At 66.4% G+C, this 56,023-nt stretch carries 55 protein-coding genes and 1 tRNA gene (2 of these 56 cut by a window edge); 16 read left to right on the top strand and 40 right to left on the bottom strand.

Going from position 1 to position 56,023, the window contains the following annotated elements; translation table 11 throughout:
• The 5 genes from ABIB42_RS04535 to ABIB42_RS04515 all read right to left on the bottom strand — a co-directional run.
• Positions 1-833 carry the 5' portion of an efflux RND transporter periplasmic adaptor subunit gene (locus ABIB42_RS04535; protein WP_429247953.1) on the bottom strand. Its footprint begins 505 nt before the window's first position, so the window shows 833 of its 1,338 coding nt (coding positions 1-833); the start codon lies at positions 831-833; the stop codon falls past the left edge of the window.
• A gap of 250 nt (positions 834-1,083) precedes the next feature.
• Complete coding sequence (gene sppA / locus ABIB42_RS04530) at positions 1,084-2,940, bottom strand: signal peptide peptidase SppA (RefSeq protein WP_429247952.1); 1,857 nt, start codon at positions 2,938-2,940, stop codon at positions 1,084-1,086.
• Between the two features lie 17 nt (positions 2,941-2,957).
• Complete coding sequence (locus ABIB42_RS04525) at positions 2,958-4,442, bottom strand: sodium:solute symporter (RefSeq protein ID WP_005666505.1); 1,485 nt, start codon at positions 4,440-4,442, stop codon at positions 2,958-2,960.
• Positions 4,443-4,534: 92 nt separating this feature from the next.
• On the bottom strand, positions 4,535-4,966 hold the full coding sequence (locus tag ABIB42_RS04520; protein ID WP_005666503.1) for a hypothetical protein: 432 nt from the start codon (positions 4,964-4,966) through the stop codon (positions 4,535-4,537).
• A gap of 110 nt (positions 4,967-5,076) precedes the next feature.
• Positions 5,077-6,555 carry an NYN domain-containing protein gene (locus tag ABIB42_RS04515; RefSeq protein ID WP_071362043.1) on the bottom strand — a complete coding sequence of 493 codons (1,479 nt, stop codon included), beginning with the start codon at positions 6,553-6,555 and terminating at the stop codon, positions 5,077-5,079.
• A gap of 272 nt (positions 6,556-6,827) precedes the next feature.
• On the opposite strand from ABIB42_RS04515, the gene ABIB42_RS04510 reads away from it, so the two are divergent.
• Positions 6,828-8,759, top strand: a complete 1,932-nt coding sequence (locus ABIB42_RS04510; RefSeq protein WP_429247951.1) for a hybrid sensor histidine kinase/response regulator — start codon at positions 6,828-6,830, stop codon at positions 8,757-8,759.
• A gap of 81 nt (positions 8,760-8,840) precedes the next feature.
• Positions 8,841-9,266: a DUF7684 family protein gene (locus ABIB42_RS04505; RefSeq protein ID WP_005666497.1), complete on the top strand. Its 426-nt coding sequence runs from the start codon at positions 8,841-8,843 to the stop codon at positions 9,264-9,266.
• A 16-nt stretch (positions 9,267-9,282) separates the two neighbouring features.
• Here ABIB42_RS04505 and ABIB42_RS04500 read toward each other — a convergent pair whose 3' ends face one another.
• Positions 9,283-9,699 (bottom strand): DUF1810 domain-containing protein, encoded by a 417-nt coding sequence (locus tag ABIB42_RS04500; RefSeq protein ID WP_005666494.1) that lies wholly within the window; start codon positions 9,697-9,699, stop codon positions 9,283-9,285.
• Between the two features lie 65 nt (positions 9,700-9,764).
• Here ABIB42_RS04500 and ABIB42_RS04495 point away from each other — a divergent pair, with 65 nt between their 5' ends.
• The 3 genes from ABIB42_RS04495 (at position 9,765) to ABIB42_RS04485 (ending at position 11,825) form a co-directional block, all read left to right on the top strand.
• Positions 9,765-9,986: a DUF3820 family protein gene (locus ABIB42_RS04495; RefSeq protein WP_071362040.1), complete on the top strand. Its 222-nt coding sequence runs from the start codon at positions 9,765-9,767 to the stop codon at positions 9,984-9,986.
• Between the two features lie 73 nt (positions 9,987-10,059).
• Positions 10,060-10,458 carry a response regulator transcription factor gene (locus ABIB42_RS04490; protein WP_005666489.1) on the top strand — a complete coding sequence of 133 codons (399 nt, stop codon included), beginning with the start codon at positions 10,060-10,062 and terminating at the stop codon, positions 10,456-10,458.
• A 50-nt stretch (positions 10,459-10,508) separates the two neighbouring features.
• Positions 10,509-11,825: a hypothetical protein gene (locus tag ABIB42_RS04485; protein WP_429247950.1), complete on the top strand. Its 1,317-nt coding sequence runs from the start codon at positions 10,509-10,511 to the stop codon at positions 11,823-11,825.
• A 16-nt stretch (positions 11,826-11,841) separates the two neighbouring features.
• Here ABIB42_RS04485 and ABIB42_RS04480 read toward each other — a convergent pair whose 3' ends face one another.
• Positions 11,842-14,124, bottom strand: coding sequence for an ATP-binding protein (locus ABIB42_RS04480; protein WP_429247949.1), 2,283 nt, complete (start codon positions 14,122-14,124; stop codon positions 11,842-11,844).
• A 222-nt stretch (positions 14,125-14,346) separates the two neighbouring features.
• Here ABIB42_RS04480 and ribA point away from each other — a divergent pair, with 222 nt between their 5' ends.
• The 3 genes from ribA to ABIB42_RS04465 all read left to right on the top strand — a co-directional run bounded on the left by ribA (position 14,347) and on the right by ABIB42_RS04465 (position 17,643).
• A complete protein-coding gene (ribA, locus tag ABIB42_RS04475; RefSeq protein ID WP_429247948.1) occupies positions 14,347-15,057 on the top strand; it encodes a GTP cyclohydrolase II in 711 nt (236 codons plus the stop codon).
• 73 nt (positions 15,058-15,130) lie between these two features.
• A complete protein-coding gene (locus tag ABIB42_RS04470; RefSeq protein ID WP_005666483.1) occupies positions 15,131-16,600 on the top strand; it encodes a S1 family peptidase in 1,470 nt (489 codons plus the stop codon).
• Positions 16,597-17,643, top strand: a complete 1,047-nt coding sequence (locus ABIB42_RS04465) for an FHA domain-containing protein (RefSeq protein ID WP_429247947.1) — start codon at positions 16,597-16,599, stop codon at positions 17,641-17,643. Before ABIB42_RS04470 ends, ABIB42_RS04465 begins: the two co-directional genes overlap by 4 nt.
• 38 nt (positions 17,644-17,681) lie before the next feature.
• Here ABIB42_RS04465 and ABIB42_RS04460 read toward each other — a convergent pair whose 3' ends face one another.
• A complete protein-coding gene (locus tag ABIB42_RS04460) occupies positions 17,682-20,132 on the bottom strand; it encodes an ATP-binding protein (RefSeq protein ID WP_429247946.1) in 2,451 nt (816 codons plus the stop codon).
• 130 nt (positions 20,133-20,262) lie between these two features.
• On the opposite strand from ABIB42_RS04460, the gene ABIB42_RS04455 reads away from it, so the two are divergent.
• The 3 genes from ABIB42_RS04455 (at position 20,263) to ABIB42_RS04445 (ending at position 23,346) form a co-directional block, all read left to right on the top strand.
• Entirely contained in the window at positions 20,263-21,333 is a 1,071-nt protein-coding gene (locus ABIB42_RS04455) for a sensor histidine kinase (protein ID WP_229520491.1), read from the top strand.
• Entirely contained in the window at positions 21,321-22,046 is a 726-nt protein-coding gene (locus tag ABIB42_RS04450; protein WP_312160277.1) for a LytR/AlgR family response regulator transcription factor, read from the top strand. Before ABIB42_RS04455 ends, ABIB42_RS04450 begins: the two co-directional genes overlap by 13 nt.
• 79 nt (positions 22,047-22,125) lie before the next feature.
• The gene (locus tag ABIB42_RS04445; RefSeq protein WP_429247945.1) at positions 22,126-23,346 is read left to right on the top strand and encodes an acyltransferase family protein; all 1,221 of its coding nucleotides are present in this window, start codon (positions 22,126-22,128) and stop codon (positions 23,344-23,346) included.
• Here the strand turns inward: ABIB42_RS04445 and ABIB42_RS04440 are convergent, their stop codons facing one another.
• Positions 23,347-23,946, bottom strand: coding sequence for a phasin family protein (locus ABIB42_RS04440; protein ID WP_273027648.1), 600 nt, complete (start codon positions 23,944-23,946; stop codon positions 23,347-23,349).
• A 197-nt stretch (positions 23,947-24,143) separates the two neighbouring features.
• On the opposite strand from ABIB42_RS04440, the gene ABIB42_RS04435 reads away from it, so the two are divergent.
• Entirely contained in the window at positions 24,144-24,956 is an 813-nt protein-coding gene (locus tag ABIB42_RS04435; protein ID WP_273027649.1) for a hypothetical protein, read from the top strand.
• A gap of 48 nt (positions 24,957-25,004) precedes the next feature.
• Here the strand turns inward: ABIB42_RS04435 and ABIB42_RS04430 are convergent, their stop codons facing one another.
• Together ABIB42_RS04430 and ABIB42_RS04425 are read right to left on the bottom strand one after the other, a co-directional pair.
• Entirely contained in the window at positions 25,005-25,916 is a 912-nt protein-coding gene (locus ABIB42_RS04430) for an ion transporter (RefSeq protein ID WP_071362029.1), read from the bottom strand.
• A gap of 33 nt (positions 25,917-25,949) precedes the next feature.
• On the bottom strand, positions 25,950-26,504 hold the full coding sequence (locus ABIB42_RS04425; RefSeq protein WP_273027650.1) for an NADPH-dependent FMN reductase: 555 nt from the start codon (positions 26,502-26,504) through the stop codon (positions 25,950-25,952).
• A gap of 292 nt (positions 26,505-26,796) precedes the next feature.
• Here ABIB42_RS04425 and ABIB42_RS04420 point away from each other — a divergent pair, with 292 nt between their 5' ends.
• Together ABIB42_RS04420 and ABIB42_RS04415 are read left to right on the top strand one after the other, a co-directional pair.
• Positions 26,797-27,156, top strand: a complete 360-nt coding sequence (locus tag ABIB42_RS04420) for an NADH-quinone oxidoreductase subunit A (protein ID WP_005666469.1) — start codon at positions 26,797-26,799, stop codon at positions 27,154-27,156.
• A 6-nt stretch (positions 27,157-27,162) separates the two neighbouring features.
• On the top strand, positions 27,163-27,348 hold the full coding sequence (locus ABIB42_RS04415) for a hypothetical protein (RefSeq protein ID WP_005666467.1): 186 nt from the start codon (positions 27,163-27,165) through the stop codon (positions 27,346-27,348).
• 36 nt (positions 27,349-27,384) lie between these two features.
• Here the strand turns inward: ABIB42_RS04415 and ABIB42_RS04410 are convergent, their stop codons facing one another.
• From ABIB42_RS04410 to ABIB42_RS04280, 27 genes are all read right to left on the bottom strand, one after another.
• On the bottom strand, positions 27,385-27,693 hold the full coding sequence (locus ABIB42_RS04410; RefSeq protein ID WP_273027651.1) for a hypothetical protein: 309 nt from the start codon (positions 27,691-27,693) through the stop codon (positions 27,385-27,387).
• 2 nt (positions 27,694-27,695) lie between these two features.
• Positions 27,696-28,976 (bottom strand): MFS transporter, encoded by a 1,281-nt coding sequence (locus ABIB42_RS04405; RefSeq protein WP_273027652.1) that lies wholly within the window; start codon positions 28,974-28,976, stop codon positions 27,696-27,698.
• A 53-nt stretch (positions 28,977-29,029) separates the two neighbouring features.
• A complete protein-coding gene (ispF, locus tag ABIB42_RS04400) occupies positions 29,030-29,551 on the bottom strand; it encodes a 2-C-methyl-D-erythritol 2,4-cyclodiphosphate synthase (RefSeq protein WP_005666461.1) in 522 nt (173 codons plus the stop codon).
• A gap of 19 nt (positions 29,552-29,570) precedes the next feature.
• Complete coding sequence (ispD, locus tag ABIB42_RS04395; RefSeq protein WP_005666459.1) at positions 29,571-30,308, bottom strand: 2-C-methyl-D-erythritol 4-phosphate cytidylyltransferase; 738 nt, start codon at positions 30,306-30,308, stop codon at positions 29,571-29,573.
• Entirely contained in the window at positions 30,305-31,018 is a 714-nt protein-coding gene (locus ABIB42_RS04390) for a membrane protein (protein ID WP_040776130.1), read from the bottom strand. Before ABIB42_RS04390 ends, ispD begins: the two co-directional genes overlap by 4 nt.
• A 5-nt stretch (positions 31,019-31,023) precedes the next feature.
• Positions 31,024-31,581, bottom strand: coding sequence for an NUDIX domain-containing protein (locus ABIB42_RS04385; RefSeq protein WP_040776449.1), 558 nt, complete (start codon positions 31,579-31,581; stop codon positions 31,024-31,026).
• 222 nt (positions 31,582-31,803) lie between these two features.
• A complete protein-coding gene (locus ABIB42_RS04380; RefSeq protein WP_429247944.1) occupies positions 31,804-32,127 on the bottom strand; it encodes a DUF2818 family protein in 324 nt (107 codons plus the stop codon).
• 3 nt (positions 32,128-32,130) lie between these two features.
• Positions 32,131-33,645 (bottom strand): NADH-quinone oxidoreductase subunit NuoN, encoded by a 1,515-nt coding sequence (gene nuoN / locus ABIB42_RS04375; protein ID WP_429247943.1) that lies wholly within the window; start codon positions 33,643-33,645, stop codon positions 32,131-32,133.
• Between the two features lie 6 nt (positions 33,646-33,651).
• Positions 33,652-35,154: an NADH-quinone oxidoreductase subunit M gene (locus tag ABIB42_RS04370; protein WP_005666449.1), complete on the bottom strand. Its 1,503-nt coding sequence runs from the start codon at positions 35,152-35,154 to the stop codon at positions 33,652-33,654.
• Between the two features lie 22 nt (positions 35,155-35,176).
• On the bottom strand, positions 35,177-37,291 hold the full coding sequence (nuoL, locus tag ABIB42_RS04365; protein ID WP_429247942.1) for an NADH-quinone oxidoreductase subunit L: 2,115 nt from the start codon (positions 37,289-37,291) through the stop codon (positions 35,177-35,179).
• A 39-nt stretch (positions 37,292-37,330) separates the two neighbouring features.
• Positions 37,331-37,639 (bottom strand): NADH-quinone oxidoreductase subunit NuoK, encoded by a 309-nt coding sequence (gene nuoK / locus ABIB42_RS04360; protein ID WP_005666445.1) that lies wholly within the window; start codon positions 37,637-37,639, stop codon positions 37,331-37,333.
• Complete coding sequence (locus tag ABIB42_RS04355) at positions 37,636-38,316, bottom strand: NADH-quinone oxidoreductase subunit J (RefSeq protein WP_005666444.1); 681 nt, start codon at positions 38,314-38,316, stop codon at positions 37,636-37,638. Before ABIB42_RS04355 ends, nuoK begins: the two co-directional genes overlap by 4 nt.
• A 23-nt stretch (positions 38,317-38,339) precedes the next feature.
• Positions 38,340-38,828: an NADH-quinone oxidoreductase subunit NuoI gene (gene nuoI, locus ABIB42_RS04350; RefSeq protein ID WP_005666441.1), complete on the bottom strand. Its 489-nt coding sequence runs from the start codon at positions 38,826-38,828 to the stop codon at positions 38,340-38,342.
• A gap of 10 nt (positions 38,829-38,838) precedes the next feature.
• A complete protein-coding gene (gene nuoH / locus ABIB42_RS04345; RefSeq protein ID WP_005666438.1) occupies positions 38,839-39,930 on the bottom strand; it encodes an NADH-quinone oxidoreductase subunit NuoH in 1,092 nt (363 codons plus the stop codon).
• Complete coding sequence (gene nuoG / locus ABIB42_RS04340) at positions 39,930-42,272, bottom strand: NADH-quinone oxidoreductase subunit NuoG (protein WP_005666436.1); 2,343 nt, start codon at positions 42,270-42,272, stop codon at positions 39,930-39,932. Before nuoG ends, nuoH begins: the two co-directional genes overlap by 1 nt.
• A 21-nt stretch (positions 42,273-42,293) precedes the next feature.
• Positions 42,294-43,589 (bottom strand): NADH-quinone oxidoreductase subunit NuoF, encoded by a 1,296-nt coding sequence (gene nuoF, locus ABIB42_RS04335; RefSeq protein WP_005666435.1) that lies wholly within the window; start codon positions 43,587-43,589, stop codon positions 42,294-42,296.
• A complete protein-coding gene (gene nuoE / locus ABIB42_RS04330) occupies positions 43,586-44,062 on the bottom strand; it encodes an NADH-quinone oxidoreductase subunit NuoE (RefSeq protein WP_005666433.1) in 477 nt (158 codons plus the stop codon). The genes nuoF and nuoE overlap by 4 nt, the downstream gene beginning before the upstream one ends.
• 21 nt (positions 44,063-44,083) lie before the next feature.
• Positions 44,084-45,337 (bottom strand): NADH-quinone oxidoreductase subunit D, encoded by a 1,254-nt coding sequence (locus ABIB42_RS04325; protein WP_005666431.1) that lies wholly within the window; start codon positions 45,335-45,337, stop codon positions 44,084-44,086.
• Entirely contained in the window at positions 45,337-45,930 is a 594-nt protein-coding gene (locus ABIB42_RS04320; RefSeq protein WP_005666430.1) for an NADH-quinone oxidoreductase subunit C, read from the bottom strand. The genes ABIB42_RS04325 and ABIB42_RS04320 overlap by 1 nt, the downstream gene beginning before the upstream one ends.
• A gap of 18 nt (positions 45,931-45,948) precedes the next feature.
• Positions 45,949-46,425: a NuoB/complex I 20 kDa subunit family protein gene (locus ABIB42_RS04315; protein WP_005666428.1), complete on the bottom strand. Its 477-nt coding sequence runs from the start codon at positions 46,423-46,425 to the stop codon at positions 45,949-45,951.
• 3 nt (positions 46,426-46,428) lie between these two features.
• A complete protein-coding gene (locus ABIB42_RS04310) occupies positions 46,429-46,788 on the bottom strand; it encodes an NADH-quinone oxidoreductase subunit A (RefSeq protein ID WP_005666426.1) in 360 nt (119 codons plus the stop codon).
• A gap of 173 nt (positions 46,789-46,961) precedes the next feature.
• Positions 46,962-47,046: transfer RNA gene (locus ABIB42_RS04305), tRNA-Leu, on the bottom strand.
• 302 nt (positions 47,047-47,348) lie between these two features.
• Positions 47,349-47,813 carry a preprotein translocase subunit SecG gene (secG, locus tag ABIB42_RS04300; RefSeq protein WP_005666424.1) on the bottom strand — a complete coding sequence of 155 codons (465 nt, stop codon included), beginning with the start codon at positions 47,811-47,813 and terminating at the stop codon, positions 47,349-47,351.
• A gap of 101 nt (positions 47,814-47,914) precedes the next feature.
• Complete coding sequence (gene tpiA / locus ABIB42_RS04295; protein WP_184239392.1) at positions 47,915-48,673, bottom strand: triose-phosphate isomerase; 759 nt, start codon at positions 48,671-48,673, stop codon at positions 47,915-47,917.
• A 160-nt stretch (positions 48,674-48,833) separates the two neighbouring features.
• A complete protein-coding gene (locus ABIB42_RS04290) occupies positions 48,834-49,820 on the bottom strand; it encodes an NAD(P)H-quinone oxidoreductase (RefSeq protein WP_429247941.1) in 987 nt (328 codons plus the stop codon).
• Positions 49,821-49,892: 72 nt separating this feature from the next.
• A complete protein-coding gene (locus ABIB42_RS04285) occupies positions 49,893-50,843 on the bottom strand; it encodes an MYG1 family protein (protein WP_429247940.1) in 951 nt (316 codons plus the stop codon).
• 72 nt (positions 50,844-50,915) lie between these two features.
• Positions 50,916-51,434, bottom strand: coding sequence for a hypothetical protein (locus ABIB42_RS04280; protein ID WP_429247939.1), 519 nt, complete (start codon positions 51,432-51,434; stop codon positions 50,916-50,918).
• Between the two features lie 241 nt (positions 51,435-51,675).
• Between ABIB42_RS04280 and ABIB42_RS04275 the strand changes: the two genes are divergently transcribed.
• Positions 51,676-52,980 carry an SGNH/GDSL hydrolase family protein gene (locus ABIB42_RS04275; RefSeq protein ID WP_429247938.1) on the top strand — a complete coding sequence of 435 codons (1,305 nt, stop codon included), beginning with the start codon at positions 51,676-51,678 and terminating at the stop codon, positions 52,978-52,980.
• Positions 52,981-52,984: 4 nt separating this feature from the next.
• On the opposite strand, the gene ABIB42_RS04270 is transcribed toward ABIB42_RS04275, so the two are convergent.
• Both ABIB42_RS04270 and ABIB42_RS04265 read right to left on the bottom strand, forming a co-directional pair.
• Entirely contained in the window at positions 52,985-53,608 is a 624-nt protein-coding gene (locus ABIB42_RS04270; RefSeq protein ID WP_429247937.1) for a tetratricopeptide repeat protein, read from the bottom strand.
• A 24-nt stretch (positions 53,609-53,632) separates the two neighbouring features.
• Entirely contained in the window at positions 53,633-54,421 is a 789-nt protein-coding gene (locus ABIB42_RS04265; RefSeq protein WP_273162234.1) for a GIN domain-containing protein, read from the bottom strand.
• A 276-nt stretch (positions 54,422-54,697) separates the two neighbouring features.
• Between ABIB42_RS04265 and ABIB42_RS04260 the strand changes: the two genes are divergently transcribed.
• A protein-coding gene (locus ABIB42_RS04260; protein ID WP_229409780.1) for a M16 family metallopeptidase crosses the window boundary here: on the top strand, positions 54,698-56,023 show its 5' portion. It continues 60 nt past the right edge of the window; 1,326 of the gene's 1,386 nt are visible here — the first part of the coding sequence; its start codon is at positions 54,698-54,700; the stop codon falls past the right edge of the window.

The raw sequence follows: 56,023 nt of genomic DNA, 5'->3' as shown, positions 1-56,023 counted from the left end.
AGCTTCGCGTCTTGCGCGATGCGTCCCTGCAGCGTCGGCAGGTGGTCTTGCGGGACGGCGAATTCGACGTCGATCGGCGACAGCTGGGTGATGACGGCGATGCCGGTCGCATCGCCGCTGCCGACCAGGTTGCCCACGTCGACCGTGCGCAGGCCGACGCGGCCGCTGATCGGGGCGCGCACGGTCGCATAATCCAGGTTCAGCTGGGCCGTGCCTTCGGACGCCTTGTCGGTCATCACCGTGCCTTCGAGCTGCTTGACCAGCGCGGCCTGGGTATCGACTTCCTGGCGCGCGATCGAATCCTGCTCGAGCAGGGTGCGGTAGCGCGACAGCATCAGGCGCGCGCTCTCCAACTGGGCTTCGTCGCGCTGGCGCTGGCCGCGCGCCTGCAGCAAGGCCATTTCGAACGGGCGCGGATCGATCGTCGCCAGCACCTGGCCCTGCTTGACCAGCTGGCCCTCGGTGAAATGGATCTTCTGGACCACGCCCGAGACCTGCGGACGCACGGTGGCGGTCGCCGCGGCGACCACGGTGCCGAGCGCGTCCAGGGTCACCGGCAGGTCGGCCTGCTGGGCGGTCGCCACGCCCACCGTGGTGGCCGGGCCGCCCCGTCCACCCGGACCGCGCCCGCCGCCCGGGCCGCCGGGGCCGCCGGCCGCCATCCCCGGCCCACCCGCGCCACCGGGGCCGCCCGCCGGCTGGTGGGTAAGCCACCAGGCGAGGCCGCCCAGCGCCACCATCGACAGCACGGCGATCACCCCGCCGATGAGGCGGGCGCGCCGGGTGCGGGCGGGACGGTCGGTGATTGGATGGGGCGGGAGATGCTGGTCCATGCTTGTCCTTGTTCTATAGATTTGATACTTGCGCAATACGGGTCACAATGACTTTAGCATGGCCGTTTCACTCACAATGTTTCGTAACGTACACTGCTCTTCCACTGAAACCGTGCGTTTCCACCCGCCTTAACGCCGATTTACACAGTTCGCCTCTATTTAGGCGACGTAAACGAAAAACGGGCGCGAGATTCCGCTCGCGCCCGCCAAAACACTGTATTAATCAGTTACAAACTGCTTACAAGATTGCTCACCAATTGCCGCAGAAGCAATGGGCCACCGCCGCGAACGGCTTGCGCTCCTGAGTCAGTTCAGACAGGAAGGCCATGTCTTGCGCCACCTGGCCGACCGGGCCCGCCGGAATCGCCTGTTCGACCAGGCCCAGCTTGACCTGGATCGTCATCGCCTGCGCCGCCGAGGCGCCGGCCATCTGCAGGAAGCGCTCCACGCGCGTGACCGGACGCTCGACGTAGACCACGCGGTAATCCTTGGCCAGCTTGGCGCGGCCGGCGGCCGAGGCCAGGGCGTCGTTGTAGCTGCCCAGGCGGTCGACCAGGCCGCGCTCCTTGGCCTGGGCGCCGGTCCAGACGCGGCCCTGCCCCACTTCGTCGATTTTCGCCTGCGTGGTCTTGCGCGCCGCCGCCGCCTTGCTGGTGAAGTCGGCATACACGTTGTTGATGCTCTGCTGGACCAGCTTCTCGAAACGCGGATCGAGCGGACGCAGCGGATTGTAGGCGTCGGCCAGCCAGGTGGTGGTCACGCCCTCGGTGCGCACGCCCAGCTTGTCGGCCACCTTGTCGGCGGTCGGCAGCAGCGCGAACACGCCGATCGAGCCGGTGATGGTGGCCGGGTCGGCGATGACTTCGTCGGACGCCATCGAGATCCAGTAGCCGCCCGACGCCGCCACGCTGCCCATCGACACCACCACCGGCTTGCCGGCGGCGCGCGTCAGTTCCAGCTCGCGCCGGATCAACTCGGAACCATAGGCGCTGCCGCCGGGCGAATCGACGCGCAGCACCAGGGCCTTGATCGAATCGTCTTCGCGCGCCTGGCGGATCAGGTTGGCCGTGGCGCGACCGCCGATCACGCCGGGACCGCCGGCGCCGTCGGTGATGGTGCCGGAGGCAACGATCACGCCGACCGCGTCGCCGAAGGCTTTCTGCGGATGGCGCGCCAGGTATTCATGGAAGCTGATCTGGCGGAACGACTTGATGTCTTCTTCGTAGACGCCGCGCTTGACCATCAGCGCGCGCAACTCGTCGCGGGTCTTGAGGCCGTCGACCAGCTTGGCCTGCAGGGCGACCCTGGCGGCGCTGCCGCCGGCCGCTTCCATGCGCTCGGGCAGCGTGTCGATCATGCTGGCCAGCGCTCCGTCGGGCAGCTTTCGGTTCTTTTCGACCAGGCCGGTGTAGCCGGCCCACATCGCGTTGTACAGGTAGGCGTCGGCCTCGCGCGCGGCGTCCGACGGGCCGTTGGCGATATACGGCTCGGCCGCGCTCTTGTAGGTGCCGACCTTGACCAGGTTGACCGTCACGCCGACCTTGTCGAGCGCGTCGCGGTAGTAGTTGCGGCGCCCGCCGAAGCCCTCGATCAGCACCATGCCCATCGGGTGGACGTAGACTTCGTTGGCGTGCGAGGCGACCAGGTAGCGCTTCTGGTCGTACTGGCCGCTCCAGGCCACGACCGTCTTGCCGGCCTTCTTGACGCGCTCCACCGCGGCGCCGAACTCGCGCAGCATGGCCATGCCGCCGCCGTTCATCTCGTCCAGCAGCAGCACCACGCTGGTGATGTTGGGGTCGCGCGCGGCGTTGTCGAGCACCTGGGTCACGTCGCGCAGGCGCACGGTGCGCTTGCTGTCGCCGCCCACGTTGTCGAGCACCGTGTCGCGCAAGGTGGTCTCGTACTGCTCGACCAGGTCGCCCTTCACCTCGACCACCAGCGCGGTCTTTTCCGACAGCGGCTTGACGCCGCCGCCGAAGAACATCGCGACGATCAGGACGAGGATCAGCAGGAACAGCAGGTTGAAGAAGGTGCGGCGGGTCACGTCGAGCGCGGTCCACAGGAACACGAACCCGCGCCGCAACGCGCTCAGGGGCTTGAAGGCCATCGAAACTCCAGTCTAGGTCAAGGAAGCGGTCGGGCGACCTGCCCGTCCCCGGCGACGCCAGGGACGCGATGCGAGATCGCATACAAGCCGGCAAACACCAGTATGCCGTTAATCAACAGTAATTCCAGCCCGAGGCGGTAAGCGCCGAGCAGATAAGCCTGATTGTACTCAAGGATCGCGCACAGGACGGGTGCGCCGATCGTCACCAGCGGGACCAAACGGTCGTTCGGCATGCGCGCGGTCAGCATGCCGAAGGCGAACAGGCCGAGCAAGGGGCCGTAGGTATAGGCCGCCAGCTTGAGGATCACGCCGATCATGCTCGGATTGTCGGCCGCCTTGAAGCCCAGCACCAGCAGCAGGAACAGGAAGGCGAAGCCCAGGTGCACGCGGCGGCGCAGGCTTTCGGCCTGGGCCTGGGTCAGGTCGGTGCGGCGCTTGATGCCGAGCAGGTCGATGCAGGTCGACGAGGTCAGCGCCGTGATGGCGCCGTCGGCGCTGGGGAACAGGGCCGAGATCAGGGCGATCAGGAAGATGATCTGCAAGGCCGCCGGCAGGTGGCCCATCACCACCGCCGGGAAGATCTTGTCGCCCGTGGCGGTCACGCCGACCATCGGCGCATACAGGTACAGCAGGCCGCCCAGGAACACGAAGGACAGCAGCACCACGACCAGCACCGCGGTCAGGGTCAGCATGTTCTTCTGCGAATCCTTCAGGGTCTTGACCGAGATGGTCTTCTGCATCATTTCCTGGTCCATGCCGGTCATGGTGATCGTGATCAGGGCGCCGGCGATGATCTGCTTGAGCCAGAAATTGGGGCTGTCGACGTCATGCGTGAAGACGTTGGCCAGGCCCTGCGACTGCATCTGGTTCAGGCTTTCCGGGATCGACATGTTCAGTTCGCCCAGCAGGATCCAGACGCACGCGAACAGGCCGAACAGCATGCAGCTGGTCTGCAGGGTGTCGGTCCAGACGATGGTCTTCACCCCGCCCTGGTAGGTATACAGCAGGATCATGCCCAGCACGACCAGGGTGCTGAGCCAGAACGGCACGCCCAGGCTGTCGAGGATGATCGCCTGCAGGATGTTCACCACCAGGTACAGGCGCGCGGTGGCGCCCAGCAGGCGCGAGACGATGAAGAAGCCGGCGCCGCTCTGGTAGGCGCGTCGCCCCAGGCGCACGTCGAGGTAGTGATAGATCGAAGTCAGCTGCAGGCGGTAGTACAGCGGCAGCAGCACGTAGGCCACGGCGATGTAGCCGATCACGTAGCCGATCACGATCTGGGCATAGCCGAAGCCGTCGACGCCGACCGCGCCCGGCACGCTCACGAACGTGACGCCGGACAGGGTGGTGCCGACCATGCCGAAGGCGACCAGCATCCAGTTGCTGCTCTTGTTACCGATGAAGAAGCTGTCGTTGTTGGCGCCTTTCGAGGTGGCCCAGGCGACGCCGAGCAGCAATGCGAAATAAGCGATGAGGATGCAGAAGAGGAGTAGCGGGGACATGGGATGCCGAGGTTGACGTTTCGCTCAGCAATATACACCCTGCGCCGCGCTGGCCCAAGGGCCGGCGCTCAGGCACGCCATCGATCCGCCGCTCAGATTTCTTCGCCGCGCACCCGCGTGAAGGGGCCGATGCAGGCCTCGATCGAGGCTTCGGCGCACAGCAGGAACAGCGTGCCGGACGGATGGAAGCGCACGAAATGGGTGGCGTTGGCGCCCGGCTTCATGACGTTGCCGGAGCAATCGGGCTTGCCGTTGTCCTTGGTGACGCGGTCGGTCAGGCGATAGAAGCCGTCGGGATCGGGCTCGTTGGGGATCGTGTAGACGCTCTCGGAAATCTCGGCGGCGCTGGTGACCAGCGTGGTGCCGTCGGCGCGGAAGCGGTAGGTTTCGAGGCAGTGGGTAGCGGGCACCGCGAGGCGCCAGATGCCGAGGATCGGATGGTCGGCGGCCGGGCCCTTCTGCGCCAGCGCCGGCGGGCAGGCGCCCAGCAGGGACAACAGCAACAGGCTGGCAACTGTGCGCATGGCGGGCTCCTTCGCGGCCGGATGGCGCCTGCCCGGGGCCGGACAGGCGATGCCATTATTGCATCGGCGCGGCGGGGATGGCGCACGCGCCATCCCTCCCCTTCGACGGATCAGCCGTTCTCGGCGCCGGTCTTCGGCTTGGCCGGGCGGCGCGCGCGCGGCGCTGCCTTGCGCGCCGGCGCCTTGTGGGCCGGACGGGCCGTTTTCTTGCGCGCCGGCTTGGCGTCGTCCTGGGTTTCGTCGCGGGTCTCTTCCGACACCGGCTCGGCTTCCGGCTGTGCGGCATCGGCCTTGGCCTCGGCTTCGGCCGCTGCCGGCACGGCGGCGGCCTCCTCGGCCACGACCGCCAGCGCGGCCTGTTCCGCCAGCTTCTTGGCGGACGGCTTGCGCGGCGTGCGGCGGCGTTCCTTGACCGGGGCCGCTTCGGCCGGCGCAGCTTCGGCCGGCGCTGCGTCCTGGGCGGCGGGCGCTTCCGGCTCGCTCACGAACAGCGTCGGCTGCGAGGCGGGCTGCGCGAGGGCCTCGGCGTCGCTCACGACCGGTTCCAGCAGGGCCGGGATCGGCGCCGAGGCCGGCGCCGCTTCGGCGCGACCGCCCTTGCGGCCACCGCGGCCACGGCCCCGGCGGGTGTCGGGCTTGGCTTCTTCGGCCACGCCTTCGACCGGGGCGATGGCATCGACCAGGTCCTGGACCACGGCGTCCGGCGCCTGGGCGACATCCTGCGCGGCAGTGTCGACGGTCGGGACCAGGGCCGGCGCGTTGGCGCTGCGGTAGACGTAGGTGCCCGACTTCTCGTCGCGGCCGAACTCGAACAGGCCGCGGGTCTGCGCTTCTTCGAGCAGGTTGCCGAAGGTGCGGAAGCCGTAATAGGTCTCGGAAAAGTCCGGACGGCGGCGCTTGAGGGTGTCTTTCAGCAGCGAAGCCCAGATCTTGCCGGTGTCGCCGCGCTCGGATACCAGGGCGTCGAAGGTCTCGACCACCATGTCCAGCGCCTGCACCTTGCGCGCCTCGAGTTCTTCCTTGCGCTTGTCGTCGCTCGCATTGGGGCGCCGCGTCGACTGGCCCTTGCGCGCCTCCTGCTCTTCCTTGCGCTTGGCGGTGGCGCGGTTCTTTTCGCGCACCAGGTCGTCGTAGAAGATGAATTCGTCGCAGTTGGCCACCAGGAGGTCGGAGGTCGACTGCTTGACGCCGACGCCGATCACCTGCTTGGCGTTCTCGCGCAGCTTGGAGACCAGCGGCGAAAAGTCGGAGTCGCCGCTGATGATGACGAAGGTATTGACGTGCGACTTGGTGTAGCACAGGTCGAGGGCGTCGACCACCAGGCGGATGTCGGCCGAATTCTTGCCCGACTGGCGCACGTGCGGGATCTCGATCAGCTCGAAGTTCGCCTCGTGCATGGCCGCCTTGAAGCCCTTGTAGCGGTCCCAGTCGCAGTAGGACTTCTTGACCACGATGCTGCCCTTGAGCAGCAGGCGCTCCAGCACCGGCTTGATGTCGAATTTCTCGTAGTTGGCGTCGCGCACGCCCAGTGCGACGTTTTCGAAGTCGCAGAACACCGCCATGCTGATGTTGTCGGAAGATGAGGCCATGAGTTGTTGTTTTCTGGTAATAAGTGGACAAGCTAACGGCGATTATACGCAACCGCCGGGGCTTTTCACCGTCCCGCTTGCTCACATGCCCGCGCGCATCGGCGCGCCACCGTTTCCATGCCGGCATCCGGCGACGTTCCGACTTGTTTCATTCGACGAAGCAAGGCATTTACCAATCGTGCATACAAGAAGCGTGACCGCTTCAATTGTACGTTTAACACGCCCGCTTCTGCCCTATAATTCCGGCTCCTTCAACCGGTTTTCGGGCGACGATGCTCTCTGCCACCCTGTTCGAGTCAGCCTTCAACAGCTCGCCCTTCGGGCACTACCTGCTGTCGCCCACGGCTGACGCGATCATCCTCGCCGTCAACGATGCCTTCCTCAAGGCCTCGTCGCGCACCCGCGAGGAACTGCTCGGGGTCAGCCTGTTCACGGCCTTTCCCGGCAACCCCGACGATCCGGAAGATACCGGCGAAGCCGACCTGCGCGCCTCGCTCGCCAAGGTGCGCGCGACCGGCCTGCCCGACACCCTGCCGGCGGTGCGCTATCCGATTCCCGTGGTGCTGCCCGATGGCCGGACGGTGTTCGAGGAACGCTTCTGGACCTCGACCAGCACGCCGATCTTCGGCCCCGGCGGCGAACTGACCTGCATTTCGCACAGCAATAACGACGTCACCGCCCAGGTGCGCTCGGAGGCGGCCGTGCGCGAAAGCGAGAAGCGCTTCCGCGCGCTGACCAATGCGACGGCCGAAGTCATCTATCGCATGAATCCCGACTGGACCCAGCTGCGCCATCTCGAAGGCCGCGGCTTCCTGAAGGACACGGACGACGCCAACGGCCTCTGGCTCGAAGAATATGTCCCGCCCGAGGACCAGGGCCGGCTGCACCAGGAGATCGCGCGCGCCATCCGCGACCGCTCGGTGTTCGAGCTCGAGCACCGGGTGCGGCGCGCCGACGGCAGCAGCGGCTGGACCCTGTCGCGCGCGGTGCCGATGTTCGACACCGCCGGCGAGGTCTACGAATGGATCGGGGCCGCCAGCGACATCACCGAGCGCAAGGCGGCCGAAGAAAAGCTGCGCGAGGCCGACCGCCGCAAGGACGAATTCCTGGCCATGCTGGCGCACGAGCTGAGAAATCCCCTGGCGCCGATCGGCGCCGCGGCCGAGCTGCTGCAGCGCATCAAGCTGGACGAAACGATGATCAAGCGCACCAGCCAGATCATCGGGCGCCAGGTGGGCCACATGACGGCGCTGATCGAAGACTTGCTGGACGTCTCGCGCGTCACGCGCGGCCTGGTGCAACTCGACAGCGAGCCGCTCGACGTCGGCGCCGTGCTGCACGAGGCGGTGGAACAGGTCATGCCGCTGATCCAGGCGCGCCGCCACGACCTGGCGTTGCGCCTGCCGCCGCCGGGCACGCTGGTCGCGGGCGACCGCAAGCGCCTGGTGCAGGTGGTCGCCAATCTTCTCAACAACGCCGCCAAATACACGCCTGAAGACGGACGCCTCGAGGTCGCATCGTTCATCGACGCCGAACGGCGCCTGTGCATCGACGTCGTCGACAACGGCATCGGCATGGCGCCCGAGCTGGCGGCGCGCGCCTTCGAACTGTTCGCCCAGGCCGAGCGCTCGTCCGACCGCTCCTCGGGCGGCCTGGGGCTGGGCCTGGCGCTGGTGAAAAGCCTGGTCGATCTGCATGGCGGCGCGGTCGCCTGCGACAGCGCCGGCCCGGGCCGCGGCAGCCGGTTCTCGGTCTGCCTGCCGCTGCTCGAACGCCAAAGCGACGCCGCCGCCCCGCCCTGCGACGAACCGCGCAGCGCCGCGCCACCGGGCTCGCTGCGCGTGATGGTCGTGGACGACAACGTCGATGCGGCCGTCACCCTGTCGATGCTGCTGGAGTCGGGTGGGCACCAGGTCGCGGTGGAGCACGATGCGCTGCGAGCGCTGCAATGCGCGCAGCAGTTCAGTCCCCAGGTCTGCCTGCTCGACATCGGCCTGCCCGGCATCGACGGGCTCGAACTCGCGCGGCGCCTGCGCGCGCTGCCGCAAGCGGCCAACGCGCTGCTGGTCGCGGTCACCGGCTACGGCCAGGCGCGCGACCGCGACCAGATCCTCGGCGCCGGCTTCGACCACCACCTGGTCAAGCCGATCGACACCGGGCGCCTGTACGCGCTGCTGGAAGGCGTGGCCGCGCCGGCCGCTTGAGCGCCGCGCGGCCTTCCCCGATCGGCGCCGTGCGGCGATAATGCCGCGCATTTCAATCGGCAATCATTCGACCATCTCATCATGCAAGCACACAAAGCCCATTACCTGCAGCTGCGTCCCCACGACGCCCTGCCCGACCTCAAGCATCTGGCGCCGTTCATGGCCGTGGTCGTGATCGACGACGACAGCGACGAGATGTGGCGCTGGGACGTCGCACGCTGGCTGGTCGATTCCGGCTGCCGCTACATGCTGGCCTGGGGCAAGGAATGCGCGAGCTGGAACGAGGCGGTCGAGGATGCCGCCCTGGAAGCGTTCGACTACGAAGACGTCGCGCCGGAACAATCCGTGCTGACGACGGCGCACGAGGATGAGGACCTGGACGAAGTGTTCTGGTTCGCGCGCCACCGCGCCAGCCACCCGGCGCTGCGCTTTTCCACCGCGGTGATCCTGCACGTGGCCATGCGCGGCCGGCCCGACGAACTGCTGGCGCAGTTCGCCGACGCCTGAGCCGCCGGTCCGATCCCTACACCCGCGCCAGCGTTTCCGGGTCGGCCTCGCCGTCGAAATACTTGTCGATGCAGGCCTGGAACACGGCTTCGTCGGGCGCCACGTCGGCGAACAGGGTCATCGACGAGCGGAATTTCAGCTCGTCCGGATGGCCGAAAATCTCGTGCGCAGTCGGCCCGTCGAGCGCGGCGACGATGCCGGCGCATTCGCGCAGGCGCCGGCCCAGCACCGGATGGGCCAGGTAAGCCGCCGCCTCGTCCTCGGAGCCGATGGCATAGCGCTGCGCCATCTCGCTGCTGCCCAGCCCCTTGAACTGCGGAAAAACGAACCACATCCAGTGGCTGCGCTTGTGCCCTGCCCGCAATTCGGCCAGCACATTGGCGTAGACCGGCTCCTGCGCCTCGACGAAGCGCGTCAGGTTGAAGTCATCCATGATGTTTCCCTCCCCTTGTCACCGAAATGCTACAACGCCGTCGTTGTTTGCTAAAGTGCCGCACGATGAACGCCGAACACCTCTCCCTCCTCCTCGTGCGCGAAATGCCCTACGGGAAATATAAAGGCCGCAAACTGGCCGACCTGCCGGGCCATTACCTGGGCTGGTTCGCGCGCGAAGGTTTTCCACGCGGCGAGCTCGGCCAATTACTGGCCCTGATGGTCGAACTCGACCACAATGATTTGCGCGGCCTGCTCGATCCGCTGCGTGGACCGTCGACTAGGTGATACCCTCTAGCAATACACACGCCAATATCCTCCTGGGCATCGGTATAATCGAACATTCAACGAAGAATCCGCCATGCTCAACGAACACGCTCCCGCGCCCCTGGTGCTGGTGGTCGAGGACGACGACCACATTGCCCAGGTATTGCGCTTCATGCTCGAACGCCAGGGTTACCGCGTCCTGCACCTGGCCGACGGCCGCGCCGCGAGCGAGTACGTGGCCGCCAGTCCGGAAATTCCCGACCTGGTGCTGATGGACGTGATGCTGCCCCATCTCGACGGCTTCGAGATCGTCGCCCTGGCCCGTGCGCGCGCCGAGTGGGCGGCGGTGCCCATCCTCATGCTGACCGCCAAGAACACCGAGCGCGACACCGTGCGCGCGCTCGACGCCGGCGCCAACGACTTCGTTAGCAAGCCGTTCCAGCCCAACGAATTGCTGGCGCGCGTGCGGCGCCTGCTGCTGCCGGCCGCCTGAGTATCCCTAAGCGGGCGCTGCGAATCGTCCGGCTCGCTTACACTCGGGGCATGTCGCGCTCCATTTTCCTGCTTCCGCTTCTGCTGTCATCGCTGTCCTTGCCGGCCCAGGCCGCCACCTTGCTGCTGTGCCCCGGCGCTCCGCTCGCCTCGCCCGGCGCCGTGACCGAGGACTACACCACCGCCATGGGCGCCCGCATGCGCGCCATCGTCACCGAAGCGCCGGGCAAGCCCGATCCCGGCTGCCGCGCCGTGCCGCTCAAGGTGGCCGCCAGCGGCGTCCAGGCGCTGCACTTCCTGCCATTGGACGCGGCGCCGGGCGAGACGATCCTGCTGCGCGGCGAACAAAGCGGCAAGGAGTTCACCGTCACCGGCCACACGCTGGGCGCGCCGCCGCCCCTGCCCGCCTCGCAGCCGGGCCTGGCCACGCAAGCCCCGCTCGACGCCGCCGACGTGCGCCGCCGCGCGCCGCGCGCCACCTGGGCCTGGAGCCCGAACGCCTGGCGCGAACGCGCCGACGCCATGCTCGACTGGGCCGCGGAGCAAGGCATGGGCGAATTGTTCATCAACGTGCCGGTGCGCGCCGGCACGGTCGCCGAGCCGCAGGCATTGGCGGCCTTCGTGCGCCAGGCGGACAGCCGCGGCATCGCGGTGACCGCCTTCGAGGACGGGCCCGACCTGATCCTGCCGACCGCGCGCGCCGACGCCGTCGACCGCATGCGCGCCTATGCCGCCTATAACGCGCAGGCCGGCGCGCGCGCGCGCCTGAAGGGCGTCCAGTTCGACGTCCAGCCCCAACTGCTCGATCCCGACAAGCTGCCGAAGGCGGCGCGCGACAACCATTACCTCGACCTGCTGGCCGCGCTGCGCGGGGCCGCCGGCACGATGCGGCTCGAGGCCGTGGCGCCGGCCGCCTGGAGCGGCGAGGACGCGCTGCTGCGCGGCCTGGCGCGCCATGTGGATGCGCTGACGGTGCGCACCTACCGCACCGACCCCGATGAGATACGGCGCCATGCGGCGCCCTTCCTGGACTGGGGTGTCCAGCACGGCAAGCGGGTGCGCATCGCGCTCGAGGCCGGACCGGCCGGCGCCGGCGTGGAACGCCAATACCGGCGCCTGGGGCCGGGCGCCAAAGGCGACCTCTTGATGTTCGACCTCGACGGCCAGAAGGTGCTGATGCTGCTGCAGGTGCCCGCGGCCCAGGACGAGGCGCAGGCCTACGCGCTGGCCGACCGGCGCGAGATCGCCGGCTCGGCCACCACCTTCCACTTCGACAAGCCCGCGCTGATGCGCCTGCTGCCGCGGCTTGAACAGTCCTTTGGCGCGTGGAAGAGCTTCGGCGGGATGGCGGTGCACGCGCTGCGCTAGCGCGCTCGCGCGCCAGTCACCCCAGCGGCAACTCCACCGTAAACCGCGTCCCCAGCCTGGCCCGGGTCTCGAAGCCGATCGTGCCGCCGTGCTCCTCGACGATCGCCTTGCTGATGCTCAGCCCCAGCCCGGTGCCGCCGCGCTGGCGCGTGTCGTGGGCGTCGGCCTGGGCGAAGCGTTCGAACACGCGCGCCTGGAACGCGGGTGGGATGCCCGGCCCCTCGTCGGTCACGCTCAGGCGCGCCCAGCCCGGCCGCTGCGCCAGGCCCACCGTCACCGTCTGGCCGGACGGCGTGAACTTGATCGCGTTCGACAGCAGGTTGCTCAGCACCTGCACCAGGCGGTCATGGTCGATCGCGGCCTGTACCCCTTCGGCGCCCGGCGGCAGGTCGAGCCGCAGCGCGACGCCGGCCTGGCGCGCCTGGCCCTCCATCGCCTCGGTCGCGTGCCGCAGCACCGGCGCCAGCGGCTGCACGCTGCGCCGGTATTCCATCTGGCCCGCCTCGATCTTCTGGATATCGAGCAGGTCGTTCACCATCCGCATCAGGCGGTCGCAGCTCTGGCTGGCGATGTGCAGCAGCTTGGCCACGTCCGGCGGCAATTCGCCGGCCATGCCGGTGTCGAGCAGCGACAGCGAGGCGTGGATCGAGGTCAGCGGCGTGCGCAGCTCGTGCGAGACGGTGGACACGAATTCGCTTTTCATGCGCTCGACCTTCTTGCGCTCGGAGATGTCGTGCAGGAAGATGCTGAAGAAGGCATCCGCGCCCTCGCCCGCCAGCGCCACCGTGGTCTCGACCGTGAATTCCGCGCCCTGGCGGTTGACCACGATCCGCTCCAGGCGCCGGTCATACGAAAACTCCGCGCCCTGGTGGAAGCCGCGCAGCGCCTTGGCGATGCTGGCGCGGTAGCGCTCCGGCAGGATCATCTCGGCCAGCGGCCAGCCGACCGCCTCGTGGCGGCTCCAGCCGAACATGCGCTCGGCGGCCGGATTCCAGTCGAGGATCATGCCGCGCTGGTCGGCCGCGATGAAGGCGTCCTGCGCCGCCCCGACGATGGTGGCCATGCGCTGCTCGCTGGCGCGCACCGAGGCCAACGCGCGTTCCAGTTCCAGGGTGCGCTGCTCGACCCGCTGTTCGAGGGTGTCGTTCAGCGTCTGCAGCTCGGCGCGCCGCTGCACCAGCGCCGTCACCAGCGCATTGAGCGCGCCGGAGAGCTGGCGCACCTCGGTATACCCGCGCCCCGCCGGCACCAGTACCTGGCTGTCGCCGCGGCGCAGGCGGTCGGCCGACGCGGCCAGGGCCTGCAAGGGACGCGTGATGCGGCGCGCCAGCAGCAGGCCGGCCAGCGAGAACAGGAGCGCCAGCGCGGCGCCGCTCCACAAGGCGCGTTCACGCAGCTCGCGCACCGGCCGGTAGGCGTCCTCGAGGTCCTGGCGCACCAGCACGTGCCAGCCCAGGCCCGGATAGTCGCCCACCGCGCGCGTGGCGGCGTAGCCGACCAGGTAGTCGCGCCCGTCGTCCCAGCGCTCGATCGCGTAGCCGGTGCGCCCCTGGCGCGCTTCGCCCAGGCTGGCCAGGTCGACCCTGGTGTCCTGCAGGCCTTCGGGCCCCAGCAGCACCACGCCTTCGGCGCTGACGATCAATGCCTGCACCCGGTTGCGCGCCTGGACCGGCGCGATGATCGAGCGCTCGACGTCGCGCGCCCACTCCCACGACAGGTGGGTGCCCAGCACGCCGGCCGGCTTGCCGTTCGCGTCCAGCCAGGGAAAGGCGACGTCCACGAAGCGGCGCGGCTCGCCTTCCTGCACCGGCAGCAGCTTGGCCAGCAGCACCGCCTCGTGCACGTCGCCGACGTAGGTGCCCTTGAGGGCATTGATGAACCACGGCCGCTTGGCCACGTTCTTCCCTTCCAGCAGGCCGCGCGCCTCGGCCAGCACCGTGCCGTCCAGCGCGGCCATGCCGATCCATTCGTAGTAGCCGTAGCTCGACTGCATGTCGCCCAGGATGCGGCGCCGCTCCGCATGCGAGGTGCCGGCGGCCATCAGGTCGCTGCGGCGCGCCATCAGGCGCACCTCGCGATAGCGCTCATACATGCCGCGATCGAGCTTGTCGGCGGTCTGCATCGCCATCTCGCCCAGCCCGCTGCCGATGCTGCTCTTGACCTGGTCGGTGGCGGCGCGCTCGACCACCTCGACCAGCAGCAGGGTCAGGACCACGGTCAGCGCCGAGAACGCGAGCGCGAGCCAGGCGCCGAGGCCGCGCGGGCTCAAGCGATGCAGGAAAGGTCGGGAATGCGGCATGGAAGCACCTGGGACGATCGTTAATACCGAGCGTACCACGGTGACAATAGTGCTTGGCAATACGAAACTTGGTCATCCGCGCAGCTCGACCGTTCGCCAAGCGCTGTCCGCCTCCTGGCGCAGACGCCGCCCGGGGCCGGCGAAAAGCGGGTGATTCCGCACGGCCATGCCCGATTTCCGGTAAACTTGACGGCTATAAGTACATCGATTGGAAACACCGTCATGCAAGCCACCGCCGCCGCCCCCGCTCTTTCCTCGCCGCCGCCTTCCCTGCTGGACTATGCCACCTCGTGCGCGCTGCCGACGCCGTGGGCCCAGTTCACGCTGCACGCCTGGGTCGAGCCGGCCACCGGCAAGGAACACCTGGCGATGGCTCTGGGCGACCTGTCGACCGGCGAGCCGGTGCTGGCGCGGGTGCACTCCGAATGCCTGACCGGCGACGTGATGTTCTCGCAGCGCTGCGACTGCGGCGCCCAGCTCGAAGGCGCGCTGCAGCGCATCGCCGAGGAAGGCCGCGGCATCCTGCTCTACCTGCGCCAGGAAGGCCGCGGCATCGGCCTGGTCAACAAGATCCGCGCCTACCGCCTGCAGGAAGCCGGCGCCGACACGGTCGAGGCCAACCTGCAGCTGGGCTTCCATGCCGACGCCCGCAACTACGAGCTGTGCCGGCCGATGCTGGAACAGTTCGGCATCAAGTCGGTGCGCCTGATGACCAACAACCCGCGCAAGATCGACGCCCTGAACCGCATCGGCGTCACGGTCGCCGAGCGCGTGCCGCTGCTGGTCAACCGCAATGCCTACAACAACAGCTACCTGAACACCAAGCAGGCCAAGCTGGGCCACATGATGGCGCCGCTGACCGCCGTCGAACAGGGCGAAAAGGCACTGGTCGAACCGGCCAATACCCCTGAATCGACGCCGACATTGCCGTAAACGTGCGCTAACGCGCGCAACGCTCGTTGATCCAGTGGCAAGATAGTATTTCATACTGCCATCAAACTATTGCATGAAACGAGCTGTCCTGGCACTCCTGCTGACCTGCATCGCCGTCGGCGCCGCCCTCGAGGCGACGTCGCCGCCGGCCGCTGCCCAGCCCCAGCCGCAGAATCTGGCGCAAACGGCGCCGCGCGCGAGCCAGAACACGGCCGGCGTCGGCACCGGCGCCGCCATCGGCGCGCCCCAGATGCCGGTCGATACCGCGCCCGCGGCCACGCCGAACGCGCCGCTGCCGGGCGAGACCGAGGCCCAGGACGCCCTGCCCGAGCCTTCGCTGGCGGCCCAGGACCTGTACGATTCCGCACGCGGCGACCTGCTGCAGATCCGCATGCTGCTCAAGAACGGCCGCACCCAGTCGACGGTCGGCTCGGGCTTCCTGGTCGGCACCAGCAACCTGGCGCTGACCAATTACCACGTGGTGTCGCAGATGGCGCTCGACCCCGCGATCTATACGGCCGAATACATCGACACCGACGGCAATACCGGCCCGGTCGAGCTGATGGCGGTCGACGTGCTGCACGACCTGGCCGTGGTGCGCATCAACCGCAACGGCAGCGGCTTCTTCAAGGTGCCCGAGCAGCCGGTGCGGCTGCGCCAGGGGCAGCGCCTGTACTCGCTCGGCAATCCGCTCGACCTGGGCTTCGCGATCTCGGAAGGGGCGTATAACGGCGTGCTCACGCGCAGCTTCTACGATCGCCTGATCTTTTCCGGCCCGATCAACTCGGGCATGAGCGGCGGGCCGAGCGTGACCGCCAGCGGCACCGTGGCCGGCATCAACGTCTCGCGCCGGCGCGACGGCGAATCGGTCAGCTTCCTGGTGCCGGTCAAGCATGCGCAGGAGTTGCTGCGCAAGGTGGCCGAGCAGGCCGCGCCGCCGGCCGACTTCAATCCGCTGATCGGCAAGCAGCTGCTGGCGCACCAGGGCAATATGGTCGACAAGCTGCTCGAGGAACCCCTCACGCTCAAGGGCATGGGCCAGTACCTGGTGCCGGTGCGCGAATCGGGCGAGGTGCGCTGCTGGGGGCGCTCGAATGCCCGCGGCGCGGTCTACAGCACCGATTCGATGAGCTGCGTGATGCAGTCGGCGGTGTTCGTGTCGGACGTGCAGCAGACCGGCAACGTGGCCATGACCCACCAGTACATCCGCAGCGGCACCATGGACCCGATGCGCTTCGCGACGCTCGCCAGCGACACCTTCCAGGTGAACAACCTGGGCAGCACCGGCGACCCGCGCCTGACCAAGCCGTTCTGCACCGAGCGCTTCGTGCATACCCGGACCCTGCCGCTGCGCGCCGTCACCTGCGTGCGCGCCTACCGCAAGTTCGAGGGCCTGTACAACTTCACCCTGCTCACGGCCAGCACCGACGCCTCGCAATCGAGCCTGCAGAGCCGCCTGGACGTGTCCGGCGTCTCCTACGAAAACGGCCTGCGCGTCACGCGCGCCTACCTGGGCGCCTTCGGGCGGAGTGGACGGCGATGAGCGAGCACACCAGCCAGCCATTGGACAGGCCGACGGGCGCCCCGACCAGCGCGCCGACCAGCGCGCCGACCGGCGGGCCAATGAGCGCCGAGTCGCTGCGCGGCCCGTGGACCATCGAGACCCTGGCCCGCAACGGCGAGGTGCTGCACCGCCACCGCGTGGCGGCGCTGCCGATCCGCATGGGCCGCGCCTACGACAACGACTTCATCGTCGACGACGATTACGCGGCCGCCCACCACGCCGTGGTCGAAGCCGGGCCGGATGGCCGCCTGCGGCTGCGCGACCTCGGCAGCCGCAACGGCATCGTGCACAAGAGCCGGCGCATCAAGGACGAACTGGCGCTCGACGGCGACACCGTGGTGCGCATGGGCCACACCTCGCTGCGCATCCGCGGCGCCGCGCAGCGGGTCGCGCCGGAGATGGTCGATCGCACCATGCACGGCTGGGAAGGCATGCTGCCGGGCGGCGCCGGCATCGTATTGGCCGTGTTGGCGGCGCTGCTGGTGGCCTGGCTGACCGACGCCAGCAACGACCTGGAGCGCTATGCCCTGTTCCCGGCCGCGGCCAGCGGCATCGGCCTGGCCTGGGCCGGCCTGTGGGCCTTCGGCAACCGCCTGTTCGGGCGCCGCGCGCGCCTCGGGCGCCACCTGTTCATCTATGGCTGCGCGCTGGCGGCGCTGGTGGGCCTGCGCCTGCTGGCCAGCGTGGTGGCCTATGCCTGGTCGCTCGAATGGCTGACCGCGTATGCCTCGCACGCGGCGGTGGCGACGGTGGCGGTGGCGGTCTACTTCCACCTCGCCACCGTCACGCCGCAGTACCGGCGTCGCCTGCGCCTGGCCTGCGGCGCGCTGGCGCTCCTGGTGTCGAGCCTGATCCTGGCCGGGAACATGCAGCGCCACGGCCGCACCGCCGACGAGCTGTACATGCCGGTGCTGCTGCCGCCCGAGCTGCGCGCCAGCCCGGACGTGCCGGTGGCCGATTACATCGACCAGGTGGGGGCGATGAAGAAGGAGATCGACGCCGAGCGTAGCGGTGGCAACTGAATGGCAGCTGAGCGGCAACTGAACGGTAAGCGGGCGCGCTAGCCGAGCTGGCCCAGCAGCCGGCTCAGCGTCCCGGCCGCGATCGGCTTGGTGAAGTGGTGGTCGAAACCGGCTTCGCGCGCGCGCAACTGGTCTTCGTCGGAACCCCAGCCGGTCACGGCGACGATGACCGTGCGCGCCAGCGCCGGCAGCGCGCGCAGCCGCGCCGCGAGCTCGTAGCCGTTCATGCCCGGCATGCCGATGTCGAGGAAAGCGATGTCGGGCGTGAAGTCGCGCACCAGCGCCAGCGCGTCGCGGCCATTGGTCGCGCTGCGGATCTCGTGGGCGTTCATCTGCAGCAGCAGCGACAGGCTCTCGGCGGCATCGGTGTTGTCGTCCACCACCAGGATGCGAAAACTGCGGCGCGGGACCGCGCGCTGCTCTTGCCGCGCCTCGCGCAAGACCTCGTCCGGCCCGGCGCCTGGTCGCGCGCCGAGCGGCAGGCGCACGGTGAAGGTGCTGCCCTGGCCGGCGCCGGCGCTGTCCACCTCGATGCGGCCGCCGTGCAGGGCCACCAGCTGGCGCACCAGCGACAGCCCGATGCCCAGCCCGCCCTGGGCCAGGCCGCCATGGTCGCCGACCTGGCTGAACATCTCGAAGATCGCCTCACGGTGCTCGGGCAGGATGCCGACGCCGCTGTCGCTCACCGCGACGATCGCCATGCCCGTGGCCTCGCCCGCCGCCCCGCTCGCGCCCTTGCTCACGTCGAGGCGGATGTCGCCGCCGGGCGGGGTGTACTTGGCGGCATTGGTCAAGAGGTTGCTCACCACCTGGGCGACGCGGATCGGGTCGATGTCCAGCAACAGCGGCTCGTGCCAGAGCCGCACGTCGAGCCGGTGGCGCGCGCCCTGGATGACCGCAGTGCTGGTCTCCACCGCGCTCGTCACCACCCGGTTGAGGTCGACCAGCTGCTTGCGGATCTCGATCTTGCCGCTGCTGACGCGGGCGACGTCGAGCAGGTCGTCGACCAGGTGCGACAGCTGGTGGGTCTGGCGCTCGAGCATCTCGCGCACGCGCGCCAGGGTGTCCGGATTGTCGGCGCGCAGGCGCATGATCTCGAGGCCGGTGCGGATGGTCGCCATCGGGTTACGCAGCTCGTGCGCCAGCACCGCCAGGAACTCGCTCTTGCGCCGGCTCGCCTCCGAAGCCTCGCGCGCCAGGCGCCGCATGTCTTCCTCGATGCGCTTGCGTTCGCTGGTGTCGCGAAACACCAGCGCCACGTGGCGCGCCTCGGGCGCGCCGATGCGCGAGGCGTTGACCTCGAACCAGCGTTCGAGCTTGGGCGAATATTCCTCGAACAGGATCGATTCGCCGGTGCGCGCCACCGCGCCGTAGCGTTCCAGCCAGACCGATTCGAGGCCGGGCGCCAGCTCGTGCACCGAGCGTCCCTTGGCGTCAAGAATGCCGCTCTGGATCGCGAACATCGGGTTCACTTCGATGAACACCAGGTCGCAGGGGGCGCCGCCGGCGTCGAATTTCACTTCCAGGATGCAGAAGGCTTCATCGACCTCCTCGAACAGCTTGCGGTATTTTTCCTCGGACTCGCGCAAGGCCGCCTCGGCGCGCTTGACGCGGTCGATGTCGGTGACCACCGAGACCTGGCCGTTGACCTGTCCATCGGCATCGCGGATCGGCACCGAACTGATATGGGTCCAGACCTCGCGACCGTCGTCCTCGCGGTACAAGGCCTCCATGCCCGGCACGACGCGCTCGCCGCGCAGGGCGCGGGCGCCGGGAAAATCCTCGCGCGCCACCGGCGCGCCATCCTCGTCGAATATCGTCCAGCGCGCGAAGCCGCGCTCATCGCGCGACGGCATGCGGCGCGTCGGCAGGTAACGCTCCATCGCGTCGTTCGCCAGCACGATCGCGCCGCTGGCGTCGCTGACGCCGACCCCGACCGGCAGGCTGTCGAACAGGGCCGACAAGCGCGCATCGCTCGCCCGCCGCGCCTGATCGGCGCGGCGCGCCTCGAGCACCCGGCCGGTGGTCTCGAAAGCGGTATGAACGAAACCGCCCGCCACGCCGTCGAGGCCGCGCAAGGGCACGTAGGATGCGGCGAACCAGCGCTGGCATTCCTGGTCTCCCGGCGGCAGCGTCACGCACAAGTCCTCGACATGGCCGGGCCGTCCCGCCATGGCGGCGTCGGCCAGCGGCTTGACCTCGGGCCACATGGTCGGCATGACCTCGCTCAGCGGCCTGCCGAGCGCGCCCGGATGGGCATGGCCGAGCAGCGCCGCATAGGCGTCGTTGTACAGCATCAGGTAACGCTCGCTCCAGCACACCAGGGTCGGATGGGGCGCATCGAGCATCAGGTCGAGCGCCACCCGCAGCTCGACCGGCCAGCCGCCCGGCGCGCCCATGGGACTCGACGACCAGTCATGGGCCGCAAGCAGGGCCCGCATCTGGCGCCGGTTATCGGCATCGTCGCTGTGGTGACCAGGAATGTTCATGGCCCATTGTCGCACGATGGGCTTGCAGGCACGGCAATGGTCACCAATTGTCACATTTACCACGGCGCGCCGTTTTGACAAGCGTGGGCCGATGCACGATGATCGGGTCTTTCTCAGATGGAACCCATCCGTGCCCTCTTTTTCACACCGCGCAAACCGCAGCCTCATCGTCGCCGGCATTGCCTGGATGCTGTTCTGGAGCCTGATGGTGCTGGTCGCGCTGGAAGACTATCGGCGCGACGGCGGCACGGCCCTATGGCAACCGGTGTTGTGGGAGACCTCGTCCGCGGTGGTGGCGACGCTCCTGTTCCTGGTCCAGCGCCGGTCAAGCAGCGGCGACGATGCGCTGGTCGCCACGCCCCGGCGCTGGTTCGGCCGGCAACTTCGCTGGCTGCCGCTGTACTGGTTCGGCTTCACGCCCATCGTGTTCGCGATCCGGCACGGCATCTATGCGCTGGCCGGCGTCCGCTACGAACACCAACCCTGGTCCGACGTCTTCGTCTACGAGGCGCTCAAGATCTCGGTGTTCTTCGGGCTGTTCACGACGATCGGCTTCGGCCTCCTGTCCTACCGCGAAATGATGAAGGAGCGCGTGCGCGCCGAGCAGGCCGGCGCGCTGCTGCGCGAAGCCCAGCTCGAACGCCTGACGCGCCAGATGCAGCCGCACTTCCTGTTCAACGCGCTGAACACGATCTCTTCCCTGATGCATACCGACGTGGCGCGCGCCGACGCCACGCTGGTGCGCCTGGCGGACGTGCTGCGCGCCACCCTGGCGCTGGGCGAGCGGCCGCAGGCGCGCCTGCGCGACGAGCTGCGCCTGGCCCAGGGCTATGCGGCGGTGATGGCCGAGCGCTTCGAGGGACGGGTGACGCTGGCGTGGGACGTCGACCCGGCCGTGCTTGACGTGATGCTGCCCGCCATCAGCCTGCAACCGCTGCTCGAGAACGTGTTCAAGCACACCGTTGGACGGCGCCGCGAGGCGACCGCGATCCGGGTCGCGGCCGCCGTCGACGGCGGCGCCATGGTGCTGCGGGTCGAGGACGACGGCGGCATGCTGGAAGAATCGAGCGCGCCCGGCATCACGGTGGCCAACCTGCGCACGCGGCTGGCCGCCCTGCACGGAGAACACGCGAGCCTGGCCTTGGTCGCATTGGCGCCGGCTGGCGTGCGCGCGGAAATGAGGCTGCCATGCACGTGCTGATCGTCGACGACGAACGCCCGGCGCGCGACCGGCTGCGCCGCATGCTGGCTTTGGCGCCAGGCATCGCGTCGGTGCGCGAAGCGGTCGATGGCGTCGAGGCCCTGCGCATGGTCGAGAGCGAACGGCCGGATGCGCTGCTGCTCGATATCGAGATGCCGGAGCTCTCGGGCATCGACCTGGCCGCCTCGCTGCCGGCGCCGGCGCCGCTGGTGGTGTTCGTCACCGCCCATGAGGATTATGCGCTGCGCGCCTTCGACAGCGAAGCGGTGGACTATCTGCTCAAGCCCTTCGACCAGGAACGCCTGCACCGGGCGCTCGAACGGCTGCGCGCGCGCCTGGCGGCGCCAGTGCAGGCGGCATCGCCGCCGCCCAGTCCCCCGCGCCAGTTGCTGGTGAGCGAACGCGGCGCGACGCGCGTGGTGCAGGTGGCCGATATCGAGTGGCTCGAGACGGCCGACAACTATGTGGCGCTGCACACGTGCGCCGGCGCCCCGCTGCTGCGCCAGACCCTCGGCGCCCTGCTCGGCCAGCTGGGAAGCGCCTTCATGCGCTGCCACCGGCGCGCGGCGGTGCGCCTCTCGGCCATCGACCGCATCGAGCCGCTCGACAAGGGCGATTGCGAACTGGTGCTGCGCAGCGGCGCGCGGGTGCCATGCAGCCGCCAGCACCGCCCCGCCCTGCTCGCACGCCTGGACCCGGCTCGCCCCACGTAAGGCCCGGTTCGCCCCCTGGCGCTGGCAGCGATCCCGCCTGCGCGCGATGCTGGCGTCTCCATCATCACCAGAGCGCGCCATGCAGCCAACCACTTCCGCCGGCAATCACCGCCTGTATTTCCTCGACTGGGTCCGCATCCTGGCCTTCTTCGTTCTGATCGCCTACCACGTGGGCATGTACTACGTGAGCTGGGGCTGGCACGTGAAGAGTCCGCATGCCGGCGCCGGTCCGGAACCGTTCATGCTGCTGTCCTCGCCGTGGCGCCTGAGCCTGCTGTTCTTCGTGGCCGGCGCGGCCTCGCATTTCTTGCTGCGCAAGATGGCGCCGGGGACCTTCGTGCGCCGGCGCAGCCTGCGCCTGCTGCTGCCGCTGCTGTTCGGCATGCTGGTCATCGTGCCGCCGCAGCCCTGGCTGGAGGTGGTCGAAAAGCTTGGCTACGCCGACGGTTTCATGGCGTTCATGCGCCTGTACCTCGTCGGCTACGGCGGCTTCTGCCAGGACGGCTGCCTGGTCTTGCCGACCTGGAACCACCTGTGGTTCGTCGCCTACCTGTGGGTGTACACGCTGGTGCTGGCCGCCTGCGCGGCATTGCTGGGCAACGCCCGCATCGAGGCGCTGGCCGCGCGCAGCGCCGGCATGGTGAGCGGCTGGAAGCTGATCGCGCTGCCGGCGCTGTTCCTGGCGATCGTGCGCATCCTGCTGGCCGACCGCTTCCCGGGCACCCACGCCCTGGTCGACGACTGGTTCAATCACGCCACCTACCTGCCGATGTTCCTGCTCGGCGCCCTGGTGGCGCGCAGCCGTCCGGTGTGGGAACACATGGAGAGCGTGCGCTGGAGCGCCCTCGGCATTGCGCTGGCCGGATGGGCCGCACTCGTGGCCTGGCACGCCGCCCCGCACCATGAACACAGCGCGCAGATGATGGCGTTCTGGGTCCCCGTGATGCGTTGCGTGTATGCGCTGTGCGCCTGGAGCGCCATCGTCGCCGCCTGCGGTTTCGCGCGCCGCCACCTGGACCGCGACGGGCCGGCGCGCCGCTACCTGACCGATGCGGTGTTCCCGGTCTATATCGCGCACCAGACCCTGATCGTCGTGATGGCACATGCTTTCAAGCCGCTGGGCCTGGCGCCCGGCGTCGAGGCCCTGCTGCTGATGGTCCTGACCGCGACCGGCAGCTTCGCGCTGTACGAAGCCGTGCGCCGTATGCGCTGGGCGCGCCCGCTGTTCGGCCTGGCGCCAGAGGCGAGAACGGGAGGCATGCCGCCCCTGGCGCACGGCCAGGCGACGGCGCCGCGCTGATCAGTGTGTCGCCAGCGCCTGGCGTCCCTGCTGGCCGGCCTGGAGCGCCTGCGTGGCCTGCTGGGCCGCCTGCTGGGCCGCCTGCTGGCTGGTCTGCTGGGCCGACTGCGCCGCGCCGTCGGCGCGCGCGTTGCCTGCACCATCGGCGCGCGTGAACGGGTCGGTCATGGTGCGCAGCGCCTCCTGCTGGCTACGGATGCCGCGCTCGGTTTCCTCGGCCGAGGTGCGCGCCACCTCGTCGACCACGGCGCGCGCGGTGCGGGTGGTGGCCTGCACGTGCTGCTCGGCCACGCGCGCCAGCTCGACCTGGGCGTCGGTGGTCAGGCGCGAAACGTGCTGCTGGTAGGCGCGCAGCTTTTCGGTGGCCGGCTGGGCCCGCGCCGAGGCCGCGCCCAGCAGTTCGGACTGGCGGTCGACATTCAGCACGTGCTGGCTGGCCAGCGTGGTCTCCTCGAGCATGGTCTGGGCCAGCTGGATGTTGAGTTCACACATCTGCTGGAAGGAACGGAACAGGGATTTGGACATGTCGTTGACGAAGGCGGTCTGGGCGTCCAGGTGGGTGCGCACGGCCGGCGTCACGGATTGCGGAAACGGATACATGCAGAGCCTCTCTTTGAGTGAGATTGAACGTGAAATGAATGAGTTGCGTGCCTGGGCACGAACAACGAACATTAAAGCGCTACCGTCCCTGCACAGTTGAGGTGCACCAAACGTGCAGGCTCCCTGATATTCGGGCTGGCCCGATCCTTGCATGTCAGAAAGCACCCTGGATTCCAAGGGCTTTGTGGGAGGTAAAGATGATTGGACAGAACGATGTAGTCGAATTCGCGGGCACGCCCGGGCGCACGGTCCGCGTGCTGTGGATCGACCAGCCGCGGGCGCTGGCCTGGACCTATCAACTGGGCAGCCATGCGGCCATGCCCGAGCCGACGCCGCTGGCGGTGCTCGAAGAAGCACAGGCGTCCGGCCAGGCGCGGCGCCTGCTGGTCGACCCGTTCGCGGCGGCGCCGCCGCGCGAACCGGTGCCGCAGGGCTACCTGAACCTGCAGGCCAAGGCCTGGTCGGCCGTGCGCGCCCTGCACGCCGACCGCCACGCACTGTACGATCCGCGCCAGCGCGCCACGCTGATGGCCGCCTACGCCGCCGCCCACGGCATGTCGAAATCGAGCATCCTGCGCTACCTGCGCCGCTACTGGGAGCGCGGCCAGACGCCCGACGCCCTGCTGCCGGACTACGGCAATTCGGGCGCGCCGGGCCGCACCCGCGCGGTCACGGCCGGCATCAAGCGCGGACGCCCGCGCAAGGGCGTCGGCACCGGCACCAATGCCGACGAGCGGATGCGCGCGATCTTCCGCGCCGCCGCCGCGCGCTATGCGGCCAGCCATGACGGCTTCTCGCGCCGCGCCGCCTATCGCCAGATGCTGGAGGACTTCTTCCAGGACGTCGACGCCGGCGCGCTGCCCAGCTTCGGCCAGTTCAATTACTGGCTCGAGCGCGACGCCGCCGTCCCGCCGCCGGTCACGCTGGCGCGCCCGGCGCCGCCGCGCCCACCGGTGCATGCACCGATGCATGCACCGTCGCGGTTCACGCAGCACGCCGCCATGGCCTGAGCGATCGCGGTGCACCGCACGCCGTCATGGTGCGCGGTGCGCGTAGCGCTACCCTTGCGCCGGCGCCAGCGGCGCGCCGCAATCCTTGCAGAAGTGGGCGCGCGGGTCATGCTCGCCGCTGCCGCAGGCGCCGCATTGGCGCGGCGTGCCGCGCGGGGCGTGGCGCGACATCTTCTGCGACGTCATCTCGGCCGAGACGATCCCCGTGGGCACCGCCAGGATGCCCCAGCCCAGCAGCACCATGAACGAGGCGATCGCCTTGCCCACCGGCGTGTGCGGCACGATGTCGCCGTAGCCGACGGTGGTGATGGTCACCGTGGCCCAGTACATCGACATCGGAATGCTGGTGAAGCCGTTCTCCGGCCCCTCGACCACGTACATCACGGTGCCGAGGATCAGGATCAGCATCAGCACCACCGACAGGAACACCATGATCTTGCGCCGGCTGGCGACCAGGGCCTCGCCCAGGCGCGTGTATTCCTCGATGTACAGGGTCAGCTTGAAGATGCGAAATACGCGCAGCAGGCGCAGGATGCGCACGTCCAGGAACACCTGGCTGCCGGGCAGCAGCAGCGACAGGTAAGTCGGCAGCACCGACACCACGTCGATGATCCCGTAGAAGCTGCGCGCATAGCGCAGCGGGCGCTGCACGCACACCAGGCGCGCGATGTATTCGATCGTAAACAGCAGCGTGAAGCCCCATTCGAGCACCGAGGTCACGCCCGAATACTGGCTGTAGATGGCCGGCACGCTGTCGAGGATCACGACCAGGATGCTGAGCAGGATCAGGATCACCAGCACGATGTCGAAACGGCGCCCGGCCGGGGTGTCGGTGCCGAAGATGACGTCGAACATGCGCGCGCGCCAGCCGTCCGGCGGTCGGCCCAGCAGCGTGGGCAGGTCGCGCGGCGGCGTCGGCACGAACTTGCTGTCGATCTTGCTGTCGGTCGCGCGGATCATCTGGGGTGAAGTCCCGCCGGCGAAGGCGAACCCTTATCTGGCATGCTGCTCCACCCAGGCGGCAAAGGCGGCCATGAATTTCTGGAAGAAGGCGCGCGACGATTCGTCGACCAGCTCATCCCCCTCGTACTTGCCGGCGACGCCGCCGACATAGGCTTCCGGCGCCGGCATGGTCGGCATGTTCAGGAACGGCAGCATCTGGCGCAGGTGGTGGTTGGCGCCGAAGCCGCCCAGCGCGCCTGGCGAGACGCTGACGATGGCGCAGGGCTTGTCGGCGAAGGCCGCCTTGCCGTAAGGGCGCGAGCCGACGTCGATCGCGTTCTTCAACGCGCCCGGCACCGAGCGGTTGTATTCAGGGGTGCAGAACAGGATGCCGTCGGCCTGGCGGATGGCGTCGCGAAAGGCCGCGAATGCGCTTGGGGGCGGATCGGTCTCGTCGTCCTCGTTATACAGCGGCAGGTCGCGCAGCTCGACGATCGCGAGCTGGAGTCCTTGCGGCGCCAGCGCGATCAGGCTGTGGGCGACGCGGCGGGTGTACGAGTCCTTGCGCAGGCTGCCGACGAGGACGGCGATTTTTTTCGAGGCCATGATATTCCTTTATTGGATGAGGTCGTTTTGCCAACCTCCGATGATAGCGGCTTTCGTTCGCGCGGTGCGTCGCACACGGAAAACACCTGTAAATACCCTCGTAAACACAGCAACTGCATGGTAACTGCACGGAAATGCCTGGTTGGCAACAGGATCATATCCAGTTAGAATCGGGCCCGACCTTGCCCGTCGGGGCCGCATGCGATGCCGGACCGACACGGCGCAGCGTTCCAGGAAGGAACACCGCACTACCGACTTTATCAACCCACGCGCCTGATCGCGCAGCAGAACCATGAACCTCGAAGAATACTTCCCCGTCCTCATGTTCATCATCATCGGCATCCTGGTCGGTGTCGCGCCCCAGGTCCTGGGCCGCGTCCTGGGGCCGCATCGCCCCGATGAACAGAAGCTGTCCGCCTACGAGTGCGGCTTCGAGGCCTTCGGCGACGCCCGCATGCAGTTCGACGTGCGCTTCTACCTGGTCGCGATCCTGTTCATCCTGTTCGACCTGGAAGTGGCCTTCCTGGTGCCGTGGGCGGTCGTCGTCACCGATATCGGCTCGACCGGTTTCTGGGCCATGATGGTGTTCCTGGGCCTGTTGACCATCGGCCTGGCCTACGAGTGGAAAAAAGGCGCGCTGGACTGGGACTGATCGGCCATGGACGCCATGCTGTTCGTGAACCTGGTGATCGGCATCGGCCTGCTCGACGCCGCCTGGCGCTCGCACAAGAACGCCAGGCCGCGCACGGCGGCGCTGCTGGCGACCATCGCCGGCGCCGGCATCGCCCTGAGCCTGTTCGTGCTGGCCACCGGGACCGGCGTCCCTCCTCCCAGCGTCGACTAGACCGCGACGGCCGCGCTCCGCGGCCTTTTTTTTCGCCTACAGCCGCAGGCGCCGGTACATCTCCAGGAAGCGCTTCACCTGCGGCTTGCTCATGACGGCCACCGGGTCGCCATGCCAGGCATACAGGAAAGGCTCGCCGCCCTGGCGGTCGGAGATGCGCACCGACAGCAGGAAGCGCGTGCCGATTGGATAGCGCGCCGTGTCGAGCAGGCTGCGCGAACACTGCACCCGCATATCGGTCGCGAAGGCTTGCCCCGACACCGGCCGGATGCGCGGCTTGCCGGTGCGCGCATCCAATGCCGATTCGACCGCCACCTCGCGGTAAGCCCAGGCGTCGCGCGCCACGCCTAGGCCCCCGCCAGCTTGGGCGGGCGCACCACCGCCGCTTCGCGGATCGGCAGGTTCACCAGGGCCGCGGCCAGCGCCAGCGCCATATCGGCATACCACATCCAGCTGTAGTCGCCCGTGTGCACGATGGCCAGGCCGCCCAGCCAGGCGCCGAAGAAGCCGCCGATCTGGTGCGACAGCAGGGTCATGCCGAACAGCGTGGCCAGGTAGCGCACGCCGAACAGCTTGCCGACCAGGCCGGCCGTCGGCGGCACGGTGGCCAGCCAGGTGGCGCCGAGCGCGGCGGCGAACAGGTAGAAGGTCCATGCGGTCTTCGGCGCCAGCAGGTACAAGGCGACCAGCATGGCGCGGCTGGCATAGATCCAGAACAGCAGCGACTTCATGCGGTAGCGCGAGGCCAGCATCCCGGCGCCCAGGCTGCCGGCGATGTTGAACAGGCCGATCAGGGCCAGGGCCGTGGCCGAGACGCTGGCCGGCAGGCCGCACAGCGCGACTTCGCCCGGCAGGTGGGTGACCAGGAAGGCGATGTGGAAGCCGCAGGTGAAGAAGCCCAGGTGCAGGCAGATATAGCTGCGGTCGCGCATGGCCTGGCGCAGCTGCTGGCCGAGCGAGATCGAAGGCGGAGCCGGCTGGGACGCGGCAGGCGCGGCGCCGGCAGCACTAACGGGAGAAGCGGCGGCGGCTTTCCTGCCGCGCAGCGGCCAGGCCAGCGGAATGGTCAGCAAGGTGGCGACGGCCATGGTGAGCATGGCCCAGATCCAGCCGGCGCCGGCGATGATCGCGCCCATCAGCGGCGCGAACACGAACTGGCCGAAAGAGCCGCCGGCGTTGATGAAACCCGAGGCGAACGCGCGCCGCTCGGCCGGCAGGCGCTGCGCGGTTGCGCCGATCAGGATCGAGAAGCTGCCGGCGCCGGCCCCGGCCGCCGAGAGAAAACCCATGGTCAGCAGCAGCGCCCACTGCGAATCGACGAAGGGCGTGGCGGCGGTGCCCACCGCCAGCATCAGGCCGCCGAGGGCGATCACCCTGCCCGGCCCGTATTTGTCGGCGACCGCGCCGAAGACCGGCTGGGCCGCTCCCCACATCAGCTGGGCCACCGCCATCACGAAACTGATGCTGGCCACGCCGAGCCCGGTCGCGGTGTTCAGCGGCGACAGGAACAGGCCGCTGGTCAGCCGCGCGCCCATCGTGATCATCATGATGGCGCTGGCGACCAGGATCAGGGTCCAGGCCGCGCGCGGAGAGGGATCGAACGGCGGTGTCGGGTTGGCGTTGGTCATCAGGCAATTATAGATTGCCTTTTCGACCTTTGCCGAAGCCCGTCAATACCGCTTCAAGACGCCTCGTTGGCGGCCCGGATCAGCAGCGCGGTCGAGTGCGCCGCCATGCCTTCTTCGCGGCCCAGGTAACCCAGCTTTTCGTTGGTCTTGGCCTTGATGTTCACCTGCTGCGGCGACACGCCCAGGTCTTCGGCGATGCGCGAGACCATCAGCGGGATGTGCGGCGCCATCTTCGGCTGCTGGGCGATGATGGTGGCGTCGATATTGCCGATGGTGTAGCCCGAGTTCAACACCCGGTGCGCGACTTCGCGCAGCAGGGTGCGCGAATCGGCGCCGGCGAACATCGGGTCGGTGTCCGGGAAGTGCTTGCCGATGTCCCCCAGCGCAGCCGCGCCCAGCAGCGAATCGATGATCGCATGCAGCAGCACGTCGGCGTCGGAATGGCCCAGCAGGCCCAGGCGGTGCGGAATGGTGACGCCGCCGACGATCAGCTTGCGGCCTTCGACCAGCGCGTGGTTGTCGTAGCCGGTGCCGATGCGAAACGGAGGATGGGGGTTGTAGGATGCGAGTGCCATGGTGTGTGGTTCGTGTCGGTCAAATGGTGGAATCGAGCGCCAGGTACATCTCGGCGATGCGGATGTCGGATGGCAGCGTGACTTTCAGGTTGCGCGGATGGCCTTCGACCAGCCGCGGGGCCAGGCCCAGCGCCTCGACGGCGCTGGCGTCGTCGGTGATCGCGGCCGGGTCGAGCGCCGCGTCGAGCGCGCGGCACAGCAGCGCGTAGGAAAACATTTGCGGGGTCTGGGCCAGCCACAGCCCGTCGCGCGGGACGGTGGCGACGCCGTCGTCGCCCCGGCGCTTGACGGTATCGACCACCGGCAGCGCCAGCAGGCCGCCGGCCGCGTGGTCGCCGGTCTCGACGATCAGGCGTTCGATCAGCGCGGCGTTCAGCCCCGGCCGGGCGGCGTCGTGCACCAGCACGCGGTCTTGTGCGCCGAGCACGCCGGCCAGCGCATGCAGGCCGTTGCGGATCGACTCCATGCGGGTGGCGCCGCCGCAGCGCAGCACGGTGACCCGGCTGCCCGGCTCCCTTGCGTCGGGCAGCACGCCGTCGATGAAGGGGTCGTCCGCGCTCACCACCACATAGGTGTGGGCGATGAGCGGGCTGGATAGAAACGCGTCGACCGTGTGACGCAGCATGGGCTTGGCGCCGATGGCCAGGTATTGCTTGGGACTGCCGGCCGCCATGCGGGCGCCGACGCCGGCCGCCGGAATGAGGGCGACATGCTGCTGCACTGCCGTGTTCGTTTCGTTTGCTTGTTCGGTGGTCATGAACTGCTTCGTGATGCCTGTCTAAGCAAAGACTGTACCTCACCTGCGCAAACCTTGCCCAGGCGGGCGTATTCCTGCGGCGTATCAATGGCCGCCTGCAATACTTCGACTTTTTCCATCTCACGTTTAATGTAGGGCATCCAGCTGCGGTCGACTTCGCGCTGGAGCAGAGATCGTGCCTGGCCGATCGGCGCATACAACGGCTTGCCGGCGAAGCGCGCCGCCAGGCGGGCGCGCACGATGGCTTCGGCCTTCGGCAGGAAATCCTGGTAGGTCTGCAGGTGGCGCATCTCGTGGGCCAGCACTTCCCGGTACGAACACGATCCCGGCGGAAACTCGCGGCTGACATAGATCACGATCGGCGCGTAATACAGGTTGACGTCCATGCGCGGCGCCACGCATTCGTAGCCGCTGGCCCCGTCCGTCAACATGCGCCCGCCGACCTTGATGCTCACCCGGGCCTCGGTATGCGTCAGGCCCAGCACCCAGGACCCACGGCGCACGCTGCCTTTCAGGCGGGTCAGGTCGAAGTAGGAACGCGTGTTGTCGATGCGGTAGCCTTCGCTGCGGCTGGACAGGACCGAGATCGTCTCGCCGATGGTGTCCTCGCATTGCGCCTGGAACGGGGTGCGGGCCTGGGCTACTGCCGGGGCGGCGGCCAGAATCCCCAACGCGGCCGACAGCAAGGCCAGGCTCCGACACGGCCGCATGACGATCAGGCAGGCGTCCAGTCGCCGGCCAGGATCTTCTCGAGCCAGAAGGTGCCGATGATCGTTTTCACGTCGGTGATCTCGCCCTTGCGCACCATCTCGAGCAGCTCGGGCACGGTGGCGCTGAAGAGCTCCAGGAATTCGCCCGCGTCGAGCTGCTGTTCGCCCGCGCTCAGGTCTTCGGCCACGAAGATCTCGAGGTGCTCGTCCGAATAGGCGATCGCGTTATGGATGGTGCAGACGAAGCGCCAGCGTCCCGCCGTGTAGCCGGTTTCTTCCCTGAGCTCGCGCTTCGCGCATTCGAGGTGGTCTTCGCCCGGGTCGATCTTCCCGGCCGGGAATTCGATGAAGACCTGCGAGTTCGGATAGCGGAACTGGCGCTCGAGCAGCACCCGGCCGTCGGGCAGCAGCGGCAGGATCACGACCGCACCAGGGTGACGGAAGAACTCGCGCTGGCTCTCCGAGCCGTCCGGCAGGCGGATGCGGTCTTTCTCGACTTTCAGGAAATGGCCGTCGTAGACGACGCCGCCGTCGATGCGGGTTTCTTTCAGATCCGACACTATGGACTCCATACGATACGCAGATAGTGAGAATCATAAGCCAAACGCACTGACAGCGGAGCCTGCACTGCTTCCAGATTCGTTGGCCCAAAAACGTCTTTTTTGGCACTGCAAAAAAAGACTTCCCGCGGAGGCGGGAACCCAAGTGTGCTCGCGTTATCGATACGCTGACAAACTTAGGTTCCCGCCTGCGCGGGAACGACGTGCTTGCTTTACCTAACTAATCTAGCGCCGCTTGCGCATATACCGCATCACGAAGCCCGGAAACGCCAGCACCAGGAACATGCAGCCGGTGACCGCATAAAACTCCCAGGTCTGCACGAACACCGAACCGATACGCGATTCCAGCAGCCTGGCGACCAGGCCGACCACGAAGTACAGCACCACCAGCTCGAGCAGGCGCAGCGCGAAGGCCTTGTTGCGCGGCTCCCCTGCCCCCTTGCCGCCGGGGACCGGCACGAGCCCGAACAGGCGCTCGTTCACGAACGGCAGATTGGCCCCCGCCAGCGCGAGGGCAATCACCAGCAATGCGGCCAGCGAGCTATCCATGGCTTAATTCGCCAGGGTCGCCTGCATGGCGCTGTAGCAGATCGCCAGCAGGCCGCCCGGGACGATGCCCAGCACGACGATGGCGACGCCGTTAAGCGACATGATGACGCGCATGTCCGTCGGGGTCGAGATGGCGGCGGTGTCCACCGCTTCGTCGAACCAGATCGTCTTGACGATGCGCAGGTAGTAGAACGCGCCGATCAGCGAGAACATCACGGCCACGACGGCCAGCCACACCATGCCGGCGTTGGCGACGGCCTGGATCACGGCGTACTTGGCGATGAAGCCCACCATCGGCGGCACGCCGGCCAGCGAGAACATCAGGATCGTGGCGACAATCGCGAACCATGGGCTGCGCTTGCCGAGACCCTTGAAGTCGCTGATCAGTTCCGCCTCGTGGCCGGCGCGCGCGAGCATCATGATCAGGCCGAAGGTGCCCACCGTGGTCAGCACGTAGATGATGGTGTAGTACATCGCGGCGCTGTAGGCAGCGGCGGCATTGGTGGTGTCGCCGTCGACGTTGCCGACCACCAGGGCCAGCACCACGAAGCCCATCTGCGCGATGGTCGAATACGCCAGCATGCGCTTGATATTGGTCTGCGCGATCGCGGTGACGTTACCGAAGGCCAGCGACAGCACGGCGACCACCAGCAGCATCTGCTGCCAGTCGAAGGCCATCGACGGCAGCGCTTCGGCCAGCAGGCGGATCACGATGGCGAAGGTGGCGATCTTCGGCGCGCCGCCCAGCAGCAGGGTCACGGCGGTCGGCGAACCCTGCACGACGTCCGGCACCCACATGTGGAACGGCACCACGCCCAGCTTGAAAGCCAGGCCGGCCACCACGAACACCAGGCCGAACACCAGGATGGTGCGGTTCGCGCCTTCGGCTGCGGTGATCTGGGCGATCGCATTGATGTCGAGCGAACCGGTCGCGCCGTAGATCATCGAGATGCCGTACAGCAGGAAGCCCGATGCCAGGGCGCCGAGGATGAAGTACTTCATCGCGGCTTCGGTCGAGACCGCGTGGTCGCGGCGCAGCGCAACCAGCGCGTACAGCGACAGCGACATCAGTTCCAGGCCCAGGTAGATCGACAGCATGCTGTTACCCGAGATCATGATCATCTGGCCCAGCATCGAGAACAGCGCGAGCGAATAGAACTCGCCGCCCAGGTTACCCGACATCATGCCGCGGTCGCCGGCGTACTGGCGCGAGTAGACGATGGTCATGGCCGTGGCCAGGTAGGTGAACAGCTTGAGCAGGTTCGACATCGGATCCGACACGTACATATGACTGAACGTATAGACAGTCGCGCCGCCGTTGAAGTCGATAAAGGAAAAGATCGCGCAGCCGCCGATCGCCAGCAGCGACAGGCCATAGGTCAGGTTGCGCTTGCCTTCCTTCAGGAACAGGTCGATCAGCAAGATCGAGGACGTCGCGATCAGCAGGAAGATTTCGGCATAGACCGGCGCCAGATTGGTGTCGGCAGCCGATAACAGGGTCGAGTTCATTTCATTCATGGCGTTTTATTGAGGCACTTTGCTGACTGCGACGTGCTGAAGCAGGTCGGTGACCGACACTTGCAGGGTCTCGGCGATCGGCGCCGGGTACAGGCCCATCGCCAGGGTGGCGATTGCCAGCACCGACAGGATGGCGAACTCGCGACCGTTCAGGTCGGTCAGCTCGGCGACTTTCTTGTTGGCGACAGGGCCGAACACGACGCGCTTGACCATCCACAGCGAGTAAGCCGCGCCCAGGATCAGGGCGGTGCCCGATGCGACGCCGGTCCAGAAGTTGAACTCGACCGCGCCCAGGATGACCATGAACTCGCCGATGAAGCCCGAGGTCGCCGGCAGGCCGGCATTGGCCATCGAGAACAGCACGGCGAAGGCGGCGAACTTCGGCATGGTGTTGACCACGCCGCCGTAGTCGGCGATTTCACGCGAATGCACGCGGTCGTACAGCACGCCGATGCACAGGAACATCGCGCCCGACACGAAGCCGTGCGAAATCGCCTGCATCAGGCCGCCCTGCACGCCCAGGTCGTTGAACATGAAGAAGCCCAGGGTCACGAAGCCCATGTGCGCGATCGACGAATAGGCGACCAGTTTCTTCATGTCTTTCTGCACCAGGGCCACCAGGCCGATGTAGATCACGGCCACCAGCGACAGACCGATGACGACCGGCGCCAGGTATTGCGATGCGTCCGGGGTGATCGGCAGCGAGAACCGCAGGAAACCGTAGGCGCCCAGCTTCAGCATGATCGCGGCCAGCACGACCGAACCGCCGGTCGGCGCTTCGACGTGGGCATCCGGCAGCCAGGTGTGCACCGGCCACATCGGCACTTTCACGGCGAAGGCCATGAAGAAGGCGATGAAGATCAGGATCTGCTCTTTCATCGTCAGCGGCAACTGATGCCAGGCCAGGATGTCGAACGTTTGCGACTGGGTGTACAGGTAGACGATCGCGACCAGGGTCAGCAGCGAACCGAAGAAGGTGTACAGGAAGAACTTGAATGCCGCATACACCCGGTTCGGGCCGCCGAACACGCCGATGATGATGTACATCGGGATCAGGGTGGCTTCGAAGAAGAAGTAGAACAGCAGGCCGTCCAGCGCGCAGAACACGCCGATCATCAGGCCCGACAGGATCAGGAACGAGCCCATGTACTGGGCCACGCGCTCTTCGATCACCTGCCACGCCGCCAGCACCACGATGATGGTGATGAAGGCGGTCAGCGGCACGAACCACAGCGACAGGCCGTCCACGCCGAGGCGGTAGAAGACGTTGAAGCGCTCGATCCAGGCCGCCTGTTCATAGAACTGCATGCCGTGGGCGGCGTTGTCGAAATTGGCGATCAGCGGGATCGTCGGCAGCAGGCTGACGACGGCGCCGACCAGCGACATCATGCGCACCATCCCGGCGTTCTTGTCGCGGCCGATAGCCAGGACCAGCACGCCGAACAGGATCGGGAGCCAGATCGCCAGGCTCAGGTACGGTGGAAACGTAGAAATTGTTGACTGCATCATTTTTCTTTATCTCTGCCTGTGATTAACCGCGCCAGAACGGGAAGAAGTACAGCATCGCTGCCAGTACGCCGACGATCATCACGAACGCATAGTGATAGATGTAACCGGTCTGCGCGCGCTTGGTGATGGTCGAGAACCAGGCCACCAGTTTGGCGCTGCCGTTGACGACCAGGCCGTCGATCAGGCCGCGGTCGCCGACATTCCACAGGCCCTTGCCCACGCCGAGTGCGCCGCCAGCGAAGAACTTCTGGTTGAACGCATCCATGTAGTACTTGTTGTCCAGCAGGGTGTGCAGCGGCTTGAGCTTGGCGTAGAACCAGGCCGGCACGCGCGGATTGACCATATAGCAGTAGTAGGCGGCAACGACGCCTGCCAGTGCCAGCCAGAACGGTGCGGTCTGCAGGCCGTGCAGGGCCATCGCGCCGGCGCCATGGAACATCTCGCCCAGTTCCGCCATCGCAGGGTGAGCAGGATTGACGGTGATCACGCCATCGAAGAAGTTACCGTGCAACATAGGACCGATCGCCAGGTAGCCGACGATGACCGACGGGATCGCCAGCAGGATCAGCGGCAAGGTCACGACCCAAGGCGACTCGTGCGGCTTCTGGCCCGGGGCCAGACCGTGGTGGTGATGGTCGTCGTGCGCGTCTTCCTCATGGTGCGCGCCCGAATCGTGCAGTGCGTGCGGATCGGCGTGGTCGTGCGCGGCGGCTTTGGCATGCGCATGATCGTCATGATGATCGTGTGCATGTGCCTTGCCAAAACGCTCTTCGCCATGGAACACCAGGAAATACATACGGAACGAGTAGAACGCCGTGACGAACACGCCGGCCAGCACCGCGAAGTTGGCGAAGCCCGAGCCCGGCAGGTTACTTGCGTGCACCGCCTCGATGATCGAGTCCTTCGAGTAGAAGCCCGAGAACAATGGGGTACCGATCAGGGCCAGCGAACCGATCAGCGAAGTGATCCAGGTGATCGGCATGTACTTGCGCAGGCCGCCCATGTTGCGCATGTCCTGGTCGTGGTGCATGCCGATGATGACCGAGCCGGCGCCAAGGAACAGCAGCGCCTTGAAGAAGGCGTGGGTCATCAGGTGGAAGGCGGCGACCGAGTAGGCCGACACGCCCAGCGCCACGGTCATGTAACCCAGCTGCGACAAGGTCGAGTAAGCGACCACGCGCTTGATGTCGTTCTGGATGATGCCCAGGAAGCCCATGAACAGCGCGGTGATCGAACCGATGACGATGATGAAGGAGAGTGCGCCATCCGACAGCTCGAACAGCGGCGACATGCGCGACACCATGAAGATGCCGGCGGTAACCATGGTCGCGGCGTGGATCAGTGCCGAGATCGGGGTCGGGCCTTCCATCGAGTCAGGCAGCCACACGTGCAGCGGGAACTGCGCCGACTTGCCCATCGCGCCGATGAACAGGCAGATGCAGGCGGCGGTCAGCAGTGGCCAGTCGGTGCCCGGCACGGTCATGGTGACCAACTGGTCGGCTTGCGCGAACACTTCGGTGTAGTTCATCGAACCCGACGCGGCCAGCAGCAGGCCGATGCCGAGGATGAAGCCGAAGTCGCCGACACGGTTGACCAGGAAGGCCTTCATGTTGGCGAAGATCGCGGTCGGACGGGTATACCAGAAGCCGATCAGGAGGTACGAGACCAGACCCACCGCTTCCCAGCCGAAGAACAGCTGCAGGAAGTTGTTGGACATGACCAGCATCAGCATCGCGAACGTGAACAGCGAGATGTACGAGAAGAAGCGGTTGTAGCCGTCGTCTTCCGCCATATAGCCGATCGTGTAGATGTGGACCATCAGCGACACCGAGGTCACGACGCACATCATCATCGCGGTCAGGGTGTCGATCTGGAAGCCGACGGCGAGCTTCAGCGTGCCGACCGTCATCCAGGTGTAGATGTCTTCATTCAGCTTGAAGCCGTCGAGCGTGGCCATCAGGGTCTGCACCGAGATGATCAGCGCGATCAGCACGCCCAGGATGGTCGCCGTATGCGACACCTTGCGACCGACCACATTGCCCAGGAACTTGGTACCGAGCAGGCCGGCGATCGCCGAGCCTGCCAGCGGCGCCAGAGGCACCGCCAGTAAGAGTGAGGTTGAAATTTGCCCCGCCATGTTGAACCTTATTCGTTATGTGTTATCGAGACGAGCTCATCAGCCTTTAAGGCTGTCGAGGTCTTCCACGTTGATCGTGTCCAGGTTACGGAACAGGACCACCAGGATTGCCAGGCCGATTGCGGATTCGGCGGCAGCGACGGTCAGGATGAAGAACACGAAAATCTGCCCCGCCGCGTCGCCCAGGTAATGGGAAAACGCGATGAAGTTCAGGTTCACCGCCAGCAGCATCAATTCGATGGCCATCAGCAGGATGATGATGTTTTTCCGGTTCAGGAAGATGCCGACCACCGAGATCGCGAACAGGATCGCGCCCAGGATCAGGTAGTGTGCGAGCGACAAGGTCATTTTGGCTCCTTCGGTTCTGCGGCGGCAGCGGCAGCAGCAGCGGCTGCGGCGGCCTTCTCGACGTTCGCTGCGTCGATGGCGCGCTGGTTGACCGTTTCGACCTTGACGATCTTCAGGCGGTCGTTACGCTTGACGCGAACCGCTTGGCCCGGGTCGATGGCTTTGGTGTCCTTGCGCTTACGCAGGGTCAGGGCGACGGCGGCGATGATCGCCACCAGCAGCACCACGGCGGCGATCTCGAAGCCGTAGATGTACTTGGTGTAGATCTGCAGGCCCAGTTCCTTGGTGCCGCCAATGTTCAGGGCGGCCGCTTCCGGCGTCTGCTCGAAGTCGACGAAACCGCGCCACAGCACGGCGGCCATCTCCAGCACGATCAGGGCGCCGATGCCGGACGCCAGGGGCAGGTAGCCCCAGAAGCCTTCGCGCATGCGGTCGATATTAATGTCGAGCATCATGACGACGAAGAGGAACAGCACCATGACGGCGCCCACATAGACCAGCACCAGCACGATGGCGAGGAATTCGGCCTTCAGCAGCAGCCAGATGCCGGCCGCGTTGAAGAAGGCCAGCACCAGGAACAGCGCGGCGTGGACCGGATTCTTGGCGGTGATGACGCGCAGTGCGGCCAGCACCATGATGGCCGCAAACACGTAGAACAGAACAGTTGTAAATGTCATGACTTACCCAGGACCCTTATGTTTTAGCGGTACTTCGCGTCCGCCTCGCGGGCGGCGGCGATGTCGGCTTCGTAGCGGTCGCCGACGGCGAGCAGCATCTCTTTGGTGTAGTAGAGATCGCCGCGTTTCTCGCCGTGGTATTCCAGCACGTGGGTTTCCACGATCGAGTCGACCGGGCACGATTCTTCGCAGAAGCCGCAGAAGATGCACTTGGTCAGGTCGATGTCGTAGCGCGTGGTGCGGCGGGTGCCGTCATCGCGCTGCGCCGATTCGATCGTGATCGCCATGGCCGGGCACACCGCTTCGCACAGCTTGCAGGCGATGCAGCGCTCTTCCCCGTTGGGGTAGCGACGCAGCGCATGCAGGCCGCGGAAGCGGTTCGACATGGGGGTCTTTTCTTCCGGGTACTGGACCGTGATCTTGCGCGACAGCGCATATTTCCCGGTCAGGGCAAGGCCCTTGATCAACTCGGTCAGCATCAGGCTACCGAGGATTTCTTTCATTCTGGACATTGTGCGTTCCTTACTTCCAAATATTCCACGGCGTCTGCATCCAGACGGCGACGACGACCAGCCAGATCAGGGTCAGCGGGATGAACACTTTCCAGCCCAGGCGCATGATCTGGTCATAGCGGTAGCGTGGGAAGGTACCGCGCACCCAGATGAAGAAGGTCACGAACAGGAAGGCCTTCAGGAACAGCCAGAAGAAGCCGATGAAGCCGCCAATGGTGCCGCCCACTTCGAGGAAGGCGAACGGCGCCGACCAGCCGCCCATGAAGAACAGCGAAGCCAGGGTACCGATCAGGATCATGTTGCCGTATTCGGCCAGCATGAACATCGCGTACGACATGCCCGAGTACTCGACCATGTGGCCGGCCACGATTTCCGATTCGCCTTCGATCACGTCGAACGGGTGACGACCGCACTCGGCCAGGCCCGACACGAGGTAGATGATGAACAGCGGGAACAGCGGCAGCCAGTTCCACGACAGGAAATTGATGCCCATGTCGGCGAACATGCCCACTTGCTGGCCGGCGACGATGCCCGACAGGTTCAGGGTGCCCGACACCATCAGCACGACCACCAGCACGAAGCCCATCGGGATTTCGTACGAGATCATCTGGGCCGAGGCGCGCATCGCGCCCATGAACGAGTACTTCGAGTTCGAGGCCCAGCCGGCGATGATGATGCCGTAGACTTCGACCGAGGTGATCGCCAGCAGCAGCAGCACGCCGGCGTTGACGTCGGCCAGCGCGAACTGCGGGCCGAACGGCACCACCGACCAGGCGGCCAGCGCCGGCATGATGGTCATGATCGGGCCGATGACGAACAGGTTGCGGTTCGCCTTGGCCGGGATCACGATTTCCTTGATCAGCAGCTTCAGGCCGTCGGCCATCGGCTGCAGCAGGCCGCCAGGGCCGACGCGGTTCGGGCCGATACGGATCTGGATCCAGCCGATGAATTTACGTTCCCACAGGGTGGCGTAGGCGATCGCGATCATCAGCGGCGCGACGACGGCGACGATCTTGATGATGGTCCAGACCAGCGGCCAGACCGGGCCGAGCAGGTCGGCGCCGCCGGCGTTGAATGAATCGATGTAACCGGGCGTTGCCATTACTTGCCCTCCCCTGCTTTTTCAACTTGGATGGAACCGAACATGGCGCCCAGGCCGCTGACAGCCGGATGGCCGGCGGCGACACGCACCGCGTTCGACGGCAGCGTCTTGTCGATATTGGCGACCAGGACGGCCGAGCCGCTACCCTGGGTGACCTTGACCTTGTCGCCGGCGTTCACGCCGATCGATTCGGCGACGGCCTTCGACAGGGTCACCAGCGGCGCATTCGCGTCGGCGGTGCGCTGCAGCGGCTCGGAGCGGCGGGCCAGCGCATCGGTGAAGTACACCGGCACGTCGGTCAGGCGCTCGAGCTGGCCGGCCGGGGCATAGCTGCCCGCGGTTGGCGCCAGGCTCGCCTTGTTGCTCAGCTTGGCCGACAGGTCGGTATTGCCCTTGCCGAAGGCTTCGTCGCGGATCGATTCCGAGGTCTCGTAGTCGAAGCCGGTCAGGCCCAGCAGGTTGCCCAGCACGCGCAGCACTTTCCAGGCTGGACGCGCGTCGCCCAGCGGACGCACGGTGCCGTTGAAGCTCTGTGCGCGGCCTTCGCAGTTGACAAAAGTGCCCGAGGTTTCCGAGAACGGCGCGATCGGCAGCAGCACGTCGGCGTAGTCCATGCCGTGCTTGAAGGCCGACATCGCGACCACCATTTCGGCCTGCTGCAGCGCGGCGACGGCTTGCTGCGGGTTGGCCGCATCCAGTTCCGGTTCCGCGTTCAGCAGCACATAGGCTTTCTTCGGCGTCGCGAACAGCGATTCCTTCTTGCCCGAGGTGGCGCCCACCAGGTGGCCGCCGACCGAGTTGGCGGCTTCGACCAGGTAGCCGAACGAGCAACCGGTCTGCTCGGCGATCCATTGCGCCGCGGCGTGGATCTTCGAGGCTTGCGGGTGTTGTGCGGCGGCGTTGCCCAGCAGGATCGCGCCCGGCACCTCGACGTCACCGACGACGACCAGCGAGGCGGCGATGGCTTTCGCCTGCTCCGACGCTTCGATGTTCTCGAAGCCGGCCGGGACGGCGATGTTCTTGTCGGCGGCGATGGCGACCACGACTTCCGACAGGGCGACCAGCCAGTCGCTCGGTGCGGCGACCAGCTTGTGAGCGACCTTCATCAGCAGTTCTTCATCGCTGCCACCCAGCACCGACAGACGCAGGCCGGCCTTGGTGGCGGCGCGCAGGCGGGTGGTGGCCAGCGGGTGATCCTTGCGCAGGAAGGAACCGATGACCAGCGCGCGCTTCAGCGTCGACAGTTGCGCGATCGGCATGCCGAGCCATGGGGTCACCTGGCCGTCCAGTGCGAAATCGCTCTGGCGCAGGCGGAAGTCGACGTTCTCCGAACCGAAGCCACGGAAGGCCTTGTTCAGCAGGTACAGTTCTTCCACGGTCGAGTGGGCGGTGGCGACGGCCGCGAGGCTGTCGGCGCCGTGCTCGTGGCGGATATTGCGCAGGCCGTGGGCGACATATTCAAGGGCGGTCGACCACTCGGTCTCGATCCACTTGTTGTCCTGCTTGATCATCGGCTTGGTGAGACGATCGGCATTGTCCAGCGCCTCGTACGAGAAACGCTCCTTGTCCGACAGCCAGCACTCGTTGACCGCTTCGTTCTCGAGCGGCAGCACGCGCATCACCTTGCCGCCCTTGACCTGGACGATCAGGTTGGCGCCCAGCGAATCGTGCGGCGACACCGACTTGCGGCGCTGCAGTTCCCATGGACGTGCCGAGTAGCGGAACGGCTTGCTGGTCAGCGCGCCGACCGGGCACAGGTCGATCATGTTGCCAGACACTTCCGAGTCGACGGTCTTGCCGACGAAGGTGGTGATCTCGGAGTGCTCGCCGCGGCCCAGCATGCCGAATTCCATGACGCCGGCTACTTCTTGGCCGAAACGCACGCAACGGGTGCACTGGATGCAGCGCGACATCTCTTCCATCGAGATCAGCGGACCGGCCTCTTTCGGGGCCACCACGCGTTTTTCTTCTTCGTAGCGCGAGCCGCTCTTGCCGTAGCCGACGGCCAGGTCCTGCAGCTGGCATTCGCCGCCCTGGTCGCAGATCGGGCAATCCAGCGGGTGGTTAATGAGCAGGAATTCCATCACCGACTTCTGCGCCTGCACGGCCTTGTCGCTGTGGCTGCGCACGACCATGCCCGGCGAGACCGGGGTGGCGCAGGCTGGCAGCGGCTTCGGTGCCTTTTCCACTTCGACCAGGCACATGCGGCAGTTCGCGGCGATCGACAATTTCTTGTGATAGCAGAAGTGCGGGATGTAGGTGCCGAGTTTGTTTGCGGCGTCCATCACCATGGAACCTGGTGGGACTTCGACTTTCTTGCCGTCTAATTCGATTTCAACCATTTGATCGTTACCTGACCTGGTTTAAAGGTATGCGGGCACGAGGCAGTGCTTGTGCTCGATGTGATATTCAAATTCCTGGCGGAAGTGCTTGATCATCGCCTGGACCGGCATCGCTGCCGCATCGCCGAGCGCGCAGATGGTGCGGCCCTTGATGTTGTCGGCGATATTGTTCAGCAGGTCCATGTCTTCCGGACGGCCCTGGCCGTTCTCGATGCGGTGGACCATGCGGTACATCCAGCCGGTGCCTTCACGGCACGGGGTGCACTGGCCGCACGACTCTTCATAGTAGAAGTACGACAGGCGCAGCAGCGACTTGACCATGCAGCGGGTCTCGTCCATGACGATGACGGCGCCCGAACCCAGCATCGAACCGGCTTTCGCGATCGAATCGTAGTCGAGGTCGGTCTGCATCATGAGGTCGCCCGGCACCACCGGCGCTGACGAACCGCCAGGAATCACGGCCTTGATCTTCTTGCCGCCGCGCATGCCGCCAGCCAGTTCCATCAGGGTCGCGAATGGCGTGCCCAGCGGGACTTCGTAGTTGCCCGGACGCTCGACGTCGCCCGAGATTGAGAAGATCTTGGTGCCGCCGTTGTTCGGTTTGCCCAGCGCCATGTAGTTTTCGGCGCCGATGTTCAGGATGAACGGGACGGCCGCGAAGGTTTCGGTGTTGTTGATCGTGGTCGGCTTGCCATACAGGCCGAATGAAGCCGGGAATGGCGGCTTGAAGCGCGGCTGGCCCTTCTTGCCTTCGAGCGACTCGAGCAACGCGGTTTCTTCGCCGCAGATATAGGCGCCGTAGCCGTGGTGCGCATGCAGCTGGAAGCTGAACTCGCTGCCCATGATGTTATTGCCCAGGAAGCCCGCCGCGCGCGCTTCTTCCAGCGCTTCCTCGAAACGCAGGTAGTCCTGGAAGATCTCGCCGTGGATGTAGTTGTAACCCACGGTGATGCCCATCGCGTAGGCGCCGATGGCCATGCCTTCGATCAGCGCATGCGGGTTGTAGCGGATAATGTCGCGGTCCTTGAACGTGCCCGGCTCGCCTTCGTCGGTATTGCAGACGAGGTATTTCTGGCCCGGGAACTGGCGCGGCATGAAGCTCCACTTCAGGCCGGTCGGGAAGCCGGCGCCGCCGCGGCCACGCAGGCCCGAGGCTTTCATGTCGGCGATGATCTGTTCCGGCGTGATCTTTTCTTCGATGATGCGGCGCAGCGCCGAATAGCCGCCACGCTTGACGTAGTCGGCCAGGTGCCAGTTTTCGCCGTTAAGGTTGGCGAGGATCAGCGGTTTGATGTGACGGTCGTGCAGGCTGGTCATTTCTTGAGTTCCTCTACCAGGGCGTCGATCTTGGCGTCGCTCATGAACGAACACATGCGATGGTTATTCACCAGCATGACCGGCGCGTCGCCGCAGGCGCCCATGCACTCGCCTTCGAGCAGGGTGAACTGGCCGTCTTCGGTGGTGTCGCGGTAGTCGATGCCCAGCTTGTCCTTCAGGAACTGGCCGGCGCGTTCACCGCCCGACAGGGCGCATGGCAGGTTGGTGCACACGGTGATCTTGTGCTTGCCGACCGGCTTGATATTGAACATATTGTAGAAAGTCGCCACTTCCTGCACGGCGATGGCCGGCATGCCGATGTAGTCGGCGATCTCTTGCATGGTGTCAGGCGACAGCCAGCCCAGTTCGACCTGGGCGTGGGCCAGCGAAGCCATCACGGCCGACTGGCGTTGATCGGCTGGGTACTTGGCCAGCTCGCGATCGATTTTTTGATAGCACTGCGCGGATAACATAGTCTTCTCTCTGCCCTTTTCTTATCGGTCGATACTGCCGAACACGATGTCCTGGGTACCGATGATGGCCACCGCGTCAGCGATCATGTGGCCGCGTGCCATCTCGTCGAGGCTCTGCAGGTGGACGTAGTCCGGAGTGCGGATTTTCAGGCGGTATGGCTTGTTGGCGCCGTCGGAGACGATATAGATGCCGAACTCGCCCTTCGGGTGTTCGACCGCGGCATAGGCCTCGCCCTCGGGGACGTGGAAGCCTTCGGTGAACAGCTTGAAGTGGTGGATCAGCGATTCCATATTGGACTTCATGTCCATCCGGCTTGGCGGCGCGATCTTGTTGTTGTCGATCATCACCGGGCCCGGGTTGGCGCGCAGCCAGGCCAGGCACTGCTTGATGATGCGGTTCGACTGGCGCAGTTCTTCCACGCGCACCAGGTAGCGGTCGTACGAGTCGCCGTTGGTGCCGACCGGGATGTCGAACTCGACCTTGTCGTAGGCGGCGTACGGCTGGTGCTTGCGCAAGTCCCAGGCGATGCCCGAGCCGCGCAGCATGGCGCCGGTGAAGCCCATGGCTTTCGCGTCTTCCGGCGACACCACACCGATGCCGACGGTACGCTGCTTCCAAATCCTGTTATCGGTCAACAGGGTCTCGTATTCGTCGACATAGCCGTCGAAACGCTTGGTGAAGGCGTCCAGGAAGTCGATGACCGAACCCTGGCGGTGTTCGTTCAGCTCGGCGATCGCCTTGGCGCTGCGGATCGGCGACTGCTTGTGCTGCGGCATGGTGTCCGGCAGGTCGCGATACACGCCGCCCGGACGATAATAGGCCGCGTGCATGCGCGCGCCCGACACCGCTTCATACACGTCGAACAGGTCTTCGCGGTCGCGGAAGCAGTACAGGAACGGGCCCATGGCGCCGATGTCCAGCGCGTGCGCGCCCAGCCACATCAGGTGGTTCAGGATGCGGGTGATCTCGTCGAACATGGTGCGGATGTACTGGGCGCGGATCGGCGCTTCGATGCCGAGCAGCTTTTCGATCGCCAGCACGTAGCCGTGCTCGTTGCACATCATCGACACGTAGTCGAGGCGGTCCATATAAGGAACCGACTGGAGGTAGGTGCGGGTTTCGGCCAGCTTCTCGGTACCGCGGTGCAGCAGGCCGATGTGCGGGTCGGCGCGCTGGATCACCTCGCCGTCGAGTTCCAGCACCAGGCGCAGCACGCCGTGCGCTGCCGGGTGCTGCGGACCAAAGTTCAGGGTGTAGTTCTTAAGCTCAGCCATTATTTCGTCCCGTAGGTCTCTTCGCGAATCACGCGCGGGATGTTCTCGCGCGGCTCGATCGTGACGGGTTGGTAGATCACGCGTTTCTGTTCCGGGTCGTAGCGCATTTCGACATAGCCCGAGATCGGGAAGTCCTTGCGGAACGGGTGGCCGATGAAGCCATAGTCGGTCAGGATGCGGCGCAGGTCGCCGTGGCCGTCGAACAGGATGCCGTACATGTCGAACGCTTCGCGCTCGAACCAGTTGGCGGCGCGCCAGATGCCGGTGATCGATTCGACCAGCGGCATGTCGTCGTCCGGGCAGAACACGCGCACGCGGACGCGCCAGTTCTTCGCCAGGGAAAGCAGGTGAACGACGACCGCGAAGCGCGGACCTTCATAGGTGCCTTCGCCATAGGTCGAATAGTCGACGCCGCACAGGTCGATCATCTGTTCGAACGCCAATTGCGGATCGTCGCGCAGGGTGGTCATGGTCTTGATGTAATCAGTTGCCTTGACCACCACCGTCACTTCGCCCAGCGCCGCCGAAATGGCAGCGCCCTCGCCCAGTGCATTTTTCAGGGCGAGTTCAAGGGTCTCGAGTTTTGTCGTCATGGAGTACGCCGTCCGTTTTTAGCGCGCGATGGTATTGGTGCGCTTGATCTTGTTCTGGAGCTGCATGATGCCGTAGAGCAGAGCTTCGGCAGTCGGCGGGCAGCCTGGCACGTACACATCGACCGGGACGATGCGATCGCAGCCGCGCACCACCGAGTAGGAATAGTGGTAGTAGCCGCCGCCGTTGGCACAGGAACCCATCGAGATCACCCAGCGCGGCTCGGCCATCTGGTCGTAGACCTTGCGCAGCGCCGGCGCCATCTTGTTGCACAGAGTGCCGGCGACGATCATCACGTCGGACTGACGCGGCGATGGACGGAACACGATGCCGAAGCGGTCCATGTCGTAGCGGGCCGCGCCCACGTGCATCATCTCGACCGCGCAGCAGGCCAGACCGAACGTCATCGGGAACATCGACCCGGTACGCGCCCAGTTGATCAGCTTGTCGGCTGTGGTGGTGATGAAACCTTCGTTTAATACGCCTTCAATTGCCATGGCTTATTCCCAATCAAGGGCACCTTTCTTCCAGATGTACCAGAAACCGACCACGAACTCGGCGATGAACACCATCATCGTGATGAAACCGGTCCAACCCAGCTCGCGCATCGAGACGCCCCATGGGAAGAAGAATGCCGTTTCCAGATCAAACAAAATGAACAAGATCGCGATCAGGTAGTACCTGACGTCGAACTTCATGCGTGCGTCTTCGAAGGCTTCGAAGCCGCATTCATACGGGGACAGCTTGGCTTCGTCGGGCTTGTGCGGGCCCAGCAGGCGGCCAAGCACCTGCGGGGCGACACCGACGCCGATGCCAACCAGGATAAAGAGAAGAACGGGGAGATAGTTTTCGAGGTTCACAGCTGAAGCTTCCTGAACGATCGGTTAATGAAATGCTGCGTAGGGATGCAGCACCGAATCGTGCGAACCTGGCTTCAAGCCTGCCACCAGGACCGGACGACGATCCTCGTAAAAAAGCCAGCTCAGGCATGAGGAAAAACTCGTGCGCCCTTGCTGGCTTTCTTTCTAAATTTTGGTGCCGACGGCGAGACTCGAACTCGCACAGCTTGCGCCACTACCCCCTCAAGATAGCGTGTCTACCAATTTCACCACGTCGGCTGGAGACCAGTATTTTACCCTGCCTTAGCATTACTTATCAATGCTCAAATTGCGTAATCACAAGGATATTTGCGATTTTTTTGAATCACGTCGCCGATTATTCGATGAGCCGGCAATTACTTGCCCACTCCTGGCGACATTCTTCCCGCAGGTGCGCGATCAATGTCCTAGCCGCACTCACCAGCGGATTCGGCAAGTCCATTCACGCGCCGCAATATTCTACGCCTAAAAAGACAAACGCGCCGATAAAACGGCGCGTTTGCATGTTGTTATTGTGGCGCGTTAGCCGCGCCGGGCGATAATCACTTCGCCGGAGCTGCCGGCGCCGGCGCTGCCGGGACCTCGGTTGCCGGAGCGGCCGGGGCCGGGGTTGCTGGAATGGCTGCGGCCGGTGCGGCATTGTTGGCCGGCAGGGTCGGCACGTCGGCCGGTGCGGTCTGGGCCGGTGCGCCGCCAGGGATGCCAGTAGCTGGCGCCTGGCTCGACGGCACGGTCACGCGGCCCATGACGCCGCCGCCGCTCTCGCCGCTGCCGCTGTTGCCGATATAGGCCAGGGCCAGGGTCGAGCCGAAGAAGATGGCGGCCGCCACGGCGGTCGACTTCGACAGGAAGTTCGACGAACCCGAGGCGCCGAACAGGCTGCCCGATGCGCCCGAGCCGAAGGCCGCGCCCATGTCGGCGCCCTTACCGTGCTGCATCAGCACCAGGCCGATAATGGCCAGGGCCGAAACAACCTGCACGACGATAATCAAATTGAACCAGATCATTGCAATTCCATTCCAAGTTTAAAACAACGTTTTTAAATTTCTTATATTTTCAAAAGATTCGAAAATTCGTGATGCTTTGAAGCAGGTTTTATTCAGCTTGCTTAGCGCTCCGCCTGCGCGGCCCGAATAATCCCGAGAAAATCACTCGACTTTAATGCAGCCCCACCGATCAGGCCGCCATCGATATCCGGCTGCGCCATCAGATCGCCTGCATTCTCCGGCTTCATGCTGCCGCCGTAAAGGATTTGTACGTTTTCGGCCGCCTCGGCGTTGCGGCTGCGCAATTTATCACGCAAGAAGGCGTGTACTTCCTGGGCCATCGCCGGCGTCGCCGTCTTGCCGGTGCCGATCGCCCACACCGGCTCGTAGGCCAGCACCAGCTTCGGCACGGCATCCGCGCCCACCACTTCCAGCACCGCGTCGAGCTGGGCGCCGACCACGTCTTGCGTGGCGCCCGCCTCGCGCTGGTCCAGCGTTTCGCCGACGCACACGATCGGGGTCAGGCCGGCATCCAGCGCCGCCCTGGCCTTGCGCGCGACGAGGTCGTTCGATTCACCATGGTAGGCGCGGCGCTCGGAGTGGCCGACGATCACGTAACGGCAGCCGAAATCCTGCAGCATCGAGGAACAGACTTCGCCGGTGAAGGCGCCGCACGGCTCGGTCGCGACGTCTTGCGCGCCCCAGGCCATTGCACTGCCTGCGAGAAGTTGTTCACACTGGAACAGGTAGGGAGCGGGGACGCAGACGGCGCTCGCGGCGCCCGCCTCGTTCAATCCAGCGAGAATACCTTGCAGCAGCTGTGCATTGGCTGCACGGCTGCCGTTCATCTTCCAGTTACCTACGACGAGTTTGGGACGCATACTACCCCATGTCAAATAACCCGCTATTCTAGCGGTCGATCATATGGCGGTCAAACAAAGGCTGAGCTGCTCAGCTCGCTGATTTTTGCCTGGAAACCGCCGCCACTGCGTGCCCGCGAGGCCTTCCTGGCCCGGCCGGCACGCCCCTTTTTCAACCGTGTCAGCCTGGCTGCACCTGCAGCACGATCTTGCCGACGTGGGTGCTCGACTCCATCAGGGCATGCGCCTGGGCCGCCTGCGCCAAGGGGAAGACCTGATGGATCACCGGCTTGATCTTGCCCTGGGCGAACAGCGGCCAGGCGTGCTCGCGCAGCTGGCGCGCGATCGCCGCCTTGAAGTCGACCGGCCGCGGACGCAAGGTCGAGCCGGTGACCGTCAGGCGGCGCCGCAGCACCTGCCCCATGTCGAGGTCGGCGCGCGCGCCGCCCAGCAGCGCGATCACGACCAGGCGGCCATCGTCGGCCAGGCAATCGATCTCGCGCGCCACATAATCTCCCGCGACCATGTCCAGAATTACATCGACACCTTTGCCGTTCGTGAGTTCCTTGACCACGGCGACGAAATCCTCGTCGCGGTAATTGATGCCGCGTTCGGCGCCGAGCGCCTCGACGGCGCGGCATTTGTCCGCGCTGCCGGCGGTGGCGAACACACGGTGGCCCAACGCCCTGGCCAGCTGGATCGCGGTCACGCCGATGCCCGAGCTGCCACCCTGCACCAGCAGGCTCTCGCCCGCGGACAGGCGGGCGCGGTCGAACACATTGCTCCACACCGTGAAATACGTTTCCGGCAAGGTGGCCGCTTCGAGCGCGTTCAGGCCTTGCGGCACCGGCAGGCATTGCGCGAGCGGCGCGGCGCAGTATTCGGCATAGCCGCCGCCCTGCACCAGCGCGCACACCAGGTCGCCCTTCTTGAAATCGCTGCCGTCCAGGTCGCCGTCGACGATCTCGCCCGCCACTTCCAGGCCCGGCAGATCGGAGGCGCCGGGCGGCACCGGGTATTTACCCAGGCGCTGCAGCACGTCGGGCCGGTTGATGCCGGCCGCATGGACCTTGATGAGCACTTCGCCGGCTTTCAGGGCCGGCGTCGGGCGCTCGCACAGTTGCAGGACTTCCGGCTTGCCGGGCTGGGTGATCTCGATGGCGCGCATGGTTGCTCCCGTGTTAGCAAAACCGTAATTGTACGGGAGTCGGGGCCGGCTTGCGCGCCGCCGTGCGCGTTGCTAGGCGCCCTGCTCGACAGCCGCCAGCGCCTGGCGCGCCATGCTGAGGGCGCCGGCATAGGTCCGGGCGGCGGCGATGAAGCGGCCGGTGTGGCAGAACACGGCGTCCTCGACGCCGGTGACGGCCGCCAGCTCGGCTTCGCGCAGGCCGGCCCAGGCTGCCGGCAGGTCGGCCCTGGCGTCGAAGCTCTCGGTGTCGACCGAGACCGTGTGCAGCATGTAGCGCTGTTCGGTCAAGCTGTGGCTGATGACAAACAGGACCTTCGGCATTTCCTTGCGCACCACACTGCTCCAGGGCAGCGCGGCGTTCTTCAGGAACAGGAGCCTGCCGTCTTCGAGCACCTCGGCCTGGCGCACCTGGGTCACGGCCAGCATCGCGCCGACGCGGTAGCGCACGGCGTTGCCCATGATGTCGGTCAGGAACTCGACGGCGCGCATGAACTGGCCCATGCGGTAGACCTCCACCGCCTCGCCATAGCCCAGGCGCTGCTCGTCGAGCCAGCCGGGATTGAAGCCGGACACCACTGCCGACAAGCCATAGCTGCCCGGCGCATTCTTGGCCACGCCGACGTCCGACAGGTCGAGGTATTGCACGATGTCGGCGTCGATCGCGTAGGCGATCTGCTGGGCCGTGTCGTCCGCCAGCCGCTCGCCGGTATGGCGCTCGGCCAGGGCGGCGACGCAGCGCGCGCCATACTCGCGCCAGACCAGGCCGGCGCTGGCATAGGGCACGCCGGATGCGCGGGCGCCGTCGAATTCCTTCTGGTGGTGGTCGAAGCGGCCAGTGGCCGGGTCCCAGACCCCGCCAACGTCGATCGCGAAGTCGGCGGCATCGATCCTGGCCTGTTCGCGGGTGCGGACGACGTCCGCCTCGGGGAACAGCACCTTCAGGACGGCGACCGCCCACGCATCATCCGCGTGGAATTTGCCGCCGTGAGTGGCAATCAACATACATGCTCCAAATGGTCGCCGCGCCATTGCCACTGTATTGACAGGCGCGCGCGAGTGAATCGAAGCCGAAGCCTACCACGCGGACCTGTCCCGGCGCGCCCTTCCATCGCTGTTTTGGGCAATTTCCTGGCTTTGCGCGCCCAGCGCGCGCGCCAGCATCTTGTGCCGGTGCGCGAACAGCAGCTTGACCATGGCGCGCACGACCGGCGTGGCGAAACGGGGCGCGAACGACAAATGATCGGTGATCAGGGCGCCGCGGCCGTCGGCCGCCGGCGTGATCACGCGCTCGTGCCGCCAGGTGTGCATCGAGAGCAGTTGCGACTGCTCGACGAAGCGGTGGCCCGGCACGATCTCGGTAAACGTCAGCTTCGACATATCGACCGGAAACAAGCCGAACAGCAAGAACTGGCACCGGCCCAGCGACTTGCCGAGCATCGTATTGGCGCCGATATCCGTCATCCCCTTGGGAAACACGAGCTTCAGCAAAGGCCGCATCTCGGCGCGCACGCTCCGGAGCGAAGTCGACCAGGCCCAGGCTTCCTGGGTCGAGACCGGCACCTGGGTCGCCATCGTCAATTCAACATCCGCCATCGTCATCTCCTCATCGATGTATCCAGCCTCATGCTGGACCGCATCGGCAATCTGCTCAGTTCGCCAGATCGCTTACCGCCAACTTTAGATGGTCGGAATTTTCTTGCTGGAATCGCAATCAAAGTGGCCTTCGATTTCGCGCAACGAACTGGCCGCTTGCCATCTTTTCCACATCGCCCGACAAGACTAGATTGTCATTACGAGCTCATGCGTATCGCATGGGCGCCCGATGGAGCAGCACATGAACCGTTTCCTGTCCGCCCTCGCCGCGGCCGCGCGCCGGCTGTTGCCGCAGGTTTACCTCACACCCGCATTGCGCCGCCTGCTGCTGGCCAGCGCCATGCTGGCCGCCGCCATCACCCTGGCCGGCCAGCCGGCGGCAGCCCAGTCATGGGACACCAGCCACTGGACCGCGAGCTGGGGCGCGGCGCCGGCCGGACCGCCTGCGGACGCCAGCCCGCACACCTTCACTGACCAGACCCTGCGCCTGGTCGTCCAGTCCAGCGTGGGCGGCAACCGCGCGCGCATCCGCCTGTCGAACGAGCTGGGGTCGACGCCGCTGCGGATCGGCGCCGCGCGCATCGGCCTGCGCGCCCAGGGTTCGGACGTGGCGCCCGGCACCGACCGCGCCCTGACCTTCGGCGGGCGCGCCGGCGTGACGATCCCGGCCGGCGCGCCGGCGCTGTCCGACCCGGTCGAACTGCACCTGCCGCCGCTCGCGCAAGTGGCCGTCAGCCTGTACCTGCCGGGCGCCGTGCAGGCGCCCACCCTGCACGGCCAGGCGCGCCAGACCAGCTATGTGTCGTCCACCGGCGACCATACCGCCAGCGCCAGCCTGCCGGTCCAGCGCACGATCACGGCCTGGCCTTTCCTGACGGCGCTCGAAGTCGACGGCATGCGCGGCGCCATCGTCGTGCTGGGCGACGCGCTCACCGACGGCGCGCGCAGCACCAGTGACGCCAACCGGCGCTGGACCGACGTGCTGGCGCGGCGCCTGCAGGCCGAGCGCGACGCCGGCGCGCGTCCTGGCGTGATCAACCGGGGCATCGCCGGCAACCGCCTGCTCGGCGACAACCCGGCCAACCCGCTGGCCGGACGCAGCGCCCTGGCGCGCTTCGAGCGCGACGTGCTGGCCACGAGCGGCGCGCGCCAGCTGGTGCTGATGGTCGGCATCGAGGATATCGGCAACGGGTCGGCGGCCAATCCGGTCACGCTGGACGACATGGTGGCCGGCTATCGCCAGCTGATCGCGCGCGCCCGCGCCGCGCGCATCGCGGTGATCGGCGCGACGCTGGCGCCGTTCGAAGGCGCGGCGTCGCATTCGATCCAGTATTCGGTCGAAAAGGAAACCTTGCGCCAGGCGGTGAATGCCTGGATCCGCAGCAGCGGCGAGTTCGATGCGGTGTTCGACGCCGACCGCGTGCTGCGCGATCCGGCGCGTCCGAGCCGGCTGTTGCCGGCCTATGACAGCGGCGACCACCTGCACCCGAACGACCGTGGTTACCAGGCGCTGGGCGAGGCGATGCCGCTGCTCGATGCCCGCTGAATGCCTACAGGTTGGCGCCGGTCTTCGACACGACCGGCAGGGCCGTGCCCACTTTCCAGGTGCGCGACAGGGCCTGCGCTTCTTCAACCTGTTCCTGGGTCATTTTCTTGGCGATCGCGGCGCGCTGTTCGACGGCGTTGCGGTGGCCGCCGGCCGCGGCCAGGTTGTACAGCATATAGGCCAGCACCGCATCCTGCGGCACGCCGGCCACGCTGTAGCGGTACATCAGCCCGAGCGCGTGCTGGGCGTCGGGGTTGCCCTGCTCGGCCGCCTTGCGGAACCAGCCCACGGCGTGTTTCTGGTCTTGCGGCACGGCATTGCCGGTGTAATACATGGCGCCGACCACGTACTGGGCGTCGGCCTTGCCCTGCTCGGCCGCCTTCAGGTGCCAGGCGAAGGCCTGCTTGTAGTCGCGCGTGACGCCGCGGCCCATGTAATACATCAGGCCCAGCAGGTGCTGGGCGTCGGGATTGCCGGCCTTGGCCAGTGGACTGATTTCTTTCAATGCCAGCGCATAGTTGCGGGCGTTGTAGGCGCTCGCGCCCTCCGCAAAGCCGGCCCGGGCGCTCGCCTGCAGGCCGAGTTGCAGGCCGATGGCAAGCAGCGTCACAAGGAGTATTTTTTTCATGTCTCGTGCACAGAATCTGGATCGTTATTTCCAGTTGACCTTGCCCAGGCCATCGAGGGCGACCTTGCGATTGGCCGGCTTGCCGAACACCGTCACCGATCCCATGCCCGACAGCGCGAGGTTGGCGCTGCGCTGCGCGTTGACGGTGGCGTTGCCGAGACCGGACAAGTCCAGCGTGACCGCCTCGACCGTGCAGGCCTGGGCGTCCAGCCCGCCCAATCCGCCGAGTTCGGCCCTGAGGTTCTTGCTGCGCCCGCTCAGGGTCACGTAGCCGGCTCCGCCCAGGCTCAGGTCGACGTGCTCGCTATTGACGCCCTGGATCTTGAGGTTGCCGACGCCGCCCAGGCTGGCCTTGATGGTGCGGTATTCCGACGATGATACATACATCGAGCCGGCCCCATCGAGATTGATGCTCAGCGTTTCCCCGGCAAACCCGCTGACGACGGTGGAACCGACGCTTTCCGACGACACCGCCTGCAGGTTCGGCAGCACCAGTTCGGCCTGCAGGCCGGACGAACGGCCGAAGCTGAAGCCGGCATTGCGGCCCTCGGTCTCGATGTTCAGGGTATCCCCTTTCTGCGACGTCGTGGTTCGCGACAGCAGGCGCGCATCGCCGGTGAGCACCAGGGCCGGGGTCGCCCCCTGCCGGATCCTCAGGTCCCCCACCCCCTCGAGCTTGACGCGCACCACCCGCGCGTCGATCGGACGGGTCTCGCTGCTCGTCTCCGGCGCGGCCTCGGCGACGCCGATCGCCGCACAGAACAAGGCGCACGGCACGGCAATGGCGGCGCCCAGCTTGATCAGGTGGTTCATCCATTCTCTCCAGTAAATTCTTGCGCCGGCCTCGCGCCGGGACTTGTCATGTTGCAACTATAGCCTGAAAGCCAGGCGGGTCGATGGCCGATGCGACGAACTGCACGAATCGCCGCCCGAAATGCACACGCCGGCGATGGATGCCGTCTGCATGACGTCAGCATAAGATGCGATGGCACAATAAAAAGACCACTTAACAACATGCCATTGCGCTAAGATGAGCCGCCGACGGCTCGCCGCCGTCGTCCTACCATTCATCATGAGGTCTCCATGCGCATGCGCCAATTACCTGTCCTGATGGCCGGGCTCACCCTGTCGATCTCGGCCTTCGCCGCCCCGAGCGACCAGTGGACCCTGCCGGTCAATACCAAGAAGCTCGACAACGGCCTGACCGTCATCGTGTCCGAAGACCGCAGCTCGCCGACCGTCGGCGTCTCGGTCGTGTATCACGTCGGCATGCGCCTCGAGCCGAAGAACCGCACCGGCTTCGCCCACCTGTTCGAACACCTGATGTTCCAGGGCACGCCGAACGCGCCGAAGGGCGTGTTCGACACCACCATCACTGCCGGCGGCGGCTGGAACAACGGCTCGACCCGCCCCGACTTCACCAATTACATCGAGACCGCCCCGGCATCGAGCCTGGAGCCGATCCTGTGGCTGGAAGCGGACCGCATGAAGACGCTGGACTTCAACCCGACCACGCTGAAGAACCAGCAGGACGTGGTCAAGGAAGAGATCCGCGTCAACGTCAAGAACCAGCCCTACGGCGGTTTCATGTGGATCGACATCAGCCAGCACGCCTTCCAGAAATGGGAGAACAACCACGACGGCTACGGCAGCTTCGAAGACCTGGAAAACGCCAGCCTGGACGACGTGCGCGCCTTCCACCGCGACTATTACGGCCCGAACAATGCGGTGCTGGCGATCGCCGGCGACATCACGCCGCAGCAGGGCTTCGCGCTGGCCGAGAAATACTTCGGCGGCATCGCGGCGCGCCCGGTGCCGAAGGGCACCGATTTCTCGGAGCCGCTGAACACCGCCGAAAAACGGCTGGAGCAGAGCGACGCCCTGGCCCAGGTGCCGGCCATCGCGGCGGCCTGGAAGGTGCCGGAACGCGGCAGCCGCGACCAGGCGCCGATCGCGGTGCTGGCCGAGCTGCTGGGCGGCGGCGACGCCTCGCTGTTCTACCAGGGCCTGGTGAAGGGCCGCGAGATCGCCCTCAACGTCGACACCATGTTCGGCCTGACCAGCCCATGGGAATACAACGGCCCGACCCTGATGACCGTGTTCGCGCTGTACAAGCCGGACAGCAGCGCCGACGCCGTGCTCAAGGCGATGGACGAAGAGATCGCCAGGATCGCGAAGGACGGCGTCGACGATGCCACCCTGAAGCGCGTCAAGACGCGCATGCTGGCCGACTGGAACAACAAGCTGGAAAGCTTCGTCAACCGCGCCGACACCCTGGCCAAGCTGCAGACCCTGTGGGGCGACGCCAACGTGGTCAACAAGATCCCGGGCTGGATCGAGGGCGTGACCTCGAACGACATCCAGCGCGCGGTCAAGACCTACCTGGTGCCGGCCAACCGCACCGTCATCGACCGC

The organism is Massilia sp. UYP32, assembly GCF_050434365.1.
GTDB classification, from domain to species: domain Bacteria; phylum Pseudomonadota; class Gammaproteobacteria; order Burkholderiales; family Burkholderiaceae_D; genus Telluria; species Telluria timonae.
The sequence above is the reverse complement of the archived record's forward strand: the minus strand, read 5'-3'. Positions and strand labels throughout refer to the sequence as shown.

Coding starts and splice junctions, on each gene's coding strand:
- ABIB42_RS04435 (WP_273027649.1), top strand. CDS start 24,144: ATGATTGGACAGAACGATGTAGTCGAATTCGCGGGCACGCCCGGGCGC.
- ABIB42_RS04420 (WP_005666469.1), top strand. CDS start 26,797: ATGAACCTCGAAGAATACTTCCCCGTCCTCATGTTCATCATCATCGGC.
- ABIB42_RS04415 (WP_005666467.1), top strand. CDS start 27,163: ATGGACGCCATGCTGTTCGTGAACCTGGTGATCGGCATCGGCCTGCTC.
- secG (WP_005666424.1), bottom strand. CDS start 47,813: ATGATCTGGTTCAATTTGATTATCGTCGTGCAGGTTGTTTCGGCCCTG.
- ispF (WP_005666461.1), bottom strand. CDS start 29,551: ATGGCACTCGCATCCTACAACCCCCATCCTCCGTTTCGCATCGGCACC.
- nuoI (WP_005666441.1), bottom strand. CDS start 38,828: ATGTCCAGAATGAAAGAAATCCTCGGTAGCCTGATGCTGACCGAGTTG.
- sppA (WP_429247952.1), bottom strand. CDS start 2,940: ATGGCCTTCAAGCCCCTGAGCGCGTTGCGGCGCGGGTTCGTGTTCCTG.
- ABIB42_RS04450 (WP_312160277.1), top strand. CDS start 21,321: ATGCACGTGCTGATCGTCGACGACGAACGCCCGGCGCGCGACCGGCTG.
- ABIB42_RS04355 (WP_005666444.1), bottom strand. CDS start 38,316: ATGACATTTACAACTGTTCTGTTCTACGTGTTTGCGGCCATCATGGTG.
- ABIB42_RS04285 (WP_429247940.1), bottom strand. CDS start 50,843: ATGTTGATTGCCACTCACGGCGGCAAATTCCACGCGGATGATGCGTGG.
- ABIB42_RS04275 (WP_429247938.1), top strand. CDS start 51,676: ATGAACCGTTTCCTGTCCGCCCTCGCCGCGGCCGCGCGCCGGCTGTTG.
- nuoE (WP_005666433.1), bottom strand. CDS start 44,062: ATGTTATCCGCGCAGTGCTATCAAAAAATCGATCGCGAGCTGGCCAAG.
- ABIB42_RS04500 (WP_005666494.1), bottom strand. CDS start 9,699: ATGGATGACTTCAACCTGACGCGCTTCGTCGAGGCGCAGGAGCCGGTC.
- ABIB42_RS04370 (WP_005666449.1), bottom strand. CDS start 35,154: ATGATGCAGTCAACAATTTCTACGTTTCCACCGTACCTGAGCCTGGCG.
- ABIB42_RS04315 (WP_005666428.1), bottom strand. CDS start 46,425: ATGGCAATTGAAGGCGTATTAAACGAAGGTTTCATCACCACCACAGCC.
- ABIB42_RS04265 (WP_273162234.1), bottom strand. CDS start 54,421: ATGAACCACCTGATCAAGCTGGGCGCCGCCATTGCCGTGCCGTGCGCC.
- nuoN (WP_429247943.1), bottom strand. CDS start 33,645: ATGAATGAAATGAACTCGACCCTGTTATCGGCTGCCGACACCAATCTG.
- ABIB42_RS04495 (WP_071362040.1), top strand. CDS start 9,765: ATGAACGCCGAACACCTCTCCCTCCTCCTCGTGCGCGAAATGCCCTAC.
- ABIB42_RS04405 (WP_273027652.1), bottom strand. CDS start 28,976: ATGACCAACGCCAACCCGACACCGCCGTTCGATCCCTCTCCGCGCGCG.
- nuoK (WP_005666445.1), bottom strand. CDS start 37,639: ATGACCTTGTCGCTCGCACACTACCTGATCCTGGGCGCGATCCTGTTC.
- ABIB42_RS04380 (WP_429247944.1), bottom strand. CDS start 32,127: ATGGATAGCTCGCTGGCCGCATTGCTGGTGATTGCCCTCGCGCTGGCG.
- nuoG (WP_005666436.1), bottom strand. CDS start 42,272: ATGGTTGAAATCGAATTAGACGGCAAGAAAGTCGAAGTCCCACCAGGT.
- ABIB42_RS04320 (WP_005666430.1), bottom strand. CDS start 45,930: ATGACGACAAAACTCGAGACCCTTGAACTCGCCCTGAAAAATGCACTG.
- ABIB42_RS04470 (WP_005666483.1), top strand. CDS start 15,131: ATGAAACGAGCTGTCCTGGCACTCCTGCTGACCTGCATCGCCGTCGGC.
- ABIB42_RS04505 (WP_005666497.1), top strand. CDS start 8,841: ATGCAAGCACACAAAGCCCATTACCTGCAGCTGCGTCCCCACGACGCC.
- ABIB42_RS04520 (WP_005666503.1), bottom strand. CDS start 4,966: ATGCGCACAGTTGCCAGCCTGTTGCTGTTGTCCCTGCTGGGCGCCTGC.
- ABIB42_RS04425 (WP_273027650.1), bottom strand. CDS start 26,504: ATGGCCTCGAAAAAAATCGCCGTCCTCGTCGGCAGCCTGCGCAAGGAC.
- ABIB42_RS04290 (WP_429247941.1), bottom strand. CDS start 49,820: ATGCGCGCCATCGAGATCACCCAGCCCGGCAAGCCGGAAGTCCTGCAA.
- tpiA (WP_184239392.1), bottom strand. CDS start 48,673: ATGCGTCCCAAACTCGTCGTAGGTAACTGGAAGATGAACGGCAGCCGT.
- ABIB42_RS04390 (WP_040776130.1), bottom strand. CDS start 31,018: ATGCGGCCGTGTCGGAGCCTGGCCTTGCTGTCGGCCGCGTTGGGGATT.
- nuoH (WP_005666438.1), bottom strand. CDS start 39,930: ATGGCAACGCCCGGTTACATCGATTCATTCAACGCCGGCGGCGCCGAC.
- ABIB42_RS04480 (WP_429247949.1), bottom strand. CDS start 14,124: ATGCCGCATTCCCGACCTTTCCTGCATCGCTTGAGCCCGCGCGGCCTC.
- ABIB42_RS04440 (WP_273027648.1), bottom strand. CDS start 23,946: ATGTATCCGTTTCCGCAATCCGTGACGCCGGCCGTGCGCACCCACCTG.
- ABIB42_RS04430 (WP_071362029.1), bottom strand. CDS start 25,916: ATGATCCGCGCGACCGACAGCAAGATCGACAGCAAGTTCGTGCCGACG.
- ABIB42_RS04515 (WP_071362043.1), bottom strand. CDS start 6,555: ATGGCCTCATCTTCCGACAACATCAGCATGGCGGTGTTCTGCGACTTC.
- ABIB42_RS04485 (WP_429247950.1), top strand. CDS start 10,509: ATGTCGCGCTCCATTTTCCTGCTTCCGCTTCTGCTGTCATCGCTGTCC.
- ABIB42_RS04460 (WP_429247946.1), bottom strand. CDS start 20,132: ATGAACATTCCTGGTCACCACAGCGACGATGCCGATAACCGGCGCCAG.
- ABIB42_RS04490 (WP_005666489.1), top strand. CDS start 10,060: ATGCTCAACGAACACGCTCCCGCGCCCCTGGTGCTGGTGGTCGAGGAC.
- ispD (WP_005666459.1), bottom strand. CDS start 30,308: ATGACCACCGAACAAGCAAACGAAACGAACACGGCAGTGCAGCAGCAT.
- ABIB42_RS04510 (WP_429247951.1), top strand. CDS start 6,828: ATGCTCTCTGCCACCCTGTTCGAGTCAGCCTTCAACAGCTCGCCCTTC.
- ABIB42_RS04325 (WP_005666431.1), bottom strand. CDS start 45,337: ATGGCTGAGCTTAAGAACTACACCCTGAACTTTGGTCCGCAGCACCCG.
- nuoL (WP_429247942.1), bottom strand. CDS start 37,291: ATGGCGGGGCAAATTTCAACCTCACTCTTACTGGCGGTGCCTCTGGCG.
- ABIB42_RS04280 (WP_429247939.1), bottom strand. CDS start 51,434: ATGGCGGATGTTGAATTGACGATGGCGACCCAGGTGCCGGTCTCGACC.
- ribA (WP_429247948.1), top strand. CDS start 14,347: ATGCAAGCCACCGCCGCCGCCCCCGCTCTTTCCTCGCCGCCGCCTTCC.
- ABIB42_RS04270 (WP_429247937.1), bottom strand. CDS start 53,608: ATGAAAAAAATACTCCTTGTGACGCTGCTTGCCATCGGCCTGCAACTC.
- nuoF (WP_005666435.1), bottom strand. CDS start 43,589: ATGACCAGCCTGCACGACCGTCACATCAAACCGCTGATCCTCGCCAAC.
- ABIB42_RS04465 (WP_429247947.1), top strand. CDS start 16,597: ATGAGCGAGCACACCAGCCAGCCATTGGACAGGCCGACGGGCGCCCCG.
- ABIB42_RS04525 (WP_005666505.1), bottom strand. CDS start 4,442: ATGTCCCCGCTACTCCTCTTCTGCATCCTCATCGCTTATTTCGCATTG.
- ABIB42_RS04445 (WP_429247945.1), top strand. CDS start 22,126: ATGCAGCCAACCACTTCCGCCGGCAATCACCGCCTGTATTTCCTCGAC.